The organism is Massilia putida, assembly GCF_001941825.1.
Taxonomy (GTDB): domain Bacteria; phylum Pseudomonadota; class Gammaproteobacteria; order Burkholderiales; family Burkholderiaceae_D; genus Telluria; species Telluria putida.
Window position 1 is genome coordinate 6,280,636 of sequence record NZ_CP019038.1, and the last position, 55,310, is coordinate 6,335,945.

Sequence of the window (55,310 nt, forward strand, 5' to 3'; positions counted from 1 at the left end):
GAACACACCGCCGGCGTGGGTCAATATGGTGCATCCTGGCCCGCAGGGCAGCAGCGGCGCGAAGATCAGCGCCGTCACGTTCGATGGCCGTACGGTGGAACTGTTCAATGAGGCGGGCCAGTTCGGACTGCAGAAAATGATCGAGGCGGCGGCGAAGAAGCGTCTCGATGCGGGCTCGCACGAATTGCGTTGGAGCGCCGGCAATGTCTCTGTAGCGGTCAACCTCAAGCGCGTCAGCAGCACGGAGACCACGGCGGGCGATGCGCAGGCCAGCCAGGGATTCCGCGGCCTGCGCCTGCCCGACGCCGTCGTCGGCCGCGCGACTGCCGCTACCGGCCCCGCGCTGGCCGGAGCGTCGCAGTGAACCGCACCGTGAGCCGTACCTTGCAGCGCGCGCCCGCGTCCAGCCGGATCGGCTATTTCGGCAAGATTCCGGCGCACAGCGACTTCGTCAAGCTGGCCGACGACCAGCCGGTCATCGGCATGCTGGACGATTGGATCGCCCAGGTGATGACACGGCTGCCCGCCGATGCACGCTGGAAGCTGAATTACGACGCGATGGCCCCGGCCAGCTTTGCCTTCGTCGGGCCTGGCCGGCGCCATGCCGTGGCTGGTCACCTCGTCGCCAGCCACGACCGCTCGGGGCGGCGCTTCCCGTTCCTGATGATGCGCACGATCGACGTGCCCGATCCGGCCGGCTTCGTTACACGCTGCCCGCTGATCTTCGGGCCGTTGTGGGACTACCTGGAAGGCATGGCGCCGCGCGTGCTGGGCAGTGGCGACCCGAGCGCGTACCTGCAGGCGATCGCGGACGCGCCGGCGGCGCTGGGCGGGCACGATGCCGCCCTGGACAGTTATCTGGCCCTGTCCACCGTGGGCGAGCTGACGGCGCAGCTGGAACTGGCGACGAACCGCATGATCCTCGGGCTCGGTCTGCTGCTGCAGCCCGTCATGCACAGCCGTCCCGCCAGCCTCCACAAGAGCCTCGTGCTGCCGCTGCCGTGCGATGGCGTCAACCGGTACGCCGCCGCCGCCTTCTGGCTGGAACTGGTGCTGCCGTTCATCCGGCGCAGCGGTTTCGATCTCGTGTTGTTCCTGACCCGCGTGCGCGAGCGTCCTGCCCTCGTCGTCGGCTTCGGCGGCGAGGCGGCCGGCACGCTCCATGCCCTGATCGACCCGCTCGTCGCCGTCGACCAGCAGGTGCACCTCGCCGACGACGCCTGGATCGACGAGCAGCTGGGCCTGGACGTCGATGTGCGTACCCTGGCCAGCTATCTCGAACAGCCGGCGCTGCCCCTGCGTCTGGCGCGCGAATTGTTCTTGAAAACCTTTATCGGAGCCGCGCCTTGAATCCGAAGACACTGATGTTGACCATGGCCGTCGCGGCCGCCACCTGCGCGCCGGTCGCCGCCCTCGCGGATGCCGCCGCGCCCATCGTCGTCTCCGGTACGGTCGGGGATGACGCCAGCAAGGCCGCGTTGCTGGCCCGCCTGCGCGCCGTGTACGGTCCCGAGCGGATCGTGGACCAGCTCGCGGTCGGCCGAGTCTCGACGCCGGCGAACTGGAACGAGCATGTCGGCAAGCTGATCGGTCCGAACCTGAAACTGATCAGCCGGGGCCAGTTACAGATCGACGGCACCAACGTCAGCCTGCGCGGCGATGTTGCCAGCGAGGCCCAGCGCACGCAAGTCGCGAGCGACATGGCGCTGGCCCTCGACCCCGGCTACACGGTCAACAACGGCCTGCGTGTGGCGGGTTCGGAGCAGGGCATGCTGGATGCGGCGCTGGCCAACCGCATCATCGAATTCGAATCCGGCCAAGCCACGCTGACGGATTCCGGCAAGGCCATCCTCGACCAGATGAGCGTGGCGTTGCTGCGCCTCAAGGACAAGCGGGTCGAGGTCATCGGCCACACCGACAATGCGGGCTCGCGCGCCGGCAACCTGTCGCTGAGCCAGGCACGGGCCGAGGCCGTCAAGGCCTATGTGGTCGGGCGCGGCATCAAGTCCGACATGATCGCCGTGTCCGGCGAAGGCCCGGACCGTCCCGTGGCGGACAACCGCACGCCGGAAGGACGGGCGCGCAACCGGCGTATCGAGTTCAAGGTCGTCCAGTAACGCTTATCTGTTACGGCGGCGTAGAACGACCTGTCGAGCAGCCAGAACGGTGCCCCCATCAGGGCAACGTGATCGTCACATTGGCCGACCGCGGCGGCAGTTTGATGAGATCGTTGTAACTGACCAGCGCCCGGTCCGTCTCGTGGCCGAGCGCGCTCCGGTACCCCAGATAGGCGCCGAGGCCGGCCAGCGCGAAGACGCCGCACAAGACCCACAGCGACGTGTCGCTCCCGAGCTTGTGGACAATCTGATCGGGCCGTTCCGCGTGCGGTGCGAAGGCGCGGCTTTTACCGCGCATGCGCGCGATCTCGTCGCCGAGGCGCGCCGTCAGGTAGTTCAGTTTATCGCGGCCGTCGAGGGCGAAGCGGCCCTGGAAGCCCAGCAGCAGGCACAGATGGTAGACCTCGAGCGCCTGCAGGTGTGCGCTGCCCTTGGCGCGCAGGTCTTCCAGGCGCTGGAAAAAATGCTCGCCGGCTAACTGGTCGCCGAACAGGCGCAGTTGCAGCGGCCGGGTTTCCCAGGCTTCGCGGATGGCGTAGTCGGAACCGAGGATGATCTCGTCGACGGCCGCGCAGAAGGCATATTTTGCCGCCGTCACGTCGTCGGCCGGGATGCCGAGCGCCTTGGCGCTGCGGTCGACGTCGCCGAGGAAGCTTGTCATGCGGTCGGCGAAGCCGCCCTGGTCCTGCGGGCCGCAGCCGTTTTTGAGGAGGAACAGGGCATAAAACCCCTCGACCATCAGGTCGACGAGAGCAGGGGCGGTGCCGGCGGCGCCGCGTTGGGTGGGCGCGGCGCGCCGTTCGACGGGATGGTTCATGCTGCGATCGCAATCAGTTCGAGTTTGAGGTCACGGATACCGTTCGGCACGTAGATCGAGATGGCTTGCGCCTTGAGCATGCTGTCGTACAGCACGCCGCGGTTATCGAGCACGAAATACACCATGTCCGGCCGCACGGGCAGCGCGCCGGGCACCTGGGCCGCATGCGTCAGTTTCACGCCGGGCATGGCCGTCAGCACCAGCTTGTCGACGTCTTCCGGGGCGCCGATCTTGAAGCGCAGCGGGACGATGTCGACGAGCTGCAGCGCCGCCAGGTCGGCCGCCACGCCCAGGTACAGCGTCGTCTGGGCGTTGATCTTGCCGGAGTCGAGCGCGCCCAGATGGTAGGACGGGCGGTCGTTCGACAGCGCGATCGCGAAATACCGGGACGAGATCACGGTGTCCAGCAGTTCGCGCAGGATACCGTCCAGGCGCGCGAAGGCCGGGCCCGGGGCCTGGTGCGCATAGGCCGGCAAGTCTTCCAGCCTGGCCGTGCGCGAAAACGTCATCAGGCCGCCGGCCAGCGCCAGCAGTTCCTGGAACAGGCGTTCCGGATGCAGCTCGCGGTGGTTCAGATAATGGGTCAGCGCGGCGTAGCCGGTGCTGACCGTGTGCAGCAGCCAGAACGACGCGACGTCGCCGCCGCGCAGCTCGATGACGTGCCGGCCCGGTTCGCGGTAGTGGCCGTACAGGGCGTTGACCTTGGCCAGCAGCTTTTCCATCAGGCGTACGAGGCGTCCGTGCAGCCCCTGGGCGCCGGCGATCGACAAGCTGGGCGCAATGAATGCTTGGTCGACCTCGAAGCCGCCGGTCGCCACCCGCTGCAGGCGCACGAGCGGGAAGCTGTCGTAGGCGTCCAGCGATTCGAGTTCGGACACGAGGCGCACGGTGCGGGTCAGGTAGGCCACCGGGGCCGGGGCGGCCTGGCTGAACAGGTCCAGGGTATCGTGTTCGCGCTGGCCGAAGCGGGCATCCGGCCGCGTTTCGCCACGGCCCGCGCAATTGTCGCCGTGCGCTTTCAGCACGGGCAGGGCCGCGTGGAAGGTAATCGTCTGCACGTCGGGCGGCAACTCGTCCAGGCGGGCCTGCGGCGGCAGCGGGTCCTGGTCCGGCGCGCGCACGACGTCGCCGTCCGGGAAAATCAGGGACAGCTCGGTCACGCGCAGCGTGTCGGCCTTGAGGGCATCGGTATCGATGGCCAGCCTGCGCACACCCCAGCAATAAGGATGCAGCGCGTTGGCCGTCTCGTTCAGCCGTGCTTCGTGGTAGCGGTCCTGTTGCTGGAAGTGCTGGGGACGCAGGAACAATCCTTCGCCCCACAAGACTTTCGACGGTATATTCATGGGCCTCCCTTCACAAATCTCTAGCTTGCTGGAAACGTTGCAGCGCTTATTGACAGTGGACAAGAGACAAAGGCTTGACGCTATCGCCGGCAGGCAGAGCACCCGTGCCGACCGTCAGCGCGCAGGCGTGAAGGCCGATGGTGACGCCGGCCTGTTCGACGTCCGCGGCGGGGAACACGGCGCGCCAGCCGTGTTCGGCCGGCGCATGGAACAGGGCGACGACGCCGAGCCACGGCGTGTCGCGCGCCAGCCTGTCGTTGACGTCGAGACGCCGCCCCGGCACCAGCGTGACGTCGCGGACGTCGACGAGGTCCGCGCCGAGCGCTTCGCGTTCCGCCTGCGGGGACAGGAAGGCGGTATAGGGCGCCTGTTCGAACGCGCCGCGCTGGCGCAGCTTGTAGATGCGCACCAGCAGGGCCAGCGACTGGCCGCGCGCATCCACGTTCAGCCGTGGCGCGGCGTGCAGGTGCACGACCACGTTGCGCGGCGGCAGCTGGGATTCCGGCACGGGCGGCGGCTTGCGCAGCCCGATCGCGTCCAGCGCGCCGCCGCCGGCACAGCCGCCGAGCATCCAGATCAGGCCACACCATCCCATCCACGATCGTATCATCGGCACTCCTTGCATTTGGTAATGAGGACAGGAAGATTTAACGGCTTTGTCCGCCATGTGCGCTGAGCCCGCGCAACGGACTTTTCGACAAGGCACAATCGGCCGGTAAAGGTGTGTTGATGGCACGCAATTCTGCTGAGAAATCGTTCACCAATAATGGCGTCTGATTTCACACCGGGAGAGCCAGATGCCATTCGAACGCCTGATGCCGCTTGCCGCGGTGCCCCTTACCTGTATCGCGTTGCTGTCGGCCTGCGCCAGTACCGCGCCGGAGTCCAGCCATGCCGCCGCCAAGGCCGGGTCGACGATGGCGACGGCGATGGCGGAAGCGGACGCCGCCGTGCTGGCGGGCCAGAACGACAAGGCCTATGCGATCCTCAAGAAGGCCGGCGGCACTTTCCCGACCGACAAGACTCCGTGGGTGCGCATGGCCCAGATGCACTTCGACAGCACGAACTATGGCGAAGCGATCGTCGATGCGCTGGAAGCCCTGGAGCGCGACCCGGACGACACGCTGGCGAACAGCATCGTCGCCGTGAGCGGCCTGCGCGTGACGAGCAAGGCGCTGGCCGATCTGAGCCAGAAGAACAACCTCACGGGCAATGTTCGGACCGAGGCGCAGGACCTCGCCAAGCTGCTGCGCACGAGCCTGAACGAAGACGTCCTGGTGCCGAACAACCGTCCACCGGCCACGCACACGCGTGAGACCTCGCGCAAGGCCGCCGCCGCGTCGGTCACGCGTTCTACCGCATCGAGCGATCCGTTCGGCACGCTCAAATAACCCGCCAACAGCCTCACTGGAGACGATATGCCCAAGAATGAAAGCGTGCAGAAACGCCTGCAGAAAGTGCGCGCGCCGCGCGTGCAGATGACGTACGACGTCGAGATCGGCGACGCGATCGAGAACAAGGAGTTGCCGTTCGTGGTCGGTGTGCTGGGCGACTTCGGCACCGATCCCGACGCGCCCAAGAAACGTCTCAAGGACCGCAAATTCGTCAACGTCGATGCCGACAATTTCGACGAGGTGCTGGGTGGCGTGGCGCCGGCGACGAGCTTTCGCGTGCAGAACCACCTGTCGCCGGAAGGCGGCGAGTTCGCCGTGCAGCTGCAGTTCAAGCAGATGGACGACTTCCGCCCGGAGGCCGTCGTGCAGCAGGTGGCGCCGCTCAAGGGGCTGCTGGACGCCCGCGCCAAGCTGGCCGACCTGCGCAACAAGCTGGCCGGCAACGACAAGCTGGAGGACCTGTTGAACGACGTGCTGACCAACACGGAAAAACTGGGCAGCTTGCGCAAGGGCGGCGGCAAGCCGGGCAAGGAGGACGCATGAGCGCGATCCTTGAGACGGCCAATGCCGCGTCGGCGCACGCCGGTGAACTGGATGTATCGCTGCTCGACCAGATCGTCGAGCAGAGCCGGGTGGCGAAATCGAGCAGCGAGCACGAACGGGCGCGCGACATCATTTCCGAGCTCGTGAGCCAGGTCATGGAAGGCACGATGGTCATGTCGACGAATCTGTCGGCCACGATCGATGCGCGCCTGGCGGAGCTGGACCGGATGATCTCGGACCAGCTGTCCGCGATCATGCACGCCCCCGAATTCCAGAAGCTGGAGCGCAGCTGGACCGGCCTGCATTATCTCGTCAAGAACACGGCGACGGGCACCGGCCTGCAGGTGCGCATGCTCAATGCCAGCAAGCGCGACCTCGTGAAGGATTTCCAGTCGGCGCTCGAATTCGACCAGAGCACGCTGTTCAAGAAGGTCTACGAAGAGGAATTCGGCAGCTTCGGCGGCGCGCCGTATGGCACGCTGATCGGCGACTTCGAGATCACGCGCCAGCCCGAGGACATCTATTTTCTCGAGCAGATGTCGCATGTGGCGGCGGCCAGCCATGCGCCGTTCATCACGTCGGCGGGGCCGGAACTGTTCGGCGTCGAGAGCTTCGGCGACCTGGGCAAGCCGCGCGACCTGGCGAAGGTGTTCGACACGGTCGAATACGCGAAATGGAAGGCGTTCCGAGAATCGGAAGATGCGCGCTACGTCGGCCTGACGTTGCCGCGTTTCCTGGGCCGGCTGCCGTACAACCCGGCCGACGGCACCGCGACGGAAGGCTTCAATTTCGTCGAGGACGTGGACGGGACCGACCACCAGAAATACCTGTGGTGTAACGCGGCCTATGCCTTCGCCACCAAGCTGACGAAGGCGTTCGAGGATTATGGCTGGTGCGCGGCGATCCGCGGCGTCGAGGGCGGCGGCCTCGTCGAGAATCTGCCCACGCACACGTTCAAGACGGACGAGGGCGAGATCGCCTTGAAATGCCCGACGGAGCTGGCGATCACGGACCGCCGCGAGAAAGAGCTGTCGGACCTCGGCTTCATCTCGCTCGTGCACTGCAAGAACACGTCGTACGCCGCGTTCTTCGGCGCGCAGTCGGCGCAGAAGGCCCGCAAGTACGCGAACGACGCGGCCAACGCAAACGCGCTGCTGTCGTCGCAGCTGCAATACATCTTCGCCGTGTCGCGCATCGCGCACTACATGAAGGCCATGATGCGCGACAAGATCGGCAGCTTCGCCGCGGCCTCCAACGTCGAGGATTATCTGAACCGCTGGCTGACGCAATACGTGCTCCTCGACGATAACGCGAGCCAGGAACAGAAGGCGCAATTCCCGCTGCGCGAAGCGAGCGTGCAAGTGGCCGAGGTGCCGGGGCGGCCCGGCGTGTACCGGGCCGTGTCGTTCCTGCGCCCGCATTTCCAGCTCGACGAATTGTCCGTTTCGCTCCGATTGGTCGCGGAGTTGCCGCAATCGACCAAGAACTGATTCTTCCAATAACCTGAACTGGAGTAGAACATGGCAATTGACGTGTACCTGCAAATCGACGGCATCAAGGGCGAGTCGGCCGACGACAAGCACAAGGACTGGATCGAGTGCAAATCGGTCAACTGGGGCGTGACGCAACCCAAGTCCGCGACGGCGTCGACCGGCGGCGGCCACACCGCCGAGCGCTGCGAGCATGACGAGATCGAGATCGCCAAGCTGGCCGACTTGTCCTCGCCGCTGCTGCTGCAGACCTGCTCGTCGGGCAAGACGATCCCCAAGGCGAAATTCGAATTCATGCGCGCCGACGGGCAGGGCGAACGCGTCAAGTATTTCGAGATCGAGATCGAAAACGTCCTGATCGGCACCGTCAAGCCCCAGGTCGCGGAAGGCGACTTCCTGCACGAGAAAGTCGGCCTGAAATTCTCGAAGATCAAGTGGAAGTACACCCAGCAGAAGATCGGCGGCGGCGCCGGCGGCAATACGTCGGGCGGCTGGGATCTCGCCACCAACCGGGTCGTTTGACGCGCCACTCCCACATTCCCCGCGTTTGCCGCGGTCTCCGGGCCGCGGCGTTTTTTCCTGCGGCTTTGAACGGGAGCAGCGATGACAGCCTATCTTCCCGGCCTGCTGGACCGCCTGATGGGACAGCAGGCCCACCCCGGCCGTCCGGGGGCCGAGCAACTCAAGGACAACGTCGCGCGCGACCTGGAAGCCCTGCTGAACGCCCGCGCCGGCATGCCACCGGCAACCTTCGACGCCTATCCGCTGGCGCGCGCCTCCATCCTCAACTACGGCCTGACGGACTTCGCCGCATTCTGCCTCTCCAGCAGCGAGGACCGGGCCGCGATCTGCGCCTGCCTCGAGGAGGCGATCGAGCGCCACGAGCCGCGCCTGAAAAACGTCAGCGCCGCGCTGGAAGACGAGCAGGGCGGCGTCAACCGCCTCAGGTTCGTGATCAACGCGACCCTACAGGCCGGCCCCGACGTCGAACCGGTCAATTTCAATGCCGTGCTGCAGCCATCCTCGCTGAACTACGCGATCAGCAGGGCCACCACACAAAGGACATCGACATGGATATCAACCTCAAGACCCTGATCGCCAAGCTGAACGACGTCACGCGCGCCGCCGCCACGCGCGCGGCCGGCATCTGCGTCGGGTTCGGCCAGTACGAAGTCGACATCGAACACCTGTTCCTCGCGCTGCTGGAGCAGCCCGGGAGCGACCTGGTGGTGGTGGCGCGCGAGGCGGGCATCAGCACGACGGGTCTCGAATCCGACCTGCGCCGCGAAGTCGAGCGCCTGCCGTCGGGCAGCGCACGCACGCCCGTGTTTTCGCGCCACCTGCCGGTGCTGTTCGAGCACGCCTGGCTGATCGCCTCGCTGAACACTGGGGGCCAGCCCCAGCGCATCCGCAGCGGCCACCTGCTGTTCGCGCTGTTGACGGAGCCCGGCCTCGCTCAGCTCGCGCAGCGCGCGTCGCGCCATTTCGCCGGCTTCCCGCTCGACCGCCTGAAGCACGACTTCGACAAGCTCACGCACGGTTCCGACGAAGCGCCGGCGGTCGTGGCCGAGCCGCAGGTGCCGTCCGCGGACCCGGTCAGCGAACTGCAGGCGGGCGCGCCCGGCAAGACGCCCGCGCTCGACCAGTACACGACCTGCCTCACGGCGCGCGCGCGCGAAGGCAAGCTCGATCCCGTGATCGGGCGCGATGCCGAGATCCGGCAAGTCATCGACATCCTCATGCGCCGGCGCCAGAACAATCCGATCCTGACCGGCGAGGCGGGCGTGGGCAAGACGGCCGTCGTCGAAGGTCTCGCGCTGCGCGTCGCGCTTGGCGACGTGTCCGACGTCCCGGATGCGCTACGAGGTGTCGAGATCCACGTGCTGGACCTGGGCCTGCTGCAGGCCGGTGCAAGCGTCAAGGGCGAGTTCGAGAACCGCCTGAAAAACGTGATCGACGAAGTGAAAAAAAGCCTGCACCCGATCATACTGTTCATCGACGAGGCCCACACGATGATCGGCGCGGGCGGCACGGCCGGCCAGAACGATGCAGCGAATCTGCTGAAACCCGCACTGGCGCGCGGCGAACTGCGCACCGTGGCAGCGACGACGTGGAGCGAATACAAGAAATACTTCGAAAAGGATGCCGCGCTGGCGCGCCGGTTCCAAGTGGTGAAGGTCGAGGAGCCGAGCGAGGAGACGGCATGCGCCATGCTGCGCGCGATGGCCCCGTTGATGGAGGCGCATTTCGGCGTGCGCATCTACGACGAGGCGATCGGGGAAGCGGTGCGCCTGTCGCACCGCTACATCAGCGGGCGCCAGCTGCCGGACAAGGCGGTCAGCGTGCTCGATACGGCGTGCGCCAAGGTCGCGCTGGGCCAGAAGGCGACCCCCGCCGCGCTGGAGGATTGCGCGCGCAAGGTGGAGCGCCTGGACGCCCGCATCCAGGCCCTCGTGCGCGAGGAGAGCGCGGGCGCGGACCATGCCGCCGCGCTGACCGCGCTGCGCGCCGAACGGTCCGCCGCGCTGGAAGAGCAGGGACGCCTGCAAGCGCGCTGGGATGGCGAGCAGGCGCTGTGCGCCGAGATCCACGCGCTGCGCGCGCGCCTGGAAGCGGGGCAGGGCGACAGCCCGGCGTTGCGCGCCAAGGTGGAGGAACTGCACGCGCTGCAGGGCGAGACGCCGCTCGTGCCCGTGCAGGTCGATGGCCAAGCGGTGGCCGCCGTCGTCGCCGCGTGGACCGGGATTCCGCTCGGGCGCATGGTGAAGGACGAGATCCGCACCGTGATGAATCTGCAGGGTTTATTGGACGAACGGATCCTCGGCCAGGGCCATGCCAGCCGCATCGTCGCCCAGCGCGTGCGCACCGCACGCGCGCATCTCGAAGACCCGAACAAGCCCAAGGGTGTGTTCCTGTTCGTCGGCACGTCCGGCGTCGGCAAGACGGAGACCGCGCTCGCGCTGGCCGACCTGTTGTACGGCGGCGAGCGCAAGCTCGTCACCATCAACATGAGCGAATACCAGGAAGCGCACAGCGTCTCCGGCCTCAAAGGCTCGCCACCGGGCTATGTGGGCTATGGCGAGGGCGGCGTGCTGACGGAAGCCGTGCGGCGCAATCCGTACAGCGTCGTGCTGCTCGACGAAGTGGAAAAGGCGCACGCGGACGTGCTCGAACTGTTCTTCCAGGTGTTCGACAAGGGCGTGCTGGACGATGCGGAAGGCCGCCAGATCGACTTCCGCAACACGATCATCATCCTGACGTCGAACGCGGCGTCGAGCCAGATCATGCAGGCCTGCCTGAACAAGGCGCCGCACGAACGTCCGGCACCGGACGCCCTGGCGGAGCTGATCCGGCCCAGCCTCATGAAGCATTTCAAACCCGCGTTCCTGGGCCGCCTGACAGTGGTGCCGTTCTACCCGATCGACGACGCGGTGCTCGGCAACATCATCCGGCTCAAGCTGGACCGCATCAAGCAGCGCGTGGCCGCGAACCACAACGCCCGCTTCGAATACGACGACGCGCTCGTGGCGGCCGTGCTGGCGCGCTGCACGGAGGTCGATTCGGGGGCGCGCAATGTCGACACGATCCTGAGCGGCACCTTGCTGCCGGAGATCGCGGACTCGGTGCTGGCGCGCATGGCGGAAGGCGGCGCGATCGGCAAGGTGAAGGTCAGCGCGACCAAGACGGGCAAGATCCGTTACGCCGTCGAACCGGCATAAGGAGGCCATCATGCTGAACCTGGAACGGCTGCTGGCGCCCGTCAGCGCCGACAAGCCCTGCGGCGAGGACCTCGCGTTTTCCAGCGAGATCGACGCCATCGTGCGCGCCCGCCAGGCCGACGATCCGTCGCTGGAGCAGGGCGCGTGGGTCACGGAGCTGAAGGAAGCGGACTGGAAGTTCGTCGCGCGCCAGTGCGCCCAATTGATCGAACAGCGCAGCAAGGACTTGCAGCTGGCCGTCTGGCTGGCGGAAGCCGCCGTGCGCACGGCCGGCTTGCGCGAATTCGGCGACAGCCTTCTCTTGAGCGCCATGCTGTGCGAGCGTTACTGGGACGGCCTGTATCCGCTGCCGGACGAGGATGGCGTCGAGCGGCGCATCGGCAACCTGGCGTGGCTGGCCGCGCGCATCGCGCCCTGGTTGTGCGGCGTGCCGCTGACCGAGGGTGCGGACGGCCACGCGCTGCGCGATTTCGACGCTGCGCGCATGCAGGGCGGCGACGCGCTGGCGAAGCTGGAAGGGGCGCGCCAGCGCACGTCGCAGACGTTCTACACCAATCTGATGCGCGACTGCGAGCATTGCGCGGCCGCGCTCGACCGGCTGGAAAAGAGCGTCGACGCCGTGCTCGGGGCCGATGGTCCTAGCTTCAGCGCGGCGCGTTCGGCTCTGGAGAGCCTCGTCCTGTTCATCAAGCCGGCGTTGAAGGAAGCGGTGCCGGTGCCGGTCGCGGCCGGGGGCGCGCTCGCGGCGCCGGTACAGGCCGCGGCGGCGGCCGGGCCGCTGCAGTCGCGCGCCCAGGCGCTGGCCCAACTGCGCGCGGTGGCGGATTATTTCCGCCGCACGGAGCCGCACAGCCCCGTCGCCTACCTGGCCGACAAGGCTGCGCAGTGGGGCGAACAGCCCCTGCATGTGTGGTTGCGGTCGGTGGTGAAGGACGACGCGGCGTTCGCCCACATCGAAGAGATGCTGGGCGTGGGGCCGCGGCCGTCCTGAATCAATGCGACGTCTGCCCTTGCGACTGGGCGGCCTTGAGCTGCTCGGTCGCGCGCGCGACCTGTTCCTCGACGCGGCGCATGGCTTCGCGCGTCGATTGCGTCACCTGTTCGTAGCCCTTGAAGGCGTTTTCGATCGCGGCCTTGATGATCTCCACCGCGTTTTCCTGGCCCGGCTTGACGTTCTGGGTGACGTCGTAGATCAGCGCCGACAAGGTGTTCTTCGCTTCGGCCAGGTGAGTGTCGGCGGCCTGCTCGAATTCCTTCTTGATGTCGCCGATGATCACCTTGAGCTGGTCGCCGTAGGCGGCCGCTTCCGACACGCCCGGCTGCACGCGCGAGGACAGGGCATCCATGGCTGCCTTGGGGTCCTGCGCCTGGCTGAGCTGGCGGCCCGCTTCCAGCGTGTTTTCCATCGATTGCTTGGCGGTCGCCAGGTTCAGCGCCACCACCTGCTCGACGCCCTGCACGGCCTTGCTGGCCAGGGCGTTGAAGGTCTGCATCTGCAGGTCGAACAGGGTCTTGGTGGCGGATGCGAATTGCTCGGGATTGTTGAACATCGATTTCTCCTCGGTTAGGAAACTACGGCGACCAGGTGTTGCTCCTCTTCGTTTCGGACGATGTGATGCAATTCAATTATTTAGCAGACGTTGGTTTTTCGCAATGGGCGTCACGATAAGGGCCGTCGGCGCGCGCCCAGCCGTCGCCCAGCGGGGTCTGCGAACAGACGAGCGCACCGGTGCTCTTGCTGCGCCAGTGATACCAGGGCGCCGGCGCCGCGTTCAGGACGATGGGGCCGGCGAGGGCGAGGCCCAGTGCGATCAGGACAGTCTTCTTCATGGTGTCCCGAGCTTAACCGCTTGGCGCGGCAAGTCAAGCAACCTTGAGCTTCCCATCGTGGGAAGGTGTATGCTGGCCACTCATCGAAGGAAGAGATCATGAGCGTTTCTGCACAGGCTACGGGGTTCAACATCGGCGAAGCGGCGCGCGCGTCCGGCGTGACGGCCAAGATGGTGCGTCATTACGAGGCCATCGGCCTGCTGCCGCCGGCGCGACGCACGGAGGCCGGCTACCGGCTCTACGGCACGGACGACGTGCGCATGCTGCAATTCATCCATCGGGGTCGCGCGCTGGGTTTTTCGCTGGACCAGATCGCCGATCTGCTGGCGCTGTGGCGCGACAAGCACCGCGCCAGCGCCGACGTGCGCCGCCTCGCGCTCGCACACATCGATGAACTGGACCGCAAGATCGAGGAGCTGGAAGCGATGAAGCGTACCCTGGCCTCGCTGGCCAGTTCCTGCCACGGCGACGCGCGCTCCGACTGCCCCATCCTGGACGACCTGGCGGCCGACTAGAGCCATGCTCGTTCGTCTGTCGCCGTCCGCCTGCCTGATCGCGCTCGCCATGATCGTGCTGGTGGGCGCCGCCATCGTCTGGGCGGTCGGATCGAAGCTGATCGCGGTCGAGACGCGTCCCGTGGCGCTGCCCGCACTCGGCGCGGAGGACGTGGTGCTGCATCCGGCCCCGGACCAGCGCGTGGCCGGCTCCTTCCTGGCGGGCCGCGGCCGCGGCGCCGTGCTGCTGCTGCATGGTATCCACGGCGACCGCCGCGACATGGCCGCCCGGGCCCGCTTCCTGCAGGCGCAAGGCTATGCCGTGCTGCTGATCGACTTGCCGGGCCAGGGCGCCAGCACGGCGTCGTTCGTGACGTTCGGGCTGCGCGAAGGGGAAGGCGTCCGGGCCGCGCTCGTGGAACTGCGGCGCCGGGCGCCGGGGCAGCGCATCGGCGTGATCGCCGTGTCGCTGGGGGCGGCGTCGCTCGTGTTGTGCCGCGACTGTCCGCCGGTCGACGCGGTGGTGCTGGAAGCGATGTATCCGACGATCGAGGAAGCCGTCGCGAACCGCCTGCGCATGCGGCTGGGGCCGGTGGGCGGGCCGCTGTCCGCGCTGCTGCTGTGGCAGTTGCCGCTGCGCCTGAACATCCGGTCCGATGCGCTGCGCCCGATCGCGCACATCGCGCAGTTGAATGCGCCGGTGCTGATCGCCGCCGGCGGCGCCGACCTGCACACGACCTTGCCCGAAACGCAGCGGTTGTTCGCGGCCGCCGCGCAGCCAAAGGACTTATGGGTGGTGGAGGGCGCCGCGCACGTGGACCTGCACGCCTACGCGCCTGCGGACTATGAACGGCGCATCGGGGCGTTCCTCGCGCGGCACCTGGTGTCAATGCCGGTCGCCGGCGACCGGTAAACGCAAAACGCCGCAATCCTTCTGCAAAGATTGCGGCGTTTTGCGCCAGAATTCTGGTGGCCGTTATGGCCGGGTAGCTTTTGGTGCCCACGGAGGGACTCGAACCCCCACACCTCGCGGCACATGGACCTGAACCATGCGCGTCTACCAATTCCGCCACGTGGGCATGTAAAACTTCAAACGTACAGCAACAACAGGGTAGCTTTTGGTGCCCACGGAGGGACTCGAACCCCCACACCTCGCGGCACATGGACCTGAACCATGCGCGTCTACCAATTCCGCCACGTGGGCATGCAAAACTTCAAACGTACAGCAACAACAAGGTAGCTTTTGGTGCCCACGGAGGGACTCGAACCCCCACACCTCGCGGCACATGGACCTGAACCATGCGCGTCTACCAATTCCGCCACGTGGGCAATCTACCGCCACTACTCTTGTTTCCGCGCGGGCTCGTGGAGCCCACCCTACGCAAATGCTCGCCAGCTGGTGCCCACGGAGGGACTCGAACCCCCACACCTCGCGGCACATGGACCTGAACCATGCGCGTCTACCAATTCCGCCACGTGGGCATTGGACCGCTTTGCTTGCATTGCTCGACGTCGCCGTCGAATTCCGCTACGATATCAGGCTTTGCCATTTTGCGCTAGACCAACTTTCGTTCGTTCTGAGCGCGCATCGCCTGTGCAGCGTCTTCGTTTTCCGGCTGGGCCGTTTCCGAAGAGACCGAAAGTATAGCGGATGGATGGCAAATGTCAAAGGCCCTCCGAGCAGGACATTGCCTGCACGGTTCGCGGGCGACGTTAGGCGAATCCGCCGGTCCTCCGTTACACTACGCGTGCCCACGTGTCAATGTAACGATATCCGCGCCGTCAGACAGATGGACGGCGCCACTACTGAAAAGATAAGAATACCAATTTGAAGCACCCAACTCATACCATTCCAAGCCGCGAGGAAATCCTCGGCGTGTTCCGTCAGGCCCGGGGGCCGCTCGACAGCGGCGCCCTGGCCCGAGCCCTGCAAGTCAACCCGGAAGCGGAAGGCGTGCTGGCGCGCCGCTTGAATGCGATGGAGCGCGACGGCCAGTTGCGCGCCAATCCGGCCGGCGAATATGCGCTGACGGACCACTCCAGTTTCATTTCCGGCCGCATCAGCGCGCACCGCGACGGTTTCGGTTTCGTGATCCCGGACGAGGGCGGCGAAGACCTGTTCCTGCCCGATAAGGAAATGCAAAAAGTCCTGCACGGCGACCGCGTGCTGGCCCGCGTCGTCGGCACCGACCGCCGCGGCCGCGCCGAAGGCACGATCGTCGAAGTCCGTGAGCGCGCCAATACCCACGTCATCGGCCGTCTCTTGAACGAGAACGGTGTCTGGGTCGTCGCGCCGGAAGACAAGCGCATCGGCCAGGACATCCTCGTGTCCGGCTCGCCCGGCAAGGCCAAGGCCGGCCAGATCGTCAGCGTCGAGCTCATCGAGCAGCCGTCGCGCTTCCGCCAGCCCACCGGTAAGATCGTCGAAGTGCTCGGCGAACTGGACGACCCGGGCATGGAGATCGAGATCGCCGTGCGCAAGTTCGGCGTGCCGCACATCTTTTCGCCGGCCGCCATCAAGCAGGCGAACAAGTTGCCGAACGAGGTGCGCGATGCCGACCTCGCGGACCGCGTCGACCTGCGCGACGTGCCGCTCGTCACGATCGACGGCGAGGATGCGCGCGACTTCGACGACGCCGTCTACTGCGAACCCGTCAAGATCGGCCGCACGAAGGGCTACCGCCTGCTCGTGGCGATCGCCGACGTCAGCCACTACGTCAAGCCGAACGACGCGCTGGACAGCGATGCGCTGGAGCGCTCCACGTCCGTGTATTTCCCGCGCCGCGTGATCCCGATGCTGCCGGAAAAGCTGTCGAACGGATTGTGCTCGCTGAACCCGGCCGTCGACCGCCTCACGCTCGTGTGCGACATGGTCGTGACGACCGACGGCGAGGTGAAGGCTTACCAGTTCTACCCGGCCGTGATGCACTCGGCGGCGCGCCTGACCTATAACGAGGTCGCGGCCATCCTGGGCAACACGAATGGTCCGGAAGCGGGCCGCCGCCCGGGCATCGTGCCGCATCTGCTGCACCTGAACGAGGTGTTCCGCGCGCTGCTGAAGGCACGCCAGGAGCGGGGCGCGATCGATTTCGAGACGACGGAAACGTATATCGTCTGCAACGCGATGGGCAAGATCGAGAAGATCCTGCCGCGCACCCGCAACGACGCGCACCGCCTGATCGAGGAATGCATGCTGGCCGCCAACGTGTGCGCGGCCGACTTCCTCATCCGCCACGACCAGCCGAGCACGTTCCGCATCCACGCCGTGCCGACCGAGGAAAAGCTGAACCAGCTGCGGACCTTCCTGAAGCAGGTGGGCCTGAACCTGGGTGGCGGCACGACGCCGCAGGCGCGCGACTATGCCGAGCTGATGACGCGCATCAAGGAGCGTCCGGACGCGACCCTGCTGCAGACGATGCTGCTGCGCTCGATGCAGCAGGCCGTCTACAGCCCGGACAACGTCGGCCACTTCGGTCTCGCGTACGAAGCCTACGCCCACTTCACGAGCCCGATCCGCCGCTATCCCGACCTGCTGACGCACCGCGCCATCAAGGCCGTGTTGAAAGGCAAGAAGTACGAGCCGACCGGCATCGATCTGTCGAAGCTGAACACGACCGTGTCGAAAACGGTGCGCAAGCAGGCCGCCAAGGACAAGCTTGAGGGCAAGCAGAAGAATCCGAAGGACCTGACGATCTGGGACGCGCTGGGCGTGCACTGCTCGGCCAACGAGCGCCGTGCCGACGAAGCGTCGCGCGACGTCGAGAACTGGCTCAAGTGCTACTACATGAAGGACCGTCTCGGCGAGGAATTTACGGGCGTGATGTCGGGCGTGACACCGTTCGGCATCTTCGTCCAGCTCGACCAGCTGTTCGTCGAAGGCCTCGTGCACGTCACGGGCCTCGGCACCGATTACTTCCAGTACGACGAGACGCGCCACGAACTGCGCGGCGAGCGCACGGGCCAGGTGTACCAGCTGACGGGCCGCGTGACGGTGCAGGTGGCGCGCGTCGACCTGGAGTCGCGCAAGATCGACCTCGTGCTGGCGCAGCCCAAGCAAGAGGAAACCGTGCCGGCGCCGCTGGAGCGGGCCCGCGCCGCGGCATTGGACGCGCTGGAACCGAAGCCGCCGCGTCGCAGGAAAGCAAAAGGCGGCGCCAACGGCGGCGCCGTGCCGGTGTCGCAGCAGGAAGCGCGCGTGACCCCGGCCGAGCCGGCCGCGTCCACGTTCGGCGCGACCGACGAGAGCGAAGAAGATGTCGTGTTCGTGCCGCCCACGCGCAGCCGTCGCGGCAACCGGAATGCCGCACCCGCAGCCAACGAGACCGCGGCCAAGAAGCCCGCGGCGAAAAAAAGCGCTCCCACCAGGAGCGCGTCCAAAACCAGGAAGAAGAAGTAACGCATGAAAAATAAAATGATTTTTGGCTTCCACGCCGTGACCTCGCGCCTTCGCCACGAGGCCGCCAGTGTGGAAGAGATCTTCGTCGACGCCGGCCGCCAGGATCGCCGCATGCAGGACCTGATCGCCAACGCGAAGTCGGCCGGTGTGCGCGTGATGCCGGTCGAGGCCGAGCGCCTCGACAAGATCGTCGGCACCCGCCGCCACCAGGGCGTGATCGCGTTCGCCAGCCAGCTGTCGCTGGCGCGCAACCTGGACGAGTTGCTGGACGCAGTCGAAGGGCCGCCGCTGCTGCTGATCCTGGACGGCATCACCGACCCGCACAATCTGGGTGCCTGCCTGCGCGTGGCGGACGGCGTCGGTGCGCATGCCGTCATCGCCCCGAAAGACCGCTCCGTCGGCCTGAACGCGACCGCGGCCAAGGTGGCCAGCGGCGCCGCCGAAACGGTGCCTTACATTACCGTGACGAACCTGGCGCGCACGATGCGCGACCTGAAGGAGCGGGGCATCTGGCTGATCGGCACGTCCGACGATGCCGACAAAGGCCTGTACGAAGGCGATTTCACGGGCCCGACGGCGCTCGTGATGGGCTCGGAAGGCGAGGGCATGCGCAGGCTCACCCGCGAAACCTGCGACATGCTGGTCAGTATCCCCATGTTCGGCTCGGTCGAGAGCCTGAACGTCTCCGTGGCTTCCGGCGTCTGCCTGTACGAGGCACGCCGCCAGCGCCTGGCGCGCGAAGCGCAGTAAGGCTGCCGTCGTCCCCGGACTGGCCGTCCGCCTTCGCGGGGACCCATACTGAGCCGCCGAAGCGCGTATTTCAAAAGCGTCGCTGCCTATCCGGCATACCGAATTCCGTTGCTCGGCATGGATTCCCGCGTTCGCGGGAAATCGTTTCCGGCAATGCCGGGAACGACGGCTCCGGGCCTCTCCCCAAAATCGATTCCCTCATAAGCAAGTACGGCGCGGATAAGCTACCATGCTGTCTCACTTGCACGAATCACGACTATGTTTTCCAATCTGCGCGAAGATATCCAGAGCATCATCGAACGCGACCCTGCGGCCCGCAACGCATGGGAAGTGCTCACCTGCTACCCGGGCCTGCATGCCGTCGTCATGCACCGCTGGGCGCATGCCTGTTGGCGTGCAGGTTTCCGGTGGCTCGGCAGGTTCATCTCCTACTTCGCGCGCGTGCTCACCGGCATCGAAATCCACCCGGGGGCGACGATCGGCCGCCGCGTGTTCATCGATCACGGCTTCGGTGTCGTGATCGGCGAGACGGCCGTCGTCGGCGACGATTGCACGATCTACCAGGGCGTCACCCTGGGCGGCACCACGTTGGTGGCTGGCACGAAGCGCCATCCGACGCTCGAGCGCGGCGTGATCGTCGGCGCCGGCGCCCAGGTGCTGGGCGCGTTCACGGTGGGCGAATATGCCAAGGTCGGCTCGAACGCCGTCGTGGTGAAACCGGTTCCCGCGGGCGCGACGGCCGTCGGCAACCCGGCCCATATCGTGCGCAAGGAAGACCAGTCGCGCAGCGCCCAGATGTTCGCCGCCTACGGCGTCACACCGAACGGCGACGATCCGCTGTCGAAGGCCCTGCGCAACCTGATCAACCACGTGGCCCAGCAGGACGAGCAGATCGAACGGATGTGCGCGACGATGAAGGCGGCCGGTATCCGCTGCCATACACCGGACGAGAGTGATAAACTCGACCAGGCACAACTGAACCGGCTCGTAGAATAAAGGACCACTGATGCAAGACGACATCCCGGGCAGCTTCGACCCGGCCTCCGACCTCGACCCCAACGAAATCCGCGTCCTGGGCGTGCTCGCCGAAAAAGAGGCGCTCACGCCCGACAATTACCCGATGTCGCTGAATGCGGTGATGAACGGCTGCAACCAGCTGTCCAGCCGCGATCCCGTGATGCAGTTGTCCGAAGACGTCGTCCACGACACCTTGCAGCGGCTCATGCAGCGCAAGCTCGTAAACGGCATCGCCCAGGCCGGCGCGCGCGTCATCAAGTACGAGCACCGCATGCGCATCAAGTGGACGCTCGAGCAGGACAAGGTCGCCGTGCTGACGGTGCTGATGCTGCGCGGCCTGCAGACGGCCGGCGAGATCCGCAGCCGCACGGGCCGCCTGCACGACTTCAAGTCGGTGGCCGAGGTGGAGAGCGCGCTGCAATTCCTGATCGACAAATATCCGCCGCTCGTCGCGCGCCTCGAGCGCGCGCCCGGCACCAAGGAATCCCGCTACGGGCATTTGCTGGGTGGTCCGATCGACGTCGCGAAAATGGACGCGGGCGGCAACGCCGCCGGCGCTTCGGGCGGCGGTTCGACCGGCGCCCGCGTGGCCCAGCTGGAGCAGGAAGTGGCCGCGCTGCGCAGCGAAGTCGACGAGCTCAAGGCGCAGTTCGCGGCGTTCCGTCAGCAGTTCGAGTAACGTTTTCGGATGTGCCGTCGTCGAACTGGACGATGGCGTCATCCGGCCACGCCGTGTCGCCGATCGGCACCATCGCATTCCACCCGTGGGTTTCCAGCGCGCGCACACGCTCGCCGTCGCGCAGCACGGCCCGCACGCCCTTGCGCAGGGCGATCGCGCCGTAGTTGAAATCCTTCTTGGCGCACCAGTCGGACGTCAGCATCAGCGTATTGAGCGTTGCTTTCGCCAGGAATGGAATCTGTTCCTTGAAGATGGCGATGGTCACCCGGCATTCCAGGCGCAGGTCGCCCAGCCGGCGCACGTTGTCCGGCAAGCCGGCCGTGCGCACCTCCGGGTGGGCCGTGTACAGCCCGTTCTTCCGGTTCAGGATGAAGGTGGCGTCCGCGTCGTAGGCGGCCTGGTTGCGTGCCACGGCGAGCAGGCCGGCGGCGTCGATCGGCACGTTTTCCTGGAAGCTGCCGTCGTCGCTCGCCAGCCGCAGCTGCAGGCCTTCGCCCGCGTCGGCCGGAGCGCCGTCGGCATGCCGCATGCGGAAGCGCAGCGTCGCGTTCGGTGCCAGCGCGCGGTTGGCGTCGAAGGCGTCGAGGCCGGCGGCGACGCTGCGGTAGGAGCGCATTTCCGGATTCGTGATGCCGGCCACGTGGACCGACGGCACGGGTTCGTCGGCGTGCGCGGCGCGAAGACAGCCGGCCAGCAGGGCGCACAGCAACAGGACGGGGCGGATGACGCTCATGGTGCGGCTCCCTGTGGGTTTGCGGATTCGTCGGCGAGATCGACGAGGGCAGGGGCGAGCGCGTGCTGCTCATCGAACGTGTCGATCCCGGCTGCGATGGCGCGGTACGAATGCAGCTCCGGATTCTTGATGGCATTCACGTGCACGACGCCTTCGCGGCTGGCGCCCGGCGCGACGTCGTCCTGGGCATGCGCGACGACGGCCGGCGCGGCTCGGAACAGCAGGGCCGCGCGCATCGTTCGGCCATCGATGCTTCCATTTTGCGCAGGCGTTTTCGCGTCCGTACAGCTGCCTGCCGGTACCAACAGATGGCGCATCGCTCAGCCCTCATCACGCCAGCGGCGCATGCGGATCGCCGCGTACAGCATCGCGACGCCCAGCGCCACGCCGATCCAGGCATCGATACCTGCCAGCGACATGTACGACTGGGGCACGAGGGCGCTCATGTCGGCGCCGTTCTCGGCCGGGCGCATGCCCGCCGGACCGTGGCCCTGGAACGCGAACCAGATGCCGGGCACGATGCCTGCGAGGATGCGGGCGACGACGTCGCTCGCGTAATGCGCCAGCAGCAGTGTCTGGCCGGAGAAATTCTCGAGCGCCGCGTTGATCCACTTGATGACGACCAGCGTGACGATCGGTGCACCCACGGCCCACAGGAAGGGCTTCGACTTCGCCCAGCTCGACACGAGCATCAGCCAGCCCACGGTCGGCAGTGCCCATACGACGTACACCGGGAGCAGGGCGGCGAGGCGCAGCGGCGACAGGTACAGATCGGGCGACGCCAATAACGCGGCGAACAGGTTCAGGCCCTGCGTGCTGAGCACCATGCAGGCGATGAACAGCAGGGTCAGTGATGCGGCCATGGCCAGCGCGAGCGTGATCACGGGTGCCACGACCAGCGCGGTGACGGCCTTGGACACCACCGTCATCGGATCGGACACGGGCAGCGATTTCCAGAACAGGATGCTGCGGTCGCGGCGCTCGTCGTACAGGGCGCCCAGGCAGTAGAAGAACACGACGCCGGTCACAATCGCGAACAGTGGCGTCGCGGCGCCCAGGTACAGGCCCCTGGCGAGCATTCCGACGAGCATTCTTGTTTCATCGGGGAGGAGCGCGTCCAGGCGGGCGTGCCGGAGCGTCTGGCCGTTGATCGTCACGTGCGCCGGCAGGCCATGCTGCAAGATGCCGTAGGTGATGGTGCAGCCCAGCAGTACGACGAGCAGCGCCCCGACGATGAGCGGTGCCCAGAACATCGAGCCCTTGTGCTCCCAGAATTCGCGCCGCAGCAGCCATTTCATGGTGTCGGCACTTTTATTGGTGCTCATTTTCGTGTTCATGCGTAGGTTCCTTTCATCGTCGCGACGAACAGATCGGCGACGCTCGGATTGCGGGTTTCGCCGAGGGCGGCCAGCTGCTGGCGCGACGCGCCGCCGGGGCCGGCATCGAACAGCAGCACGGCCTTGCCGAACACGGTGCGGCGGTCGATCGGCTGCAGCGCGTTGGCGGCGCTTAGTTTTTCTTGCGGGACCATGACTTCGATATAGCGCTCGCCGATCTCTTCCATCGACGCGGCCAGCACGATGCGGCCGTCGCGGATGAACATCAGGTCGGTCAGGATGTGTTCGACCTCTTCGACCTGATGCGTCGTGATGACGATCGTCTTGTGCTCGTCAAAATAGTCTTCCAGCAGGTTCTGGTAGAACTGCTTGCGGTAGATGATGTCCAGGCCGAGGGTCGGTTCGTCCAGCACGAGCAGCTTCGCGTCGATCGCCATCACGAGGGCCAGGTGCAGTTGCACGATCATGCCCTTGGACATTTCCTTGACCTTCATCGACGGATGCAGCTTGGTGTTGGCGATATAGCGCTCGGCCTTTTCACGGTTGAAGCGCGGGTGCACGCCGGCCACGAAGTCGATGGCGTCGCGTACGCGCAGCCAGCGCGGCAGGATCGCGACGTCGGCAATGAAGCAGACGTCCTGCATCAGTTCGTCGCGCTGGGTGCGCGGGTCGAGGCCCAGCACGGACAGCTGGCCTTCGAACGGGATCAGGCCCAGCGCGGCCTTGAGGGTGGTGGTCTTGCCCGAGCCGTTCGGGCCGATCAGGCCGACGATGCGGCCGGCGGGGATGGTGAAGTCGATGCCGTCCACGGCCGTGCGCTTGCCGTAGCGCTTCGTCAGGCTCCGGGCTTCGATCACGGCGCTCATTTCCCGCCTCCGACCGGTTCGCGCAGCAATTGCTCGATGTTGAGGCCGAGGCGGCGGATGCGCTCCAGCATCGCCGGCCATTCCTCGCGCAGGAAACGCTCCCTTTCGCTGGCGAGCAATTTCTCGCTCGCGCCTTCCATGACATACATACCGATCCCCCTTCGTTTTTCTACTAAGTTGTCGTCGACCAGTTCCTGGTAAGCCTTCGAGACCGTGATCGGATTCAGCTGGTATTCGGCTGCGATCTGGCGCACGGAGGGGAGCGGATCCCCGGCCTTCAGAGCGCCATCGAGCATCATACCGATCACCTTGTCTTTCAACTGCCGATAGATTGGCGAGTTGTCATTCCAGCCGATCGTCATAGCCGGCCTCGCGTCGTGGTTGTGCAGTCCATGTCATGCCTGCCTCCATGTTGGTGATGTACGGTTGTGGTGTTGTAGTGAAGTATAACACCAGGTCGGCGCGAGTCAATACAGGGCTGGCGTGGGACTACCTAGCAGGATTGAGAGGGGGGACGGTCAGAGTACGTGACCGTCGAGGTCATGACGCAGGATGCGTCCGTCTTCGGTGATCGCGATCCAGCCGCCGCGTACGGGCTCGGTGGCCGGATCTGTATCGAGTTCCCAGTCGGGCAGCACGTAGCGCCGCAAGCCGTCGGCCTCGTGCAGGGCGGGGCGGTGCGTGTGGCCGTGGATGATGACGTCGGTGCCGCTGTCCGCATGCAGTGCGGCGACGGCGGCCGGGGTGACGTCCATGATCTCGTACGATTTTTCGCCGTGGGCCGCGCGGCTGCCTTCGCGCAATCCGGCGATGATCGCCTTGCGCTGGGCCAGCGGCATGGCGAGGAACTGGCGCTGCCATGCCGGGTCGCGCACCTGCGCGCGGAACGCCATGTACTTGACGTCGTCCGTGCACTGGGCGTCGCCGTGCACGAGCGCGACCTTGCGTCCGGCTATCGTCGCGACGTACGGCTCGTGCAGCAAGGTGAGGCCGGCCGCTTCGGCAAAGCCGGTGCCGACGAGAAAGTCGCGGTTGCCGCCGAGCCAGTAGACGGCCGTGCCGCCGTCGCTCACCCGGCGCAGCGCCGCGGCGACGCCGGCATTGAACGGATCGGCGAGGTCGTCGTCGCCGGCCCAGTATTCGAAGATGTCGCCAAGCAGATAAAGCTGCCCGGCCTGTGCCGCGCGTTCGGCCAGGAAGCGGAAGAACGCCTCGGCCGTACGCGGGTGGGATGCCTGCAGGTGCAGGTCGGAAATGAAGAGTGCGAGCGTGCGCGCGGGTGCGGTCATGTGCTGCCAGGATCAATCGCCGGAGCAGGGCGCCCGCGCGTCATGCCTGCCGTTATAAATTATTGCAGGACTTCGACTTTTTCGATGATGACGTCTTCGCTCGGGACGTCCGAGTGCATGCCGGCACGGCTGGTCTTGACGTTGTTGATCTGGTCGACGATGTCCTGGCCCTCGACGACCTTGCCGAACACGGCGTAACCCCAGCCGTCCTGGCCCGGGTAGTTCAGGAAGTCATTGTTCTTGGTGTTGATGAAGAACTGCGCCGATGCCGAGTGCGGGGCCATCGTGCGGGCCATCGCGATCGTGTACTTGTCGTTCTTGAGACCGTTCTTCGCTTCGTTCTCGACGGTCTGCTCGGTCGGCTTTTGCTTCATGCCCGGCTCGAAACCGCCGCCCTGGATCATGAAGTCCTTGATCACGCGGTGGAAGATAGTGTTGGTGAAGTGACCCTTGTTCACGTAGTCCAGAAAGTTGGCAACGGTCTTCGGTGCCTTGTCGGCGTCCAGCTCGACCTTGATGTTGCCCTTGTTGGTGGTCATGAGTACGGTGGTCATGTTTTTATCCTGTGTGGTTGGAGTTGCGAGTTCGTTATTTTACTAGCTTATCGCCCTTGAGGAGGGGCGCGGACTGGATCGTGACGGGCGTGACGGGCACGTTCTCGAGGCCGTGGATGTCGTCGACGACGACGCTCTTGATCTTGTCGACGACGTCCTGGCCCTTCACGACCTTGCCGAACACGGTGTAGCCCGAGCCCTGCATGTTCGGATAGTCGAGCCCCGGATTGTCGACCACGTTGATGAAGAATTGCGAAGTGGCCGAGTCGGGATTCGATTCGCGCGCCATGGCGACGGAATACTTTTCGTTCGACAGGCCATTGTTCGACTCGTTTTTGATCGGTTTGTTCGTCTTGCGGCCATGGAACTGGGCGTCCATGCCGCCGCCCTGGATCATGAAGCCGTCGATCACGCGGTGGAAGATCGTGCCCTTGTAGAATCCGGACTTCACATATTTCAGAAAATTGTCCACGGTGATGGGCGCTTTTTCCTGGTTCAGCTCCAGCACGATCTCGCCCATCGACGTTTTCAGCGAGACTTGCGGGTCGGCGGCGAGCGCCGCTGTGGACAGGGTCAGTGCGGCCAGGCCGGCGGCAAAACGGGCGGCAAGGCGGGTGACCAGCGGGGCGCCGGGCGATTTCAGGACGTGCATCGTAGCTTCCTCTCGGTGGATATAGAGCAAAGTGCTGTCAAGGGTTTTGCAGAAAAATAAACCTATGGCATATGGGGCCAGTCGGGATTTTATCAATGCTATACTTTGCGACGGACTGCCGATTCTATCAAAAAGAACAAGTTTTCTCGAATCGCTGTCCTGACACTCCCGACGCGCCCGCCAGGTCCGGCATCGCCGCAAGGCTGCGTTTCGAGCGTCATGCTCCAACTCTCAAGCAAACATCCGATGAGCCAACTCAAGATTTACAACACGCTCGCGCGTGACAAGCAGGTCTTCGTCCCCCTAGAACCCGGCAAGGTCAATATGTATGTGTGCGGGATGACGGTTTACGATTACTGCCACGTCGGTCACGCCCGGATGATGATGGCGTTCGACGTCATCTACCGCTGGCTCAAGGCGTCGGGCTACGAGGTCAAATACGTCCGTAACATCACGGACATCGACGACAAGATCATCAAGCGCGCCGTCGAGAACAATGAAACCATGACGGCGCTCACGACGCGTTTCATCAGGGCGATGGACGAAGACACGTCCGCGCTGGGCATCCTCCCGCCGGATTTCGCGCCGCGCGCGACCGAATACGTGCCGCACATGCTGTCCATCATCGACAAGCTGGAAGCCAAGGAACTTGCCTACCAGGGCGAAGACGGCGACGTGAACTATGCCGTGCGTAATTTCCCGGGCTACGGCAAGCTGTCCGGCAAGTCGCTTGACGACCTGCGCGCCGGCGAGCGCGTCGACGTGAACACGGGCAAGCGCGATCCCCTCGACTTCGTGCTGTGGAAGGCCGCCAAGGAATCCGAGCCCGACGAAGCCAAATGGGATTCGAAATGGGGTAAGGGACGTCCGGGCTGGCACATCGAATGCTCGGCCATGTCGTGCGCCATGCTGGGCGAACACTTCGACATCCATGGCGGCGGCGCCGACCTGCAATTCCCGCACCACGAGAACGAGATCGCCCAGTCGGAAGGGGCGTTCGGTCCGCCGATGGCGAATTACTGGATCCATAACGGCTTCGTGCGCGTCGATAACGAGAAGATGTCCAAGTCGCTGGGCAATTTCTTCACGATCCGCGACGTCCTGAAACAATACGATCCCGAAGTCATCCGCTTCTTCATCCTGCGCGCCCACTACCGCAGCCCGCTGAATTATTCGGACGCCCACATCGACGATGCGAAAGGTGCATTGACGCGCCTGTACACGGCGCTGTCGGAAGTGGATCTCGGCAGCGAGCCGGTCAGCGTCGACTGGATTGAAGCGCACGCGCAGCGCTTCCGCGACGCGATGGACGACGATTTCAACACGCCGTTGGCGGTGGCCGAACTGTTCGACCTGGCGTCGGAAGTCAACCGCAGCAAGTCGGTGGCGGTGGCCCGCCAGCTGAAAGCGCTGGCCGCCGTGCTGGGCCTGCTCGAGCGCAGCCCGCAAGCCTTCCTGCAAGCCGGCAGCCCGCGCGTGGGCGGCCTGGACGAAGCGGCGATCGTCGATGCCATCGCACGCCGCGCCGCCGCCAAGAAGGCGCGCAACTTCGCCGAGGCCGACGCGATCCGCGCCGAGCTGACTGCGGCCGGGGTCGTGCTCGAAGACAAGCCGGACGGCAGCACCAACTGGCGTCGCGCCTGACGCCAGCGCGCCCGGACCGATCACGAGCATGGCACTTTCCAAGGACCTCACGGAAGCCGTTCCGGCGCCGCCGGACGTGCAGCCTTCCGTCCCACCCTATTGGGCGGAGGCGAAGGCCGAGCTCATGCGTCGGGATCGCATCATGAACAAGTTGATCCCGCAATTCGGCGACATGCATCTGCGCGGTCACCCCGATCCGTTCACGACACTGGCCCGTTCCATCGTCGGCCAGCAAGTGACGGTCAAGGCCGCCGAGGTCGCCTGGACGAAGCTGCGCACGCTGTGCCCGAAGATGACGCCGTCCCAGGTCATCAAGGCCGGAGCCGAAGAGCTGGCCGGTTGCGGCCTGTCGAAGCGCAAGACGGAATACATACTCGACCTCGCCGATCACTTCAAGGCGAAGCGCGTCCATGCGGACCAGTGGTCGCAGATGGATGACGAGGCCGTGATCGCGGAACTCGTCCGCATCCGCGGTATCACGCGCTGGACAGCCGAGATGTTTTTGATATTTAATCTGCTCAGACCGAACGTCCTGCCCCTGGACGATCCCGGCCTGATCCAAGGCATTAGCCAGAATTATTTTTCCGGTGAGCCAGTCTCGCGCAGCGATGCGCGCGAGGTGGCGGCCAACTGGGAACCCTGGCGAACAGTTGCCACATGGTATTTATGGCGCAGCCTGGACCCGGTTCCGGTATAGAATAACGCCCTTGCCGCCGCGCGGATGATCTTCCGCGGCCACGAACACACCCGGAGGTACAATGAGTAAAACAACTTTCCTCAGTTTCGAGCAACCGATTGCCGAGCTCGATTCCAAGATCGAAGAGCTGCGCTTCGTGCAGGATGATTCCGCCGTCGACATCTCGGAAGAAATCGATCGCTTGGCCAAGAAGAGCCAGCAACTGACGAAAGACATCTATGCCAAGCTGACCCCTTGGCAGGTTTCCCAGATCGCCCGTCATCCGCAGCGTCCCTACACGATGGACTATGTGAATGCGATCTTCACCGATTTCCATGAACTGCACGGCGACCGTACCTTCGCCGACGACCAGTCGATCATCGGCGGTCTAGCCCGTTTCAACGGCCAGTCGTGCATGGTGATCGGCCACCAGAAAGGCCGCGACACGAAGGAGCGCGCCATGCGCAACTTCGGCATGCCGAAGCCGGAAGGCTATCGCAAGGCCATGCGTCTGATGAAGCTGGCCGAGAAGTTCAATCTGCCCATCTTCACCTTCGTCGATACGCCCGGCGCATTCCCCGGCATCGACGCGGAAGAGCGCGGCCAGTCGGAAGCCATCGGTCACAACCTGTACGTGATGGCCGAGTTGAAAGTGCCGCTGATCGCCACGATCATCGGTGAAGGCGGCTCGGGCGGCGCACTCGCGATCGCCGTCGGCGACGCCGTGCTGATGCTGCAGTACGCGACGTATTCCGTGATCTCGCCGGAAGGCTGCGCGTCGATCCTGTGGAAGACGTCGGAGCGCGCGGCGGAAGCGGCCGACGCCCTCGGCCTGACGGCGCACCGCCTGAAGGCGATCGGCCTGATCGACAAGATCGTCAACGAACCGCTGGGCGGCGCCCACCGCGATCCGGCGCAGATGGCCCAGATGCTGAAGCGCGCGCTGGCCGACACGCTGCGCCAGTTCCAGGGCATGAAGACGAAGGACCTGCTCGACGCGCGTCACGCCAAACTGATGGCCTACGGCAAGTTCAAGGAAACGACGCCGCGCGAAGAGTGAGCCGTCGTACCCAGGGGCCGGACGTCGCGGCCGCGATTGCCGCCCAATTCGCGCAGTTCATCGCGGCCCTGCGCGCAGATTTCCTTCCCGAAGCCATGCCTCCCGTCGCGGTCGCCCTCAGCGGCGGCCTCGATTCGATGGTGCTGCTGCGCCTCGCGCATGCGCACGGACTGGAGGTGTGCGCCTTGCACGTCCACCATGGCCTGAGTCCGAACGCCGACGCGTGGCGCGACCATTGCGCGGCCGTCGCGGCTGAGCTCGGCATCCCGTTCGACTGGCGCGCCGTCGTCGTCGCGAAAGGGAAGAGCGGCATCGAGGCCGCCGCGCGCAAGCAGCGCTACGCGGCGCTGGGCGAGATGTGCCGGGCCCGCGGCGCCGGCGTGCTGCTGACGGCCCATCACCTCGACGACCAGGTCGAGACGGTGCTGCTGCAATTGCTGCGCGGATCCGGTCCGGCCGGCCTGTCCGGCATGGACTCCGCCAACCGCGCCCCCGGTCTGCTGGGCGACGAGCGCCTGGCGGTGGCGCGCCCGCTGCTGAGTGTGGCGCGCGCCGACCTCGAACATTTTGCGCGCGAACAGGGCATCGCCTGGGTCGAGGACGAGTCCAACGCCGACCCGCGCTATGCCCGCAATGCACTGCGCCATCAGGTGATGCCGGCGCTGGCCGCCGCGTTTCCCGGCTATCAGCAGCGCATCGCGCGGAGCAGCGCCCACACGCGCTCGGCCCAGCGCCTGCTGGACGAGCTGGGCGAGCAGGACCTGCACGCCTGCCTGGCCGGCGACGGGCTCGACCTTGTCCGCGTCCGGGTCTTGAGCCGCGACCGCATCGACAACATGCTGCGCCACTGGTTTGCCGTCCGCCGCCTGGCGATGCCGTCGACGGCGTGGCTGGCGCAGATGGTCGCGCAGATCCTGTCCGCGCGCGACGATGCGCAGGTGCTCGTCGAACACCCCGACGTGGACGTGCGCCGGCACCGCGACCATTTGTTTCTCGTGCCGCGCCGGCCGGACCTCCCCGGCATGCGCGACCCGGAGGACGCCGGCATCATCGACAAGCACGCCCATGCGTTCCACTGGAACGGCGAGACATCGATCGCCTTCCCGGACTATGGCGGCGTGCTGCATTTCGATCCGGCCGAACACGGCTTCGACGCGGCCTGGCTGCGGGGGCAAGGTCTCGAGATCGATTTCCGCAAGGGCGGCGAACGGCTCCGGCTGGCGCACAACCGCCCGTCGCGCCCCCTCAAGATGCATTACCAGGCCAGCGGCATCCCGGCCTGGGAGCGGGGCCGCCTGCCCATCGTGAACGCCGGCTTCGACCTGCTGTTCGCTGCCGGGCTCGGCATGGATTGCCGACACGTGACGGACGGGCCGGGCCGGATCGCACTGCGTTGGGAAAGCGCCACGCCAGCCATCCCAGGCTAATGCTCTTTCCGCATTACCATATTCCTATTTGGTATAGATTTCGCCCCCTGACGGCTTGTGATTCCGCGCCGCAGCATGTAGAGTAAAAGGCTCATTTGATTTTTTACAAGCGGAAATCCCCTCAGTCATGGCCTTAATAGTCCACAAATACGGCGGTACGTCGATGGGTTCGACGGAACGCATTAAAAACGTCGCGGCACGCGTCGCCAAATGGCACGACGCCGGTCATAGAGTCGTTGTCGTCCCCTCGGCAATGTCCGGTGAAACCAACCGTCTGATCGGCCTGGCGAAAGAGATTATGTCGCAGCCGGACCCGCGCGAACTGGACATGATTGCATCGACCGGCGAACAGGTGTCCGTCGGCCTGCTGGCCATGGCGCTGCTGGCGCGCGGCAAGGATGCCGTCTCGTACACGGGCTGGCAGGTGGGCATCAAGACCGACTCGGCCTTCACGAAGGCCCGCATCCAGTCGATCGACGACAGCCGCGTGCGCGCCGATCTGGACGCCGGCAAGATCGTCATCATCACCGGTTTCCAGGGCGTGGATGAGGAAGGCAATATCTCCACGCTGGGCCGTGGCGGTTCGGACACCTCCGCCGTCGCGATCGCCGCCGCGCTGAAGGCCGACGAATGCCTGATCTACACGGACGTCGACGGCGTCTACACGACCGACCCGCGCGTCGTGAGCGAAGCGCGCCGCCTCTCCAAGATCACGTTCGAGGAAATGCTGGAACTGGCGTCGCTGGGCTCGAAAGTCCTGCAGACCCGCTCCGTGGAATTTGCCGGCAACTACCGCGTGCCGACGCGCGTACTGTCGTCGCTGACCGACCCCCTGATGCCGCTCGAAGAAGAAGCCAACTCGGGTACCCTGATTTCGTTTGAGGAAGAAAGCAACATGGAACAAGCCGTCATCTCGGGCATCGCCTTCCACCGCGATGAAGCCAAAATCACCGTTCTGGGCGTGCCCGACAAGCCGGGCGTCGCCTTCCACATCCTCGGGCCGATCTCGGAGGCCAATATCGAGGTCGACATGATCATACAGAACCAGTCGGTCGACGGTAAGACCGACTTCACGTTCACCGTGTCGCGCAACGATTACCAGCGCGCCATGGGCGTTCTGGAAGGCGTGAAGGCCGAGATCGGCGCTGCGCGGATCCTGGGCGACGCCAAGGTCTCGAAGGTGTCGGCCGTGGGCGTGGGCATGCGCAGCCACGTGGGCGTGGCCTCGCAGATGTTCCGCACGCTGTCGGAAGAGGGCATCAACATCATGATGATCTCGACGTCCGAGATCAAGATTTCCGTCCTGATCGACGAGAAATACATGGAGCTGGCCGTGCGCGCGCTGCACAAGGCGTTTAACCTCGAGCAAGCTTAACTTTTTTCAAAAATTTGGCCGTGCTTCCTTGACCAAACGAGGTGCGGCTATTAATATGCGTGCACTCAGCGCTGACGCATAAACGTTGAAGCTGACTGGAGGCGTGGCCGAGTGGCCGAAGGCACTTCCCTGCTAAGGAAGCATACGGGCTTAAACCTGTATCGTGGGTTCGAATCCCACCGCCTCCGCCAGGAATACCGAAAATGTTTACACAGCAACGAACGTAACCACACGAAACCCTTGTAGAATCAACGTTCTACGAGGGTTTTTTGTTTTCCGAAGCCCTCAAACCCAACAGTACAACACCGTGTCACACAGAGCTTGTGTAGGCAGTGGTGTAGGTACGAAACCGGTTGTGGAGGGACGATGCCTACAAATACCCTGACGGACCGTCAGTGCAAGAATGAAGTGGCGGGAGACAAGCCAAAGAAGCTGTTTGACGGCGGCGGCCTGCATCTCTACGTGTCGACGACCGGCTCGAAGACCTGGCGGCTCGCGTATCGCATCGACGGCCGGCCGCAAACGATGAGCTTCGGCGCCTATCCGGCGGTAACTCTGGCGGCTGCTCGGGCGCGGCGTGATGAGGTCAAGGCGATCCTGGCCGAAGGCGGCGATCCGATGGCGCCGCGGCGTGTTCAGCGCGCGGGCCTGACGCTCGAGCAGGCGTCGGCGGAATTCTGGGCAGGGCGGCGCGACATCTCGGAAAGCTACCGGACGAACGCCAAGCGCGCGATCGACATGCACCTCGTTCCCATCCTCGGCAACCGGAACATCGGGAGCATTGAGCGGCAAGACCTGATGGATGCACTGCAGGTCATGAACGCTGCGGGCCTCGCTGTCTACGTGCGCAAGGTGCGCATGTGGATCGGGCAAGTGTTCGAATGGGCAGTCGAGAACGGTCACGCCAAGATCAACCCAGCAGCGCTGATCAATCCTCGCAACGCGTTCGCACGGGCCAAGGTCGAGCACTTCGCCTCGGTGGACCTGACCGAGGTTCCGGAGATGATGCAGCGGATCGCACTGGAGGACTCCGTGCAAAGCGTGCTGGCCTTCCGCCTGCTCGCGCTGACGTGGGTGAGGACTGGTGAGCTCAGGGCGATGCGGTTCAGCGAAATCGATGGTTCGACGTGGCGCATCCCGAAGGATCGCATGAAGAAGAACCGCGACCATCTGGTGCCGTTGTCGCGTCAGGCGGTGGACTTGCTCAAGGAACTGAAGGCGCGGTCAAGGGGAGGGGAGTTCGTATTCCCGGCAGAGCACCGCGACGACCGGCCCATGTCCGAGAATGCGATTCTCGCGCTGCTTGCGCGGATCGGCTATCGCGGTCGGATGACAGGGCACGGCTGGCGCACAATCGCCAGCACCTGGGCGAATGAGAACGGCTACAACCGCGACGCCATCGAGCGACAGCTTGCTCACGCGCCCGACGACAAGATCCGCGCGGCGTATAACCGCGCGGAGTACCTGCCGGAGCGCACGAAGATGCTGCAGGATTGGGCCGATTTTCTCGACTCATGTGAGCAGGTTGATGCCGGCCGCGCGCAAGGTGGACACGCGCCAACCCTTCGTGCGGTGGGATAGCGCGACATCGGGCTCAGGCAGCTTCCCGTCCCTCATCCAGCGGCGCACCGTCTCGCTCGAAACGGCTGCCGCCGCCTGGAGCTCTCGACGCCACACGACGCGGTCCGGCGTGTCGGTGTCATCGGGTGTACTTTGTTCTTGCTTGACGAGTTTCATTTTTCCTCCGTTTGATTCGTATCTGCCGCTGGCGCCGCAGCGATCATGGCGGACCAGCACAGCTTTGCCCGGTGCGCCGCTTTCTCGCAGCCCGTCATTTCCTTGTACGCGTCCCATTCCTCGGGTTTGCTGAAGAACGGATCTGGCCACGATTCGAAGCCTTGCGTGACCATGTCCAGGGTCGGCTCGATCGGCACAAGCTTCATCCCGGGCGGCACTCGCCATGCGTCGATGTGGGCGATGAGGGCGCGGGTCTTCGGCATCCCGAGCTGCTCGCATTCTGGGGCTAACTTTTTGAGCAAGCAGATGAACTCTGGATCATCTCCGATGCTCTCCCGCGGTTTCAGTTCATCCGACATTGGTATCTCCTTTCTTGGGCTGCTGTTCGCTGGACAGCGGCGGTGCGGCGTAGAGCGGCCATACTGGATTAGACGTCATCGGCGCGCACCTCGTGTGGATGCGCGAGCTGTAGACCATTCCCAAGACCACCTCGTGCACTGGCCGGCCTCGGGCGCTCGGCTCAGCCTCAAGCCACGCTACCGGCTGGCTCTGGCGTGCGAGCTGGGCGCGCAGGTCATCTAGCTCATCCAGTACGGCGCCAGGAATCATTGTTTTGTCCAACGTTGGATCGCGTTCCTGCCACGTCTTCACGCCCTGCGAAGCTTGTGGCGAGATATGCGCGCGCGGTCCAAATGCAGTATCCATGCGGGTTTCGGCGGTTTCGACGTCCGTTTTTGTCGATTTTGCGCGCGCCCGGCGATCAGCCGCTACTGCGTCGCGGGCGACGGCGCGGGCAAACCGCACATAACGACCAACCATGCCGCCGCTTTCGGTGCTGTTCCAAAGCGCGATGACTCGGCTTTCGCTCAACTCCGGCAGTCCGTCCTCACCTATGGATGCGGACGGAGTGCGGCGGGCGGCTTGCCAAGCGTCCCATCCATCCCGTGCCGTTCCATGCCGGTACTCGCCGAAGCTGTTGCGGTCGACGATCCAATTCTGCAAGCTTGCCCACGCCTCAAACGCAGCGCGCTCGGTATCGATGTTCTCAGCCATTGGTCGGTCCTTTCTCATTCGCAGCATGGGCTACTGGCTTGGGTGCGAGAGCAGCACGGGCGCATTCCCGGCCGTAGGCGCGAACATCGTCGCGATGAATGTATTCGCCCGAGCCGATCCCGAGCGGCAGCGGCGGCAACTCCATCTCTCCAGCAGGGCGAGAAGAAAGAGCAGCACGACCAGCCCATGTGTCGATGTATTCAACGAGCCTGTTTTGGGCCTCAGTCAACTTGTCAGCAGCCAGGAAAGCATCTCCTCCACACGCCGTGTCTAACACCTTGCACGCCTCAAACGTGGCATCAAGAAGGGTATGGAACTGCGCATAGTCACCGATACTTCCCCTTGCCTCGCGCTCGTCCACCTTGACTGTCGGGGCGGTGCTGGGCGATGGAGGAGTGGCGCGGCCGCAGACAGCGCAAGGATTGTTCGTGCCGGCCGGCTTACCTTCGCACGCGACGCAGTAAAGTTCAGTCATTCCCCACCTCCTATCTCGTTATGAGCGGGCTCTGCCACCTGGACGCCGAAACGTTTGGCTCCGATTTCAGCGGCAGCGCGCGGGCGCTGGTTTCGCCGTTGCTGGGACGGCGTCGCCCAGCGGCAATTCCCAGGCTCATAATTTCCATTGTTGTCGATGCGGTCGAGCGTCAATCCGCGAGGCCTTAACCCCATATCTGTAACGAAGTTCGAAAAGTCGTCCCATCGTTCGCAGACAGAAATACCCCGGCCACCATAATTCTTGAAGTCTGGGCGATGTTTATTCCCGCAACGCGCGAGCATATTCGACCAGCAAACATAAGTGGACGAACCAGAAAGACCATGTGACACCGTATCTTTCACCTTGCGCTGCGCGTCGAGACAGCCGCAACTTTTCGTCTTCCCGCTTTTCAGCTCGCAAGCGGCCACAGTCTTTTCTGCTCCGCATTCGCAACGACAAATCCAGTACACTCGCCTCACTCTCGAGATGTCTCGTCTCACAACAGAGAGACGGTGAAAGACTTTGCCAGTCAGGTCCTCAGCAACAGCTCCTCGAACTCCTTTCACATACGGCATTGAGCCTCCCCAATGCTTGCCGCAGCGAGGACGATGGCGCGGCGGGTGGCCGCGTATGGGTCATCGGCATTCATTTCATCGCAGCGCACATCACCATCGATGCTGACAGCTATGCATCCACAACCGTAATTTTGCAGTGTGATACTTAGCTTTACCGCCAGCCGCAGCGCATCGCCGTCGTCGTCCAGTGGCACCCAAGGAACCAGATCGCCGTTCTCGTACGTGTACGCCAGTGCCAGTGCTTCCAGCTTGTCCAGGTCAAGCGGCTGTGCTGCGGTGGTGGAATTTGTCACGAAAAGTTCTCCGTATCGAAAATCATGATCTCGCCATAGTTTGAGATAGGCACGCGGACAGCCGCGCCGTATGCTTCGTCATGCTCGTCCCACTGCGCCAAACATTCAGCGTCCGAACCGTCGCCGCCCTTGAGGATAGGGATGAGCACGTCACCCCGTTGGATTATTGCGATGTAGGCCATCAGTCGCCTCCCTTCTCGCCCTGTGCGCTTGCCGGGACTGCTGGAAGCGGCATCCAGTGCGTCACGATGCCCTCGGTGACATAGCAGCTCGAATATTCGCCCCAGTTGTCGATGCATTCCAGCCATCCAGCCTTGATGTAGAACGTGTCGTCGTCTTCGTTATAATCGGTCTCGCAGTCGTCGTCGGTCGCCTCTATCTGGAACTTGTGCGCATACTTGGCTCGGATCATTCGTTGCTTGCCACGCGGCGTCATATAGACAGCCAAGCACTCTTTTGCAGGCAGGCGTTCGTCGACGCTGATCCACTGGTGCGGCGCCTCTGCGCCTGCTGCTTCCTTGGTGGCGAGATTTCGGATTTCTTCTGCAAGTTCCTCCATTTCGCAGACCCATTCCCCGCCGTCGCCCGGATATTCCGTAGCTCCGGTGGTGTGGTCGTAGCTACCATGCTCATTGACATAGGCATCCACCTTCGTTTCGATCAGCTTCGCCGCCTCTTCCAGCGCAGTGCGACGAATCTCTGCCGCAGTCTGTTCGCTTACTGCGGCCTGTGTCGCTACTACGCCAGCATGTGTGCCGAGAAGGCGCTCGACTTCGGCGAATTTGACGTAGTCGCCTTGAATGTCTTCGCCCATTTCGTACTGGCTGACAGGCTCGTACCGCGTCAGTCCTTCTATCCCTGCCGCTGCGGGAGCGGGCGATACTGTCGGCGCCGCAGACTCAATGACTGGATTTGCGCCCATGAAGCCGAGAAGGTGCATGGCACACGAGCGGATCGTCTCTTGGAATTGATCGAGCTGCGCCTCCGACACGCCTGCGTAATGTTCGTGGCTGATGCACAGAACGCGACGGCCTTCAGCTTCGACCGTCACCGACCACGTCTCGGCAATGCCCAGGGCGTTGAATCTAGGCGCGTCGCTCCAGTCAACGGCCCTACCCGGGTGCTTGTCATCGACGCGGCGCGCCGGCTTGCTATCATTCATGTCAGTATCCCGTCGAGGTTGGTTGTTCATTTCGCTTTCCGATACGCTTTGGTGAATGTTTTGTTGACGGCATGCCCACGGCGCAGGATGGTCAGCGCCGCCCGCGCTCGATCGGCATGGCTGCTATTTGCCTGACGCAGCAGTCCGAAATAACTGTTCGCTGCGGCGAATAGGTTGCCTGCATCCATCGTGCTCAGCCGTGCAACTGCCTGGCCGACCGTACGGCGCCGGGTCCTTGTGTGCCAAGGCTTGATCACATGGCCGACAAAATCAACGCCGCGCGCTACGGGCTGCAGAATTGTCTTCGTCGGATTCAAGCGCGCGCCGAGCCGCGCCGGCAGGAATGCGTCGATGCTCGTCAACGCCGCGTTCAGCCACTGCGGCGACTCGTGCAGCAGCACAAAGTCGTCGACGTAGCGCACGTAGTGCCGCGCGCGGACCTGGTGCTTTACATGCTGGTCCAACGCGTCGAGATAGATGTTGGCGAAAAACTGCGACGACAGGTTCCCGATGGGAAGGCCCAGGTGGGCGGCCTGCGATGCCAACTGCTTGTGCGGCGGCACCAGATCAAGCAGACGCGGATCGCCGCGCAGTTCGAAATCTTCGCGTGGATCATGGAACAGGATCACGCCGGCCAACCACAGCCACCACGGCTCGGTGACGCGCGCGGCGATCTGCTCCCACAGCACGTTCTTGTCGATCGAGACGAAGAAGTTCGCCAAGTCGCACTTCAAGTACCAGACCGGCCGACTCCAGTTCTCGGATGCGCTGCGAACCTTTGCCTCGAGGCGACGCGCGGCGCATAGCGTTCCACGCCCAGGAATGCACGCACAGGTATCGCTGATGAACGAAGCGTAGAAGCGCGGCGCGATGCGGTTATACAGCAGGTGATGCACGATGCGATCGCGAAAGTCAGCCGCCCACACTTCGCGCGGCTTGGGTCGCGTGATCACGAAGCAGATCGACCGCCCCGGGCGATAACTGCCCTCGATCAGTTCATCTCGCAGGAGCGCGAGATTGCTCTCCTGGCTCTGCTCGAATGCCGCAGCGCTGGCGGAATTACGCTTGGTATGGCGGCAGTCCAGGTAGGCTTGTACAAGTTCGGCTAAAGAAAAGTCAGCATGGTGGCGACCGGGATAATCTGCGGACGGCGCGGGCGCGCAACTCGGCCGACTTGTTGTTGTTGTTCTGGTTGCCGTTGTTGAAGTTCTGGTTCCAGGCATATTCATCGTTGGAAGCGTGCTGCGTTTATTCGTGCTATCTACGTCGCCCCGCCGAAGGTCGCATTGACCGATCAGTGGGGAAACTGCGCCAGACGGGCCCGAACTATGTCGGGCTGTTTCTGTGATGCGCATGGCGGTGGCCTTTTGAGCCAGCGGCACGACCAGATTAAAAAATCGCTCAGTCATGGGAGCCTTGACTACCGTGAAGCGGGCGATGCGGAACGGCGCCAACCACTTGCCTGCTTGCCGATGCTGGTCGTAAGTTCGACCGCGGCGGCGTACTGCTTCGTCGAGATCAGGCGCTTATCGCGCGAGAGACGAATCAGCAGTTCTGCCACCTGCAGGCGCTCGACGAGATCCTGCAGGTGCGCCGCTTTGTCCCGGGCCACATTGGCCCGGTAGATCAAGGTCACGATCTCGACAACTTCGTCCCGGACCTTCCCTCCGATCGATGCCTTGAAATCCCGAGGCATGTTCTTGGCGAGGTCCGTAACGACGTCGAGAAGGTCATATGCGACCTTGTAGATCGGCAGCTGGGTGTGGAGTGCCATGCTGAAAAAAATGATTAAATTATTGAATCGTTAATCTGCGGACGGCGCGGGCGCGCAACTCGGCCGACTTGTAGTAGTAGTTCTGGTAGCCGTAGTAGAAGTACTGGGTCCAGGCAAAAGCATCGCAGGAAGCGTGCTGCTCCCCGGACCAGTAGTAGCGCTCTTCGAACTGGCTTTTCAGGTTGGCGAACAAGAGCGCCTGCTCGCGCCGCGTCGGTAGCTCGCCACCTGCTTTGGCCGCGAATTCCTTTGCTTGATCCCACGTCACATCGTCGACGTCGCCGGGCAGCAGGATCAGATGGTGCGAAGGCGCTCCATCGTCGCCGAGAATGATTCCCGCGTAGTGTTCGCCCGGCTGCAGTTCGATCTGGATGCCCGTGACGGCGACGATTCGCGGCGCCTGAGCCTTGAATGCGGCGATCATGTTGCTGACGTTCTGGTGTGCGGCTTCGATTTCTTCGAGGGTAATGCTGCTCATCAGTGACTCCGAAAAATGGATGAATGATTAAATTGCGAATCTGCGGACGGCGCGGGCGCGCAACTCGGCCGACTTGTAGTTGTAGCTCTGGTTGCCGTAGTTGAAGTACTGGTACCAGGCATAAGCATCGTCGGAAGCGTGCTGCGTGCTCGACCAGTACCATTCGTTGACGAACGCCTGTGCGCCGCCTTCGACGAAATCCGGCGCCGCGGTCTGCGCCGGCAGGCCCGCGGTGTAGGCGTGGGTTGGCGGCACGGCCGATGCGTTCACGCCGGACCGGCCGTACAGGGAGTTCGTGCGCGCGGTTGGCTTCAGGTTGCGATAAATGATCTCCAACTCGTCCTGGCTCGGGATGTACCAGTCCGCGTGGCCGCCGATATTCAGGCCCAGCGCCCATTCCGCCAGTTCGCTGCCAGCCGCCGCCATCGCCTTCGTGTTCTGCATACCATCGCAATAGCTGTCGGCGCCTTCTGCGCGGTCTTCGGAGTCGAGCCAAGCGGCATCATTGCGCTCGCCTTCGTCCTTCGGCGCGACGATCAACGCATACGGCCCGCCAGCGATCATGATGCGACCGGCGTAGAAGCCTCCTTCGAGCGGAGCGCCCAGCGCGGCAGGAATTTCGTTTTGGTGGTTCATGATTTCTCCTTGTTTTACTTCGGTTCGTCGTTGGTCTTGGGTTTCACGGTTTCGCCGCTGTTGATCGCATCTAGGTCTTCGTAGTAGCGGCGCGATCCTCGATTCGTTCGGTAGGCTTGCATCGCCTTGCGGTCTTCCGGGGTGAGTCCCTGTGCGCTCTCACCAAAGTTGCGGCGGATACGGCGCTTTCTCATGCCTTGGCCTCGCCGCCGAGCGCCTCGACGAGGTCCGTCAGCATCCGGTTGTACTCGCCCGTCATCAGGGCGAAGTCGTTGTCGAAGCGCTCGACGTCGCTGCAAGGGGGCCCGTCGTTTTCCTTGATGACGTCCAGCGGCTTGACGCTCTTGATCGACAGGCCGTCCGTCAGGACGAACGAGATTCGGCTGTTCCAAGTCATGGCAAGGCGCACGCACTGTTTGCCGCGGGCGATGTGGTCACGCATTTCGCCGACTTCGAGCGTGTGACGTTTGTAGCCAACCTGGGCCTTGCTTTCGCCAGTCGCGCGCAGCGTCGCGTCTTGGTCGATCATGAAGTTGAAGGGTGCTTTGCGTATTCCAGACCAAACTGGACACCCATTCCACGGCAAACTGGACACTGATTCCGCGGCAAACTGGACACCCGTTCCAGCGCAAACTGGACACTGATTCCGCTCCAAACTGGACAGTTTGAAGCGGGCCGAAGGGGCTGGCGGCAAGGGATAACTGTGGCACTCTCGCGGATTTTTCCGGGAGGGTTGCTTGACCAACAAAAGGTTATCCATGCGCAAAATCCATGAAGTCCTGCGGCTGCATTTCGAGCACGGCCGCTCCAAGCGGGAGATCGCCCGCATCATCAACGCCTCGCCGACCACCGTGTCGGACTACCTGGCCCGCGCCAAGGTGGCAGGCTTGCCGTATCCGATGCCGGCGGATCTTGACGACGCCGCGCTTGAGTGGCGGCTGTTTCCGCCGAGCGAGCCATCGTCAGTGAAGCGTCCGGCGCCGAACTGGCTGACGGTGCACAACGAGCTGCGCCGCAAGGGCGTCACGCTCGAGCTGCTGTGGCAGGAGTACAAGGTCGAGCAGGCCGACGGCCTGCAGTACAGCGCCTTCTGCGACCACTACCGCCGCTGGCGCCAGCAGCTGACGCTGTCGATGCGCCAGACCCACACGCCGGGCGAACGGCTGTTCGTCGACTATGCCGGCCAGACCGTCGGCGTCACCGACGGCGCCACCGGCGAAATCCGCGACGCGCAGATCTTTGTCGCCGTACTGGGCGCGTCGAACTACACCTATCTCGAAGCCACCTGGAGCCAGCAGCTGCCTGACTGGATTGGCAGCCACGTGCGCGCGCTCGAGTTCTTCGGCGGCTGCACGGAGCTGTGGGTACCGGACAACCTGCGCAGCGGCGTGACCAAGGCGTCGCGCTACGAGCCGGACCTCAACCCGACCTACCACGACCTGGCGGAGCACTACGGCGTGGCCGTGCTGCCGGCACGTGCCCGACGTCCGAAAGATAAAGCGAAGGTCGAGAACGGCGTGCTGGTGATCACCCGTTGGGTGCTGGCGCGGCTGCGCCACCAGCGCTTCTTCAGCCTCAACGAGCTCAATCGCGCACTGCGGACCCTGCTGGCCGATGTGAACCAGCGGCCCTTCAAGAAGCTGCCGGGCTGCCGCGCCAGCGCCTTTGCGGAGATGGACCAGCCGGCCCTGCGTCCGCTGCCGCAACGGCGCTACGAGTACGCCGAATGGAAGGTGGCCCGGGTGGGCATCGACTATCACGTCGAGATCGACGGGCACTACTACTCGGTACCATGCCAGCACGCGCGCGCCCAGGTGGACGTGCGCGTCACCAAGATGACCGTCGAAATCTTCCAGCGCGGCCAGCGCATCGCCAGCCACGCCTACTGCACCGTCAAGGGCCGCCATACGACGATCGACGCGCACATGCCCGCGGCGCACCGTGAAGTCGCCGGCTGGAACGCCACCACGCTGACGACGCGGGCCGCTGCGATCGGGCCGCGTTGCGCGGTGCTGGTTGAGCGGCTGCTGCATCAGCGGCGTCATCCCCAGCAGGCTTACCGCAGCTGCCTCGGCGTGCTGTCGTTGGGCCAGCGATATGGCGTCGAACGCCTGGAGGCGGCCTGCGCCCACGCCCTCAAGCACGGTGCGGTGAGCTGGAAGAGCGTGCAGGCCATCCTCAAGAACGGACTCGACCAGCAACCGCAGGGCGTGCAGCGCACGCTCGACTTGCCCGAGCACGAGAACCTGCGCGGCGCCGCCTACTACCAATCGCATCAGCTGCACTGACATCGCGAATAAACGATATAAACAATTTATGCATTGAACGCGGAAGCTGCGCCCCCCCCGGGCGCGCTCTGCAACCATGAAAGGACGTACCATGTTGCATCATCCCACCCACGACAAACTGACGCGCCTGAAGCTGTTTGGAATGGCGCGCGCCTTTGCCGAGCAGAGCGCACTGGACCTGGACCATCTGACTTTCGAAGAGCGTCTCGGCCTGCTGGTAGACCATGAAGTGACCGAGCGCGACGGGAAGGCACTGGCCCTGCGCCTACAGCGCGCCAGGCTCAAACCCAACACAGCCGCCGAGGACATCGACTACCGCCACCCGCGTGGCCTCGACAAGGCGCTGTTTCAGCGCTTGCTGGCCGGGCAATGGCTGACTGACAGGCAGAACGTGCTGCTGACCGGCCCCACCGGCGTGGGCAAGACCTGGCTCGCATGCGCGCTGGCACACTAGGCCTGCCGCCAGGGCTACAGCGCGTACTACGTGCGCTTGCCGCGCCTGCTCGACGAACTGGGCATTGGCCGTGCCGACGGGCGCTATGGCAAGCTGCTCAAGCAACTGGCCAGGATCGACACGCTCGTGATCGACGACTGGGGCCTGGCTGTGCTCGACGATGCCCACCGGCGCGACCTGCTGGAAGTGCTCGACGACCGCCACGGAACCCGCTCGACCATCGTGACCAGCCAGCTGCCCATCGAGCACTGGCATCCCGCCATCGGCGACCCGACCCTGGCCGACGCCATCCTTGACCGGCTCGTCCACAACGCCCACCAGCTCAACTTGAAAGGAGATTCCCTGCGAAAAAAACGGGCCAATTTGACAAGACCAGCTCATCAGGAGTAAAACCCGAACCTCGACCCCGTGCCGTCACGCCCCGAGTGTCCAGTTTGGCCTGGAACAGGTGTCCAGTTTGCGCTGGAATGCGTGTCCAGTTTGCGGCGGAACGGGTGTCCAGTTTCGGCGGAATACGCAACGAAGCCCGCACGCTGCTGCCGACCATGGCCGCGACGCGCGCCGGTTTCCAGCGCCTGGAGCAGGAACTGGTCGGCAGCCTGGTACAGGAAAAGGTCGGCAACGTGCTGGCTGGCATTGCGACCCAAGCCCAATACGCGATCGATCTTGTCGTGCGCAATCTATACGAGCGGACAGCCGATATCGGCTTTCTTGCCACCGACAGGGAACTCTGCTCGTTCGCGGCCGGGCAGGCGGATGACGTGCATGCCGTGCGGCGCCGCCTGCGCGCCTACCGCAGCAAGTACACCGTGTACGACGACATCCTGATCCTCGATACGCACGGGCGCATGCTGGCGCGTATTGACGAGACTCATCCGCTCGCCATCAGCAGCGATGCCCTGGTCGCGCAGTCGCTGGCGAGCCCGCATTATGTCGAGACCTTCCGCGCCAGCGACTTGCGGCCGGATAAGACCCGGGCACTGATCTACTCGCGCCGGATGCTGCATCCCGACAGCGGCGTTCCGATCGGCGTGTTGTGCTTGTGCTTCAACTTCGAGGAAGAGATGGCGGGCATCTTCCGCTCCCTGGCCGACGAAGACGGGCGTACGCTGCTACTGCTGCTCGATGGCGACGGGCGTGTGATCGCGAGTGCCGATCCGGACTGGGTGCGCGAGGACAGTCGCGTTCCGCTCAACCTGGACGGCGAGGCTCGCTTGTTATTGCACTGCGGCCGTGAATACTTGGTGTCCACCCAGCCGGCCGCCGGATACCAGGGCTACAAGGGACCGCCCGGCTGGCACGGGCAGGTGATGACGCCGGTCGACGTGGCGTTCCGGCGTCGGCCACGCGCGGTGCTCGACCACATACCGGCGGCCGTGGCCGAGGGTTTGCTGACTCACGCGCGCTCGTTCTGCCCGCCGTTGTTCGATATCATCACCGCGGCCGACACGGTGCGGCGCGTGGTCTGGAACGGCCAAGTCGCCACGGCCGGCTGCGTGGGTGATGTGCACAAGCTCAAGACGGTGCTCGCCCAGGTCGGCGAGACAGGTGCGCGCAGCAACGAATTGTTCGGCCAGTCGATCGGCGACCTATACGAGACGGCACTCGCCTCGCACTTGCGCGACGCCGAATCCGTAGCGCGCCTGCTGGTCGACCTGCTGGACCGCAACCTGTATGAGCGCTCGGACGATTGCCGGTGGTGGGCACTGACACCCGAACTGCGCCACGCTCTGACCGAGCCCGAGCAGGACTTCGAGACGCGCGAGCACCTGGGCGAGATCCTCGACTACATCAATGGCTTGTACACGGTGTACACCCGGCTGTTCGTCTACGACAGCCAGGGCCGCATCCTTGTCTCGAGCAGCCGCGATGGCGCGGCCAGCATGGCCGGCGAGCGCATCGACGAGGACACGCTTGCCGCGGTCCTGGCGCTGCGCGGCGAGCAGCAGTATCACGTGACGCCGTTCCGTCCCGATCCACTGTACGATGGACGGCCGACCTACGTCTACCACGCGGCGATCCGCGATCCGGGCATGGACGCCGGCGGCGTGGTCGGCGGTATCGGCATCGTATTCGACGCCGAGGCCGAATTCAGCGCGATGCTGAAGGGGGCCCTGGGCGACACGGACAACGCAAGCGCACTGTTCGTCGACCGCGGCGGCCGGGTCATCGCCAGCACCGACCGCACGCGCCCCGTCGGAGCGCGAATCGAACTCGATCCGCAGTTGCTGGCACTGGACAACGGCCGGCACGCGTCGCGCGTCGTCGAGCACGACGGCCAGTACGCGGTGATGGCCTGCTGCGCCTCGAGCGGTTACCGCGAGTTCAAGGTCAGCGACGGCTACCGCGACGACGTGCTCGCCCTTGTGTTCCTGACGTTCGGTGCGGTGTGTCCGCGTCAGGGCGGCGCCAGGCGCACAGTGACAGGCCCGGCACTCCTGCGCACCGAAGCCCATGGCGGCACGCCCGACACGGCGGGCGAATTCGCTACCTTCGTCGTCGACGGTACGCTGTTCGCCGTGCCGGCCGCCAGCGTACTCGAGGCGCGTAGCGCCTCGGAGATCTCGCCGGTATCGATGGGAGGACGGCGCGAGCGCATGGGCGTGATCGCGGCCCGTGCCGATGGCGACGGGGACCGCTTCGTCTGGGTATTCGACCTTGGCTGCCTGATGCGCGGCACGCCGTCCACGATCGGCCAGGCCAGCCAGGCCATCGTGCTACGCCACGGTAGCGCCGTGATGGCGATCCTGGCGGACGACCTGGACAGCATGCTCAGTTTTCATCCGTCGCACATCATGCCGTCCCCGGTCGCCGGTGGTGCCGACGGCCTGCTGGTCAAGCAAGTCGTGCGTGCCAACGGGGGCGGGCTGATCGTGCAAATACTCGACGTAATACAGCTGTTCACTTGCATCGAGGACCCGAGCCTACCGACCATCTTGCCGATCGACGTCCCATCGGTCGGTGTCCTGGCGGAGGCCGTCACGGCCACCTGATCCGGACGACGCGGGGAGGCAGCCGCTACCGCGCGGTCTTGTGCCCCGCGTCGTGTTGCCACTGAAACGGCCAAGTTGCCGTTTGCATCTGGTGAAAGTTCGGGGTTGAAGGAGATACCCATGGCTTCCGTTAAGAAAACACGTTCCGGCACGTCCAGCTCCGGGTCAAGAACAAGTTATTACCCAAGGTTTTTCGGGAGACATTCGACACGCACGAGCAGTCGATACAGTACGGCGAACAACTGCGGTCGGAAATCGGGGGCACGGGCCGTCCAACACAGCTGATTTGAGATGCCAGGACCCTAGTCCGACCGAAAGCAGCAACGCGCGAGACCCAGCCGGCGGTCGATCGGACTGGCTTTTACGCACAAAAGTGGATTGTTGAGTGTCTTTCCAGGCAGGCCGAGACCGCGACTCCGGCCTGGACGCCAAGCGCCGTCTTGGGCAGAAGATCTGGAAGAAGTGGACCGGCTATCATCGGCGCAGCGTTGTCGAGACCAAGAAGCGTTGCTTCAAGCTGCTCGGTGAACGCGTCATGGCGCGTGACTTCGACCGGCAAGTCGCCGAGTTGCAGGTACGCGCCGCCATCCTTAACCGCTTCACCCGGTTGGCACACCCATAATTATCGCCATGCCGTAAATCCGCCCGGGGTTTGGAGTATTACGTGCTCAGCTGATTAGTGCACAAAGCCCAGTTGCAGCCAGAATTCAGGAGCCACATGGTACGATTTGCAGGCTGTGCATGCATATTCTTGCCGAGACTCCTCTTCCGACCGATCGCTAATGTCATCAACTCCGGCTTCTGAAATTAACCTGTCCTTCGACCAGTTGAAGGTTTTCCGACAGGCGGCGCTTATCCTTACTTCATCACAAGACCTCGATGAGGCGCTGAACAACACAATTGCGGCTTGCCTTCCAGCCCTGGGCGATTTCGGTTTTTTCGATGTGGCCCTGCAGAATGGGGTGCGTCGCACGGCACGCGCCCATCAGGATCCGGCACTCGAGCAGCAGCTCAAGGTATCGCGCTGGCAGCACAACGGGCGCTCGGACATCAATCTCTGTGCTTTGTCCAGCGGCATGCCCGTACTCCACGAGAACACCGATGACGACTGGTTCGCCCACGCCTTCCCAGGCATATCGCGAACGCTGCAGTTTCGCTCGATGCTATCGGTCCCGGTCGTTCATGGCGAGGACCTGATCGGCTCCTTGACTCTGTTCATGGCAGGTTCAGGTCGGAATCATGGCGCTGCCGACTTGAACTTCGCGACTGAAATCTCCGCGCTGGCGGCACCGGTGGTCGCCAAAGCACGCATGATCGCGCAGCAGCGCGCCACTGAAATCGCGTTGCGCACGAGCGAACAGCGCTTTCAGCTTGCCTTACGGATGGGAGGCATGGGCGCTTGGCAGTGGGATGTCTTGAGCAATACAGTGCATTGGTGGCCAGGCATGGCCGAACTTCATGGCCTGTCACCAGGTACACAGTTGCAAGGTGTCGAGGATTACCTGGATCTGGTGCATCCGGACGACCGTACTGCGACCGCTGTTTCGATGAGCGACGACGCCATTCTGAGCACGGGAAAAGCACTCGAATACCGCATACTCTGGCCCGACGGGAGCGTGCGTTGGCTGGAGACCCGCTGGCAAAACGTCCACAGCGACGACGGCGAGTGGCTGTCCAGATCCGGTATTTGCGTCGATATCACGCAACGCATGCTGACCGAACAGAAACTGCGCTTCGTCGCCCGCGTCAGTGCCGAGTTGGCCGAACTAGTCGAGCATGAAGAGACACTGAAACGCGTTGCGCACCTGGCCGTTCCCGACTTTGCCGACTGGTGCGCGGTCGACCTGCTGGGCGACACCGACAAACTGATACGGGTTGCAGTCGCCCATGCGGATCCGGCAAAGGTCAGGCTCGCCTACGACCTGCATGAACGCTATCCTCCGGACCCTGCATCGGACAGCGGCACGTGGCATGTCATTCGCAGCGGCAAGTCTGTCTTGATGGCAGAAATTTCCGATGAAACATTGGCAAAATCCATCGGTGATCCGACCTACCTTCAGATTCTGCGCGACCTCGAACTGCGTTCGTACATCGGTGTGCCCTTGGTCGCACGCGGCAGGACTATCGGTGTCCTCACATTCATTTTTGCAGAGAGCCGTCGAAGGTACAACGAGACCGACGTTGAGTTGGCCGAAGAGATCGGACGTCGTGCCGGGGTAGCTATCGACAATTCCATGCTGTATCGGACCCTGCAGGAAAACGACCGCCACAAGGACGAGTTCCTTGCCATGCTCAGCCATGAGCTGAGGAACCCGCTGGCGCCGATCTCCACCGCTGCCGAAATGCTGAGGATGATTGGTCATGACGATCCCAAGGTCATGAGGGCCAGCGACGTGATTGCACGACAAGTCAAGCACCTGAATGCGCTCGTGAGTGATTTGCTGGACGTGTCTCGCGTCACCAGAGGGTTGGTGAAACTTAGCAAGGAGGTGGTCGACCTGAAGTGCATTGTCGAAAACGCGATCGAACAATGCCGGCCACTACTTGATTCGAAAAAACACGTATTCACGTTGCAGGTCGAGGTTGGGCAAGCGTGGATACTGGGCGATCAGAATCGCCTGGTGCAGGTCGTCGTGAATCTCTTGAACAACGCGGCAAAGTACACGCCCGAGGCAGGCAAGATCACCCTGTCACTACGTACCGCCGGCCATCAGGCCTGGATCGAGGTCAAGGATAATGGCATAGGCATCGAAAAGGAATTTCTGCCGCACGTGTTTAATTTGTTCACGCAGGCCGCGCGAAGCCTCGACCGGGCGCAGGGCGGCCTTGGCATCGGCCTTGCGCTCGTCAAGACCATCATCGGCTTGCATGGTGGCGAAATCGTTGTGTGTAGCGCTGGTGCTAACGCAGGCAGCACGTTCACGGTGTCGCTGCCTTTGTGCGACAACCGCGGCGCGGAGGCCGTTGCGCCAGCATACGTGTCCTCAGCTGAACAGGTCTGAACCGCCCCGGATTTTGTAGAGGCTCCATTGTTCGAGAAAATGGAGCTATGAAGAAGCAACCCAAGTATTCCCCTGAAGCCATCAAGCGCGCGCAGTGCGTATGGTCAGCGAGGCTGCCAGCAAGTACAGCTCGCAGTGGGCAGCGATCGAATCAATCGCATCCAAGATCGGCTGCACACCTGAAACGCTTCGTCGCCGGGTACGGCAGCAAGAGCGTGATACTGGCCAGCGTCCAGGGCCGACTACTGCCGAGGAAGAGCGCATCAAGGCTCTGGAACGGGGAGTGCGTGAGCTACGAAAGGCAAACGAGATCCTGCGTCTGGCGAGTGCGTTTTTCGCCCAGGCGGAGCTCGACCGCCGCTTCAAGCCGTGAGGACGTTCATCGACCAGTACCGCCAGCCTACGGCGTCGAGCCGATCTGCAGGGTGATGCAGGGTCGCGCCGTCCGGCTATGGCGCTACGCGGCGCAACAGAGTAACCCGGCGTTGCGTTGTGCACGAGCCCAGCGCGACGACGTGCTGAGCGTCGACATTGAGCGGGTCTGGCAGGCGAACCTGCAGGTCTATGGCGCCGACAAAGTGTGGCGTCAGCTGCGACGAGAGGGAACCGATGTGGCCCGCTGCACGGTGGAGCGCTTGATGCGCAAGGGTGGCCTGCGTGGCGTGGTGCGCGGCAAGGTCGTACGCACTACCGTCGCTGATACGGCAGCCCCATGCCCGCTCGACCGGGTCAACCGTCAATTCAAAGCTCAGCGGCCGAACCAACTGTGGGTCAGCGATTTCACGTACGTTTCGACCTGGCAGGCTTCGTGTACGTGGCCTTCGTCATCGACGTCTTCGCCCGCCGTATCGTTGGCTGGCGCGTCAGCAGCTCGATGCGGACCGACTTCGTACTCGACGCCCTGGAACAGGCCTTGTATGCGCGTCAGCCGGAACGAAACGCCTTGGTCCATCACAGCGACAGGGGGTCGCAATACGTATCGATAAGACACAGCGAGCGTCTGGCAGAAGCCGGCATTGAGCCGTCTGTGGGCAGCAAGGGCGACAGCTACGACAACGCATTGGCCGAGATTATCAACGGGCTCTAACGGCATTGCGTCGCCCTCACTCTTCTCCGCGGCGCGGTTCAGTCAGAAAACGTGGCGAATTCCAAGCGCGTTCGTAGCCCCATACCCTGCGCTGGTTTTCTTGTCACCCGTGTGGATGAGATAGACGTCCGTTCGTTTGGACAGCCGATAATCGTACCCGAGCGACGTCGTGCGGCGTTGCGTGGCCGCGCCATGTGCCGGCGTCAGCCGCGTGCGGGCACTTTCCAGCAGGATCGCGCCGCGTGCGCCAACGGGGATCGACAACCCGGCGTCGAGCAGTCGCGACGTGTTACCGCCGTCGATGCTCGCGTGGCCGGCGTTGCCGTAGAGCTTGACTAGCCCGGAGTCGTAGGCAACGCCCGCCATCCAGGCCTTCTGTTCCACCGGCAGCGGCGTGAGGACGCTGACGCGCAGCCGCTGCGCGCTGACGGCCGCGCTCCAGGGGCCGCTGTTGTAGTCGGCATGCACGCTCAGGTTGGCCACTCCGGCCCGGCCGGCTTGCTCACCCGGCCCGTAGTCGATGCTGCCGCGCAGGCCGCCGAAGCGCGGCGTCGTGTAGCGGATGACGTTGTTCCACACGGTGTCTCCGATGATGTTGCCGCCGTAGGCCGCGACGAACGTTTGCAGGGCAAGGGGTGAAAAGACCACCGACGTGCCGAACGGACTCAGCTGCAGCATCGACTGGTACATCGGATTCGTCTGCCGGCCCAGTGTCAGCCTGCCAAAGTCACCTTCGACTCCAACCCAGGCATTGCGCGACCAGAACGGGTCCGTCGCGTTGCGGCCTTGCTCGCCCGTGTCCGGGCGGTAGAAACTCTCCAGCGACCAGATGACACGGTTGCCTGATCCGAGCTCCTCGCTGCCGCGAAAGCCGAGGAAGGACGTCGTCAGGCCGCCACCGTTCAGCTGGGTAATGGCCTGTGGATCGCCGCTGCGCTTCACGCTGCCCAGGTAGGTGCCGATCAGGCCATACACTTCGACGGACGATTGGGCGGCCGCGTTCGCGCACAGTAGGCATGCAAGAGTCCCTGCCGCGGCCAGCGCGGCTTTGTTGTTTTCGATTGTCATGGTGTCTCCGTACGGGGTGGGGCGCCTCAGGGCGAGATTTCTTCGAGCGAGCGGTTGGTGGTTTCGATCATGCCCAGCGCGGCGACGAGGCCGACGACGGTCATCGCGGCAAACATGAGGAACACGGTGTTGATGCCGTCCTTCGCCAGCACGAGGCCGACGAGGGCGGGTGCCGTTGCCGATGCGGCACGCAGCCACGAGGTGGCGAGACCGGTGCCGATGGCGCGGATGCGGGTCGGATAAATCTCCGGCGTGTACAGGTACAGCATCACGGTCGTCGTGCCCATCACGGCGTAGGCGGCCGAACCGAGGATCATCACGTGGGTGGCGCTGTCGGTGCCGATCGTGACGAGGCCGAGCAGCAGCAGGCCCGCGAGTATGAAGCTGCCGATGGCCCAGCGGCGGCGCCCCGTGCGGTCGATGACGAGCGCGCAGCAGACGACGGCGCAGGTGCTCAGCACGTTCGACAGCGATGCCATGTGCAACGCCTCCTGCAGCGGCAGGTGATACACGGTCTTGTAGAGGCTCGGCAGCCAGTTGTTGATGCCGTTGGCGACGAAATACGCGCTGGCCCACAGGGCCCACACGACGAACGTGCGGGTGCGGTAGACCGACGAGAACAACTCCTTCCACGAGCCCTTGCGCTTGCCTTGCAGCGCGCGGGCCAGTTCCGCGGTGCGGGCCGCGCAGGCGTCGGCTTGCGTGGCCGGATCGAGGTGGCGTCCGTCGCTGGAAGCCTCGACGGAAGCGATGATGCGCTCCGCCTCCGCATAGCGTCCGCGGCCGATCAGCCAGCGGGGCGATTCCGGCAAACGGAACACGAGCAGGCAGATCGCCAGGCCGGGAATGCCGCCGAGCAGGAACATGGTTTCCCAGCCGAAGCGAGGCACGATGAAGGCGCCGATCTGCGCAGCGCCTAGCAGGCCGATCGGGAAGATCAGTTCGTATAGCAGGAAGAAGCGCCCGCGGCCCTTCGCCTGCGACAGCTCGTTGATATACGTCGCCGCCACGGGCACTTCGCCGCCGACGCCGATGCCCTGGATGAAGCGGGCCAGGAACAGCATGTTGAAATTGCCGGCCAGCGCGCAGCCGAGGCTCATGATGGACATCAGCCCGATCGTGATGCCCGCGCTGCGGGTCCGTCCGATGCGCTCGGCGAGCCAGCCGAAGAACAGCGCGCCGACGACCTGGCCCAGGTAGCCGGACGCGATCAGCAGGCCGACCTGTCCGGGCGTGATTTTCCACAGCCCGATGAGGACCGGAAGAACGAACGCGAGCGACAACGCGTCGAACGCGTCGAAGAAGGTGGCGCTGCCCATGATGACCCTGGCCTTCGTATGCCAGCGGGACATGTGGACGTTCTCCAGGCGGAACAGCAGCGGAGCGGCTTGTCCGATGTTCTGTTCACGCTGGGGAGGAGGCGCGAACTTGTGCTCGGGCGTGGCTCTCTGGTTTGCGATGCTCATGTTGTCTCCGTGATTATTGGGTGTGGTGCCGTCTGGGCGGCCTACGGGAGGTTCTGCGGGTATGGCGGGTTCACCTTGCCTTATGGGCGAACACTGCCAGCGTGGCTTCGATGTCGTCCCGGTCGATGCCGCGCGTGATGAACACCAGGCGCGTCCGACGGTCCGCGCCGGGCCAGGCGTCCAGCTTGCGGGGCGGGTGGAAGATGTGCTGGACGCCATGGACGACGACCGGCGCTTCCGGATGCTCGCGCACGTGCACGAGGCCTTTCACCCGCAGCAGGTCCGGACCGCGCATGGCCGTCATCATGTCGAGCCACGCCTGGAAACCGCGCCAGGAGACGGGTTCATTCAGCACCACGGCGTACGAGCTGATCCCGTCCGCGTGGTCGTGGTGGTGGTGGTGGTCGTGGCCGTCGTGATGTTCATGGACCGTCGCGCGCGCGATCCACGCGTCGCTGTCGGCCGTCTCGTGTGCGACCGCGCCGCCGAACAGGATGTCCGGATCGATCCGGCCCCGCGTGGCTGCACACAGGGCCGCGCCGGGATTCAGCGCTTCCAGCCGATGTTCGAGGGCCGCACGCTGCTGCGGCGTGCACAGGTCCGTCTTCGTCAGCACGAGGCGGTCGGCCAGCGCGACCTGGTGCCGTGCCGCTTCGTGGCGTGTCAGCGTATCTCCGCCGTTCACGGCGTCGACTGTGGTGATCAGGCGGTCGAAGCGGAAGTGCTCGCGCAGCGACGGCTCGGCCATCAGGGTGTGCAGGATCGGTGCCGGATCGGCGAGACCCGTGGTCTCGAGCACGACCCGGTCGATGTCGTGCACGGCGCCATCGCGCGCCAGGCGGGCCAGTGTGGCCTGCAGGTCGCCGCGCACCGTGCAGCACACGCAGCCGTTTGCCAGCAGGACGAGTTCCTCGCGGGTTTGTTCGAGCAGATCGTGATCGAGCCCGACCTCGCCGAACTCGTTGATGATGACCGCTGTGCGGTCGAATGCCGGATCGCGCAGGATGTGCGACAGCAGCGTGGTCTTGCCGCTGCCCAGGAAGCCGGTCAGTACGGTGACGGGCAGCGGCAGGGCGGGTTTGTCTTTCAAGCTCATGTAAGATCCTCAACCATGGAGTTTAGCGAAAGAACGCAGGGTCTTGCCGAGCCGGGCGACGAGGAAGGCGCCGGCGGCGTCGCCGGGCGCACCGGCCAGCGCCCCGAGCAGGGCGCCGATGCTCCACTTGCCGTCAACCGTGCATCCCCGTTCACGCAGCAGCGTCACGACGTCCGCGCGGCCGTTGCGCTCGGCCTGGCCCAGCAGGTAGTCGGCGATGTCCTGCTCGAAGTCCTGCAGCTGCAGCGTGACGCCGCCCACGCTGCAGGCGCAGCTGCCCGCCAGCGCCACGTGCTGGCGCGCCAGGCGTTCCCAGATGTCGAGCAGTTCGCGTGCTTCGACCGGTACGGCGTGGGTCGCGGCTTCCATCGCTGCCTCAGGCGGTGACGGACGCGGTGCCGCGCAGCCGTGCCGTGGCCCCGGCGTCGAGCCGACCGTCGGTACCGACGATCACCTTGTAGGCGGCCTCGGCCTGCTCGCGGCTGACGTAGCCCTCGCGCACGTCGTCGGCCACCAGTTCGGGATCGCGTTCGGCCGGATCGCCGAATCCGCCGCCGCCACCCGACAGCATCTTGTACGCGTCGCCGCGGGCCAGGCGCACATTGAACACCTTGGCGTTCGCATGGCTCTCGTCCCACACGCCGTCCTTGCGGATTCCGATGCCGTTGCCCGCCGCCTCGTGGCCGCCGTCCAGGCCCCACGGCTTGCAGTGGACCCTGTCGATGCGGGTCGTGACGGAGAACGGCGACAATGCCTGCACGACCATTTCCGCACCCAGACCGCCGCGCTGGCGGCCGGCGCCCGCGCTGTCCTGGCGCAGCCGGTAGCTTTCCACCAGCACCGGGTACTTCGCTTCCAGCTGCTCGGTGGGGCTGTTGTGCGTGTCGCCGTCATTGATGCAGACCGTGGCCGACACGCCGTCCTCGCGCGATTTGGCGCCCCAGCCGCCGCCCAGCGGACCGATGCCGACAATGAACAGGCGCCCGTCTTCCGGCGAGATGCCGTGGATGTTCGGGAACACGAGGTCGGCGTGGTGGCCCGCGATGGCGCGGTCCGGGATCGCCGGCGCGAGCGCCTTGAAGATCGTGTCGATCACCGTCATCGGGAACGTCATCCACACGCGCATCGGGAACGGACGCTCGGCGCTGATCACGGTCCCCATCGGCATGATGACCTTGAGGGGGCGGAAGCTGCCGTCGTTGACCGGATAGTCCGTCGGCGTCGTCAGGCATTTGTACGCGACCTGCGCGCAGGCGATGCCCGTCGTGAAGCCGGAGTTGTAGAAGCCGCGCACCTGCTTGGCGACGTCGGTGAAGTCGACCGTCATCTCGTCGCCCTGCACGATCACCTTGACGCGGATCGGGATGCGCTTGCCCACTTCGAGGCCGTCGTCGTCCATGTACGATTCCGCTTCGTAGACGCCGTCCGGGATGGTCAGCGTGTTGGCGCGGGCCAGCGCTTCCGAATGGTC

Annotated in this window: 55 protein-coding genes, 5 tRNA genes, 5 pseudogenes and 1 other annotated feature (2 of these 66 only partly in view); of the genes and pseudogenes, 31 read left to right on the forward strand and 34 right to left on the reverse strand. The window is 64.4% G+C overall.

Annotation, left to right across the window (positions count from 1 at the left end; all coding sequences use genetic code 11):
• The 3 genes and pseudogenes from tssM to BVG12_RS30205 form a co-directional block, all read left to right on the forward strand.
• Positions 1-364, forward strand: a pseudogene (tssM, locus tag BVG12_RS30195) (type VI secretion system membrane subunit TssM); it begins 3,386 nt to the left of the window's first position.
• Positions 361-1,350 carry a type VI secretion system-associated protein TagF gene (gene tagF, locus BVG12_RS30200; RefSeq protein WP_229503755.1) on the forward strand — a complete coding sequence of 330 codons (990 nt, stop codon included), beginning with the start codon at positions 361-363 and terminating at the stop codon, positions 1,348-1,350. Before tssM ends, tagF begins: the two are co-directional and overlap by 4 nt.
• Entirely contained in the window at positions 1,347-2,117 is a 771-nt protein-coding gene (locus tag BVG12_RS30205; protein ID WP_370662820.1) for an OmpA family protein, read from the forward strand. Before tagF ends, BVG12_RS30205 begins: the two co-directional genes overlap by 4 nt.
• Positions 2,118-2,175: 58 nt before the next feature.
• On the opposite strand, the gene icmH is transcribed toward BVG12_RS30205, so the two are convergent.
• The 3 genes from icmH to tssJ are packed head-to-tail and all read right to left on the reverse strand — an operon-like array spanning position 2,176 to position 4,887.
• Positions 2,176-2,934 (reverse strand): type IVB secretion system protein IcmH/DotU, encoded by a 759-nt coding sequence (gene icmH, locus BVG12_RS30210; protein ID WP_075795630.1) that lies wholly within the window; start codon positions 2,932-2,934, stop codon positions 2,176-2,178.
• Complete coding sequence (gene tssK / locus BVG12_RS30215) at positions 2,931-4,277, reverse strand: type VI secretion system baseplate subunit TssK (RefSeq protein ID WP_075795631.1); 1,347 nt, start codon at positions 4,275-4,277, stop codon at positions 2,931-2,933. Before tssK ends, icmH begins: the two co-directional genes overlap by 4 nt.
• Before the next feature lie 46 nt (positions 4,278-4,323).
• Positions 4,324-4,887, reverse strand: a complete 564-nt coding sequence (tssJ, locus tag BVG12_RS30220; protein WP_075795632.1) for a type VI secretion system lipoprotein TssJ — start codon at positions 4,885-4,887, stop codon at positions 4,324-4,326.
• Positions 4,888-5,074: 187 nt separating this feature from the next.
• On the opposite strand from tssJ, the gene BVG12_RS30225 reads away from it, so the two are divergent.
• The 7 genes from BVG12_RS30225 (at position 5,075) to tssA (ending at position 12,414) form a co-directional block, all read left to right on the forward strand.
• Positions 5,075-5,668 (forward strand): tetratricopeptide repeat protein, encoded by a 594-nt coding sequence (locus BVG12_RS30225; protein WP_075795633.1) that lies wholly within the window; start codon positions 5,075-5,077, stop codon positions 5,666-5,668.
• A gap of 27 nt (positions 5,669-5,695) precedes the next feature.
• Entirely contained in the window at positions 5,696-6,214 is a 519-nt protein-coding gene (gene tssB, locus BVG12_RS30230) for a type VI secretion system contractile sheath small subunit (protein WP_075795634.1), read from the forward strand.
• Positions 6,211-7,704, forward strand: a complete 1,494-nt coding sequence (gene tssC / locus BVG12_RS30235) for a type VI secretion system contractile sheath large subunit (protein ID WP_075795635.1) — start codon at positions 6,211-6,213, stop codon at positions 7,702-7,704. Before tssB ends, tssC begins: the two co-directional genes overlap by 4 nt.
• A gap of 30 nt (positions 7,705-7,734) precedes the next feature.
• Positions 7,735-8,226, forward strand: a complete 492-nt coding sequence (locus BVG12_RS30240; protein ID WP_075795636.1) for an Hcp family type VI secretion system effector — start codon at positions 7,735-7,737, stop codon at positions 8,224-8,226.
• 81 nt (positions 8,227-8,307) lie between these two features.
• The gene (gene tssE / locus BVG12_RS30245; protein ID WP_075795637.1) at positions 8,308-8,799 is read left to right on the forward strand and encodes a type VI secretion system baseplate subunit TssE; all 492 of its coding nucleotides are present in this window, start codon (positions 8,308-8,310) and stop codon (positions 8,797-8,799) included.
• Positions 8,775-11,423, forward strand: coding sequence for a type VI secretion system ATPase TssH (gene tssH, locus BVG12_RS30250; RefSeq protein ID WP_075795638.1), 2,649 nt, complete (start codon positions 8,775-8,777; stop codon positions 11,421-11,423). The genes tssE and tssH overlap by 25 nt, the downstream gene beginning before the upstream one ends.
• Before the next feature lie 10 nt (positions 11,424-11,433).
• The gene (gene tssA / locus BVG12_RS30255) at positions 11,434-12,414 is read left to right on the forward strand and encodes a type VI secretion system protein TssA (protein ID WP_075795639.1); all 981 of its coding nucleotides are present in this window, start codon (positions 11,434-11,436) and stop codon (positions 12,412-12,414) included.
• Position 12,415: 1 nt separating this feature from the next.
• Here the strand turns inward: tssA and BVG12_RS30260 are convergent, their stop codons facing one another.
• Complete coding sequence (locus BVG12_RS30260) at positions 12,416-12,973, reverse strand: phasin family protein (protein ID WP_075795640.1); 558 nt, start codon at positions 12,971-12,973, stop codon at positions 12,416-12,418.
• 76 nt (positions 12,974-13,049) lie between these two features.
• Positions 13,050-13,253, reverse strand: coding sequence for a hypothetical protein (locus BVG12_RS30265; protein ID WP_075795641.1), 204 nt, complete (start codon positions 13,251-13,253; stop codon positions 13,050-13,052).
• Positions 13,254-13,351: 98 nt separating this feature from the next.
• Here BVG12_RS30265 and cueR point away from each other — a divergent pair, with 98 nt between their 5' ends.
• A complete protein-coding gene (gene cueR / locus BVG12_RS30270) occupies positions 13,352-13,768 on the forward strand; it encodes a Cu(I)-responsive transcriptional regulator (RefSeq protein WP_075795642.1) in 417 nt (138 codons plus the stop codon).
• Positions 13,769-13,772: 4 nt separating this feature from the next.
• A complete protein-coding gene (locus BVG12_RS30275; protein ID WP_075795643.1) occupies positions 13,773-14,660 on the forward strand; it encodes an alpha/beta hydrolase in 888 nt (295 codons plus the stop codon).
• An 81-nt stretch (positions 14,661-14,741) separates the two neighbouring features.
• Here BVG12_RS30275 and BVG12_RS30280 read toward each other — a convergent pair.
• The 4 genes from BVG12_RS30280 to BVG12_RS30295 form a co-directional block, all read right to left on the reverse strand.
• A tRNA-Leu gene (locus tag BVG12_RS30280) sits at positions 14,742-14,826 on the reverse strand.
• Positions 14,827-14,866: 40 nt separating this feature from the next.
• Positions 14,867-14,951, reverse strand: a tRNA-Leu gene (locus BVG12_RS30285).
• 40 nt (positions 14,952-14,991) lie between these two features.
• A tRNA-Leu gene (locus BVG12_RS30290) sits at positions 14,992-15,076 on the reverse strand.
• A 68-nt stretch (positions 15,077-15,144) separates the two neighbouring features.
• Positions 15,145-15,229 (reverse strand) — tRNA-Leu (locus tag BVG12_RS30295).
• A gap of 346 nt (positions 15,230-15,575) precedes the next feature.
• Between BVG12_RS30295 and rnr the strand changes: the two genes are divergently transcribed.
• The 4 genes from rnr to BVG12_RS30315 all read left to right on the forward strand — a co-directional run bounded on the left by rnr (position 15,576) and on the right by BVG12_RS30315 (position 20,589).
• Positions 15,576-18,143, forward strand: a complete 2,568-nt coding sequence (gene rnr / locus BVG12_RS30300; RefSeq protein ID WP_075795644.1) for a ribonuclease R — start codon at positions 15,576-15,578, stop codon at positions 18,141-18,143.
• Between the two features lie 3 nt (positions 18,144-18,146).
• Complete coding sequence (gene rlmB / locus BVG12_RS30305; protein ID WP_075795645.1) at positions 18,147-18,893, forward strand: 23S rRNA (guanosine(2251)-2'-O)-methyltransferase RlmB; 747 nt, start codon at positions 18,147-18,149, stop codon at positions 18,891-18,893.
• 258 nt (positions 18,894-19,151) lie between these two features.
• The gene (gene cysE, locus BVG12_RS30310; protein ID WP_075795646.1) at positions 19,152-19,889 is read left to right on the forward strand and encodes a serine O-acetyltransferase; all 738 of its coding nucleotides are present in this window, start codon (positions 19,152-19,154) and stop codon (positions 19,887-19,889) included.
• Positions 19,890-19,899: 10 nt separating this feature from the next.
• Positions 19,900-20,589, forward strand: coding sequence for a YceH family protein (locus tag BVG12_RS30315; protein ID WP_075795647.1), 690 nt, complete (start codon positions 19,900-19,902; stop codon positions 20,587-20,589).
• Here BVG12_RS30315 and BVG12_RS30320 read toward each other — a convergent pair.
• From BVG12_RS30320 to BVG12_RS30355, 8 genes are all read right to left on the reverse strand, one after another.
• Positions 20,549-21,322: a hypothetical protein gene (locus BVG12_RS30320; protein ID WP_075795648.1), complete on the reverse strand. Its 774-nt coding sequence runs from the start codon at positions 21,320-21,322 to the stop codon at positions 20,549-20,551. The two genes, BVG12_RS30315 and BVG12_RS30320, sit on opposite strands and share 41 nt — an antisense overlap.
• A complete protein-coding gene (locus BVG12_RS30325; protein ID WP_156895774.1) occupies positions 21,319-21,639 on the reverse strand; it encodes a hypothetical protein in 321 nt (106 codons plus the stop codon). The genes BVG12_RS30320 and BVG12_RS30325 overlap by 4 nt, the downstream gene beginning before the upstream one ends.
• A gap of 3 nt (positions 21,640-21,642) precedes the next feature.
• Positions 21,643-22,659 carry a hypothetical protein gene (locus BVG12_RS30330; protein ID WP_075795650.1) on the reverse strand — a complete coding sequence of 339 codons (1,017 nt, stop codon included), beginning with the start codon at positions 22,657-22,659 and terminating at the stop codon, positions 21,643-21,645.
• Positions 22,656-23,525, reverse strand: coding sequence for an ABC transporter ATP-binding protein (locus BVG12_RS30335; protein ID WP_075795651.1), 870 nt, complete (start codon positions 23,523-23,525; stop codon positions 22,656-22,658). The genes BVG12_RS30330 and BVG12_RS30335 overlap by 4 nt, the downstream gene beginning before the upstream one ends.
• Complete coding sequence (locus BVG12_RS30340) at positions 23,522-23,887, reverse strand: GntR family transcriptional regulator (protein ID WP_075795652.1); 366 nt, start codon at positions 23,885-23,887, stop codon at positions 23,522-23,524. Before BVG12_RS30340 ends, BVG12_RS30335 begins: the two co-directional genes overlap by 4 nt.
• A gap of 156 nt (positions 23,888-24,043) precedes the next feature.
• Entirely contained in the window at positions 24,044-24,814 is a 771-nt protein-coding gene (locus tag BVG12_RS30345; RefSeq protein WP_075795653.1) for a UDP-2,3-diacylglucosamine diphosphatase, read from the reverse strand.
• 59 nt (positions 24,815-24,873) lie between these two features.
• Complete coding sequence (locus tag BVG12_RS30350; RefSeq protein ID WP_075795654.1) at positions 24,874-25,368, reverse strand: peptidylprolyl isomerase; 495 nt, start codon at positions 25,366-25,368, stop codon at positions 24,874-24,876.
• A 34-nt stretch (positions 25,369-25,402) separates the two neighbouring features.
• On the reverse strand, positions 25,403-26,020 hold the full coding sequence (locus tag BVG12_RS30355; RefSeq protein ID WP_075795655.1) for a peptidylprolyl isomerase: 618 nt from the start codon (positions 26,018-26,020) through the stop codon (positions 25,403-25,405).
• Between the two features lie 246 nt (positions 26,021-26,266).
• Here BVG12_RS30355 and cysS point away from each other — a divergent pair, with 246 nt between their 5' ends.
• The 7 genes from cysS to BVG12_RS30390 all read left to right on the forward strand — a co-directional run bounded on the left by cysS (position 26,267) and on the right by BVG12_RS30390 (position 33,783).
• A complete protein-coding gene (cysS, locus tag BVG12_RS30360; RefSeq protein WP_075795656.1) occupies positions 26,267-27,664 on the forward strand; it encodes a cysteine--tRNA ligase in 1,398 nt (465 codons plus the stop codon).
• Between the two features lie 28 nt (positions 27,665-27,692).
• Positions 27,693-28,361, forward strand: a complete 669-nt coding sequence (locus tag BVG12_RS30365) for a DNA-3-methyladenine glycosylase family protein (protein WP_075795657.1) — start codon at positions 27,693-27,695, stop codon at positions 28,359-28,361.
• Positions 28,362-28,422: 61 nt separating this feature from the next.
• Positions 28,423-29,400, forward strand: a complete 978-nt coding sequence (locus tag BVG12_RS30370; protein WP_075795658.1) for an acetyl-CoA carboxylase carboxyltransferase subunit alpha — start codon at positions 28,423-28,425, stop codon at positions 29,398-29,400.
• Positions 29,397-30,827 (forward strand): tRNA lysidine(34) synthetase TilS, encoded by a 1,431-nt coding sequence (gene tilS / locus BVG12_RS30375; RefSeq protein ID WP_075795659.1) that lies wholly within the window; start codon positions 29,397-29,399, stop codon positions 30,825-30,827. The genes BVG12_RS30370 and tilS overlap by 4 nt, the downstream gene beginning before the upstream one ends.
• Positions 30,828-30,954: 127 nt before the next feature.
• The gene (locus BVG12_RS30380) at positions 30,955-32,202 is read left to right on the forward strand and encodes an aspartate kinase (RefSeq protein ID WP_075795660.1); all 1,248 of its coding nucleotides are present in this window, start codon (positions 30,955-30,957) and stop codon (positions 32,200-32,202) included.
• Between the two features lie 97 nt (positions 32,203-32,299).
• Positions 32,300-32,393, forward strand: a tRNA-Ser gene (locus tag BVG12_RS30385).
• A 175-nt stretch (positions 32,394-32,568) separates the two neighbouring features.
• On the forward strand, positions 32,569-33,783 hold the full coding sequence (locus tag BVG12_RS30390) for a tyrosine-type recombinase/integrase (RefSeq protein ID WP_075795661.1): 1,215 nt from the start codon (positions 32,569-32,571) through the stop codon (positions 33,781-33,783).
• A 152-nt stretch (positions 33,784-33,935) separates the two neighbouring features.
• On the opposite strand, the gene BVG12_RS30395 is transcribed toward BVG12_RS30390, so the two are convergent.
• The 12 genes from BVG12_RS30395 to rdgC form a co-directional block, all read right to left on the reverse strand.
• Complete coding sequence (locus tag BVG12_RS30395; protein ID WP_075795662.1) at positions 33,936-34,298, reverse strand: hypothetical protein; 363 nt, start codon at positions 34,296-34,298, stop codon at positions 33,936-33,938.
• The gene (locus BVG12_RS30400; RefSeq protein ID WP_075795663.1) at positions 34,288-34,992 is read right to left on the reverse strand and encodes a phiTE_015 family protein; all 705 of its coding nucleotides are present in this window, start codon (positions 34,990-34,992) and stop codon (positions 34,288-34,290) included. Before BVG12_RS30400 ends, BVG12_RS30395 begins: the two co-directional genes overlap by 11 nt.
• A complete protein-coding gene (locus BVG12_RS34350) occupies positions 34,985-35,467 on the reverse strand; it encodes a hypothetical protein (protein ID WP_156895775.1) in 483 nt (160 codons plus the stop codon). The genes BVG12_RS30400 and BVG12_RS34350 overlap by 8 nt, the downstream gene beginning before the upstream one ends.
• A gap of 562 nt (positions 35,468-36,029) precedes the next feature.
• Complete coding sequence (locus BVG12_RS30405; protein WP_075795664.1) at positions 36,030-36,335, reverse strand: hypothetical protein; 306 nt, start codon at positions 36,333-36,335, stop codon at positions 36,030-36,032.
• Positions 36,332-36,517: a hypothetical protein gene (locus tag BVG12_RS30410; protein WP_075795665.1), complete on the reverse strand. Its 186-nt coding sequence runs from the start codon at positions 36,515-36,517 to the stop codon at positions 36,332-36,334. Before BVG12_RS30410 ends, BVG12_RS30405 begins: the two co-directional genes overlap by 4 nt.
• On the reverse strand, positions 36,517-37,527 hold the full coding sequence (locus BVG12_RS30415) for a DUF551 domain-containing protein (RefSeq protein ID WP_083685527.1): 1,011 nt from the start codon (positions 37,525-37,527) through the stop codon (positions 36,517-36,519). Before BVG12_RS30415 ends, BVG12_RS30410 begins: the two co-directional genes overlap by 1 nt.
• The gene (locus tag BVG12_RS30420; RefSeq protein ID WP_083685864.1) at positions 37,524-38,906 is read right to left on the reverse strand and encodes an RNA-directed DNA polymerase; all 1,383 of its coding nucleotides are present in this window, start codon (positions 38,904-38,906) and stop codon (positions 37,524-37,526) included. The genes BVG12_RS30415 and BVG12_RS30420 overlap by 4 nt, the downstream gene beginning before the upstream one ends.
• A gap of 11 nt (positions 38,907-38,917) precedes the next feature.
• Positions 38,918-39,271: a four helix bundle protein gene (locus BVG12_RS30425; protein WP_075795668.1), complete on the reverse strand. Its 354-nt coding sequence runs from the start codon at positions 39,269-39,271 to the stop codon at positions 38,918-38,920.
• A 19-nt stretch (positions 39,272-39,290) separates the two neighbouring features.
• Positions 39,291-39,749 (reverse strand): hypothetical protein, encoded by a 459-nt coding sequence (locus tag BVG12_RS30430; RefSeq protein ID WP_075795669.1) that lies wholly within the window; start codon positions 39,747-39,749, stop codon positions 39,291-39,293.
• Positions 39,750-39,776: 27 nt separating this feature from the next.
• Entirely contained in the window at positions 39,777-40,385 is a 609-nt protein-coding gene (locus BVG12_RS30435) for an Lcl C-terminal domain-containing protein (RefSeq protein ID WP_075795670.1), read from the reverse strand.
• Between the two features lie 14 nt (positions 40,386-40,399).
• Positions 40,400-40,579, reverse strand: a complete 180-nt coding sequence (locus BVG12_RS34355; RefSeq protein WP_156895776.1) for a hypothetical protein — start codon at positions 40,577-40,579, stop codon at positions 40,400-40,402.
• On the reverse strand, positions 40,576-41,217 hold the full coding sequence (gene rdgC / locus BVG12_RS35915) for a recombination-associated protein RdgC (protein ID WP_083685529.1): 642 nt from the start codon (positions 41,215-41,217) through the stop codon (positions 40,576-40,578). The genes BVG12_RS34355 and rdgC overlap by 4 nt, the downstream gene beginning before the upstream one ends.
• Here rdgC and istA point away from each other — a divergent pair.
• The 8 genes and pseudogenes from istA to BVG12_RS36030 all read left to right on the forward strand — a co-directional run bounded on the left by istA (position 41,144) and on the right by BVG12_RS36030 (position 50,209).
• Positions 41,144-42,673, forward strand: a complete 1,530-nt coding sequence (istA, locus tag BVG12_RS30445) for an IS21 family transposase (RefSeq protein ID WP_075791334.1) — start codon at positions 41,144-41,146, stop codon at positions 42,671-42,673. The genes rdgC and istA overlap by 74 nt on opposite strands.
• 91 nt (positions 42,674-42,764) lie before the next feature.
• A pseudogene (gene istB / locus BVG12_RS30450) lies at positions 42,765-43,517 on the forward strand (IS21-like element helper ATPase IstB).
• A 77-nt stretch (positions 43,518-43,594) separates the two neighbouring features.
• Positions 43,595-46,120, forward strand: coding sequence for a chemotaxis protein CheW (locus tag BVG12_RS30455; protein ID WP_075795672.1), 2,526 nt, complete (start codon positions 43,595-43,597; stop codon positions 46,118-46,120).
• 427 nt (positions 46,121-46,547) lie between these two features.
• Positions 46,548-46,742 (forward strand): annotated as a pseudogene (locus tag BVG12_RS30460) (IS5/IS1182 family transposase); the annotation flags it as partial.
• Positions 46,743-46,902: 160 nt separating this feature from the next.
• Complete coding sequence (locus tag BVG12_RS30465; protein ID WP_075795673.1) at positions 46,903-49,122, forward strand: GAF domain-containing sensor histidine kinase; 2,220 nt, start codon at positions 46,903-46,905, stop codon at positions 49,120-49,122.
• Between the two features lie 47 nt (positions 49,123-49,169).
• Positions 49,170-49,489, forward strand: a pseudogene (locus BVG12_RS36020) (transposase); the annotation flags it as partial.
• Positions 49,450-49,566, forward strand: a sequence feature (AL1L pseudoknot). Its footprint overlaps the pseudogene before it by 40 nt.
• Positions 49,551-49,739 (forward strand): annotated as a pseudogene (locus BVG12_RS36025) (hypothetical protein); the annotation flags it as partial. Its footprint overlaps the feature before it by 16 nt.
• 197 nt (positions 49,740-49,936) lie before the next feature.
• On the forward strand, positions 49,937-50,209 hold the full coding sequence (locus BVG12_RS36030; RefSeq protein ID WP_502519691.1) for a DDE-type integrase/transposase/recombinase: 273 nt from the start codon (positions 49,937-49,939) through the stop codon (positions 50,207-50,209).
• 42 nt (positions 50,210-50,251) lie between these two features.
• Here BVG12_RS36030 and BVG12_RS30475 read toward each other — a convergent pair whose 3' ends face one another.
• The 5 genes from BVG12_RS30475 to BVG12_RS30495 all read right to left on the reverse strand — a co-directional run.
• Positions 50,252-51,277, reverse strand: a complete 1,026-nt coding sequence (locus BVG12_RS30475) for a porin (protein WP_075795674.1) — start codon at positions 51,275-51,277, stop codon at positions 50,252-50,254.
• Positions 51,278-51,303: 26 nt separating this feature from the next.
• Entirely contained in the window at positions 51,304-52,743 is a 1,440-nt protein-coding gene (locus tag BVG12_RS30480) for an MFS transporter (RefSeq protein ID WP_075795675.1), read from the reverse strand.
• A 70-nt stretch (positions 52,744-52,813) separates the two neighbouring features.
• Positions 52,814-53,839: a CobW family GTP-binding protein gene (locus tag BVG12_RS30485; protein ID WP_075795676.1), complete on the reverse strand. Its 1,026-nt coding sequence runs from the start codon at positions 53,837-53,839 to the stop codon at positions 52,814-52,816.
• Positions 53,840-53,848: 9 nt separating this feature from the next.
• Positions 53,849-54,208, reverse strand: a complete 360-nt coding sequence (locus BVG12_RS30490) for a hypothetical protein (RefSeq protein ID WP_075795677.1) — start codon at positions 54,206-54,208, stop codon at positions 53,849-53,851.
• Positions 54,209-54,215: 7 nt separating this feature from the next.
• Positions 54,216-55,310 carry the 3' portion of a hydantoinase B/oxoprolinase family protein gene (locus BVG12_RS30495; RefSeq protein ID WP_075795678.1) on the reverse strand. It continues 663 nt past the right edge of the window, so the window shows 1,095 of its 1,758 coding nt (coding positions 664-1,758); its start codon lies beyond the right edge, outside the window; its stop codon occupies positions 54,216-54,218.

Bases quoted from the DNA above. Each gene is read 5' to 3' on its own strand.
- icmH (WP_075795630.1), bottom strand. From the start codon at position 2,934: ATGAACCATCCCGTCGAACGGCGCGCCGCGCCCACCCAACGCGGCGCC.
- tssK (WP_075795631.1), bottom strand. From the start codon at position 4,277: ATGAATATACCGTCGAAAGTCTTGTGGGGCGAAGGATTGTTCCTGCGT.
- tssJ (WP_075795632.1), bottom strand. From the start codon at position 4,887: ATGATACGATCGTGGATGGGATGGTGTGGCCTGATCTGGATGCTCGGC.
- BVG12_RS30225 (WP_075795633.1), top strand. From the start codon at position 5,075: ATGCCATTCGAACGCCTGATGCCGCTTGCCGCGGTGCCCCTTACCTGT.
- tssB (WP_075795634.1), top strand. From the start codon at position 5,696: ATGCCCAAGAATGAAAGCGTGCAGAAACGCCTGCAGAAAGTGCGCGCG.
- tssC (WP_075795635.1), top strand. From the start codon at position 6,211: ATGAGCGCGATCCTTGAGACGGCCAATGCCGCGTCGGCGCACGCCGGT.
- BVG12_RS30240 (WP_075795636.1), top strand. From the start codon at position 7,735: ATGGCAATTGACGTGTACCTGCAAATCGACGGCATCAAGGGCGAGTCG.
- tssE (WP_075795637.1), top strand. From the start codon at position 8,308: ATGACAGCCTATCTTCCCGGCCTGCTGGACCGCCTGATGGGACAGCAG.
- tssH (WP_075795638.1), top strand. From the start codon at position 8,775: ATGGATATCAACCTCAAGACCCTGATCGCCAAGCTGAACGACGTCACG.
- tssA (WP_075795639.1), top strand. From the start codon at position 11,434: ATGCTGAACCTGGAACGGCTGCTGGCGCCCGTCAGCGCCGACAAGCCC.
- BVG12_RS30260 (WP_075795640.1), bottom strand. From the start codon at position 12,973: ATGTTCAACAATCCCGAGCAATTCGCATCCGCCACCAAGACCCTGTTC.
- BVG12_RS30265 (WP_075795641.1), bottom strand. From the start codon at position 13,253: ATGAAGAAGACTGTCCTGATCGCACTGGGCCTCGCCCTCGCCGGCCCC.
- cueR (WP_075795642.1), top strand. From the start codon at position 13,352: ATGAGCGTTTCTGCACAGGCTACGGGGTTCAACATCGGCGAAGCGGCG.
- BVG12_RS30275 (WP_075795643.1), top strand. From the start codon at position 13,773: ATGCTCGTTCGTCTGTCGCCGTCCGCCTGCCTGATCGCGCTCGCCATG.
- rlmB (WP_075795645.1), top strand. From the start codon at position 18,147: ATGAAAAATAAAATGATTTTTGGCTTCCACGCCGTGACCTCGCGCCTT.
- cysE (WP_075795646.1), top strand. From the start codon at position 19,152: ATGTTTTCCAATCTGCGCGAAGATATCCAGAGCATCATCGAACGCGAC.
- BVG12_RS30315 (WP_075795647.1), top strand. From the start codon at position 19,900: ATGCAAGACGACATCCCGGGCAGCTTCGACCCGGCCTCCGACCTCGAC.
- BVG12_RS30320 (WP_075795648.1), bottom strand. From the start codon at position 21,322: ATGAGCGTCATCCGCCCCGTCCTGTTGCTGTGCGCCCTGCTGGCCGGC.
- BVG12_RS30325 (WP_156895774.1), bottom strand. From the start codon at position 21,639: ATGCGCCATCTGTTGGTACCGGCAGGCAGCTGTACGGACGCGAAAACG.
- BVG12_RS30330 (WP_075795650.1), bottom strand. From the start codon at position 22,659: ATGAACACGAAAATGAGCACCAATAAAAGTGCCGACACCATGAAATGG.
- BVG12_RS30335 (WP_075795651.1), bottom strand. From the start codon at position 23,525: ATGAGCGCCGTGATCGAAGCCCGGAGCCTGACGAAGCGCTACGGCAAG.
- BVG12_RS30340 (WP_075795652.1), bottom strand. From the start codon at position 23,887: ATGACGATCGGCTGGAATGACAACTCGCCAATCTATCGGCAGTTGAAA.
- BVG12_RS30345 (WP_075795653.1), bottom strand. From the start codon at position 24,814: ATGACCGCACCCGCGCGCACGCTCGCACTCTTCATTTCCGACCTGCAC.
- BVG12_RS30350 (WP_075795654.1), bottom strand. From the start codon at position 25,368: ATGACCACCGTACTCATGACCACCAACAAGGGCAACATCAAGGTCGAG.
- BVG12_RS30355 (WP_075795655.1), bottom strand. From the start codon at position 26,020: ATGCACGTCCTGAAATCGCCCGGCGCCCCGCTGGTCACCCGCCTTGCC.
- cysS (WP_075795656.1), top strand. From the start codon at position 26,267: ATGAGCCAACTCAAGATTTACAACACGCTCGCGCGTGACAAGCAGGTC.
- BVG12_RS30365 (WP_075795657.1), top strand. From the start codon at position 27,693: ATGGCACTTTCCAAGGACCTCACGGAAGCCGTTCCGGCGCCGCCGGAC.
- BVG12_RS30370 (WP_075795658.1), top strand. From the start codon at position 28,423: ATGAGTAAAACAACTTTCCTCAGTTTCGAGCAACCGATTGCCGAGCTC.
- BVG12_RS30380 (WP_075795660.1), top strand. From the start codon at position 30,955: ATGGCCTTAATAGTCCACAAATACGGCGGTACGTCGATGGGTTCGACG.
- BVG12_RS30390 (WP_075795661.1), top strand. From the start codon at position 32,569: ATGCCTACAAATACCCTGACGGACCGTCAGTGCAAGAATGAAGTGGCG.
- BVG12_RS30395 (WP_075795662.1), bottom strand. From the start codon at position 34,298: ATGTCGGATGAACTGAAACCGCGGGAGAGCATCGGAGATGATCCAGAG.
- BVG12_RS30400 (WP_075795663.1), bottom strand. From the start codon at position 34,992: ATGGCTGAGAACATCGATACCGAGCGCGCTGCGTTTGAGGCGTGGGCA.
- BVG12_RS34350 (WP_156895775.1), bottom strand. From the start codon at position 35,467: ATGACTGAACTTTACTGCGTCGCGTGCGAAGGTAAGCCGGCCGGCACG.
- BVG12_RS30410 (WP_075795665.1), bottom strand. From the start codon at position 36,517: ATGGCCTACATCGCAATAATCCAACGGGGTGACGTGCTCATCCCTATC.
- BVG12_RS30415 (WP_083685527.1), bottom strand. From the start codon at position 37,527: ATGAACAACCAACCTCGACGGGATACTGACATGAATGATAGCAAGCCG.
- BVG12_RS30420 (WP_083685864.1), bottom strand. From the start codon at position 38,906: ATGACTGAGCGATTTTTTAATCTGGTCGTGCCGCTGGCTCAAAAGGCC.
- BVG12_RS30425 (WP_075795668.1), bottom strand. From the start codon at position 39,271: ATGGCACTCCACACCCAGCTGCCGATCTACAAGGTCGCATATGACCTT.
- BVG12_RS30430 (WP_075795669.1), bottom strand. From the start codon at position 39,749: ATGAGCAGCATTACCCTCGAAGAAATCGAAGCCGCACACCAGAACGTC.
- BVG12_RS30435 (WP_075795670.1), bottom strand. From the start codon at position 40,385: ATGAACCACCAAAACGAAATTCCTGCCGCGCTGGGCGCTCCGCTCGAA.
- BVG12_RS34355 (WP_156895776.1), bottom strand. From the start codon at position 40,579: ATGAGAAAGCGCCGTATCCGCCGCAACTTTGGTGAGAGCGCACAGGGA.
- istA (WP_075791334.1), top strand. From the start codon at position 41,144: ATGCGCAAAATCCATGAAGTCCTGCGGCTGCATTTCGAGCACGGCCGC.
- rdgC (WP_083685529.1), bottom strand. From the start codon at position 41,217: ATGATGCGGGCGATCTCCCGCTTGGAGCGGCCGTGCTCGAAATGCAGC.
- BVG12_RS30455 (WP_075795672.1), top strand. From the start codon at position 43,595: ATGCGTGTCCAGTTTGCGGCGGAACGGGTGTCCAGTTTCGGCGGAATA.
- BVG12_RS30465 (WP_075795673.1), top strand. From the start codon at position 46,903: ATGTCATCAACTCCGGCTTCTGAAATTAACCTGTCCTTCGACCAGTTG.
- BVG12_RS30475 (WP_075795674.1), bottom strand. From the start codon at position 51,277: ATGACAATCGAAAACAACAAAGCCGCGCTGGCCGCGGCAGGGACTCTT.
- BVG12_RS30480 (WP_075795675.1), bottom strand. From the start codon at position 52,743: ATGAGCATCGCAAACCAGAGAGCCACGCCCGAGCACAAGTTCGCGCCT.
- BVG12_RS30485 (WP_075795676.1), bottom strand. From the start codon at position 53,839: ATGAGCTTGAAAGACAAACCCGCCCTGCCGCTGCCCGTCACCGTACTG.
- BVG12_RS30490 (WP_075795677.1), bottom strand. From the start codon at position 54,208: ATGGAAGCCGCGACCCACGCCGTACCGGTCGAAGCACGCGAACTGCTC.